This window comes from Pedobacter sp. 05L430 (assembly GCF_056397585.1).
Window position 1 is genome coordinate 1 of sequence record NZ_JBFTNT010000013.1, and the last position, 43,594, is coordinate 43,594.

The following is a 43,594-nucleotide window of genomic DNA, read 5'->3' on the forward strand; positions in this document are numbered from 1 at the left end:
AACCAGTACCCAGCAAATAGGTCTGCAGGTAATTGAAATCACTCACCCTATCATTACCGGTTCTACCCCAAGATGCTCTTAATTTTAACTCATTGATCACTTCCGATTTAAAGAAGTCTTCCTGCGAAATACGCCATCCTGCAGAAACTCCTGGAAAAAATCCATAGCGTTTTCCTTCAGGAAAGTTTTGTGAACCGTCGTAGCGCATAGTATAATCAATCAGGTATTTACTCTTATAATTGTAAGATAAACGACTGATGTAATTGATACGGGCAGCTTCTGCAGCATCAGAAAAGTTTTGCTGACCAATAAGGCTTCCTGCTGACAACTGATCCAGACTGTTACTCAAGAAATTTGACCTTGAAGCATTAATGATATCGGTATTCCCCTTAAAGCTCTCAAAGGCCACGAAGGCATCAAAGCTATGATCACTGATGGTTTTTGAATATCCCAGTTTTAAATTGAGCAACCTCTCGCCAATGTTGCCTCTTTGTTCAATAAGCGATGGTGCTATTGATGAGGTTACCTTTACATAGTCTTTTGTAGCGGGATCATACCTATATGCCGGTGGCGGCGTTTTGGTAAAGGATTTTGTTTTAGATAGGGTTTTGTCATAAGCGTAATAACCATCTACAAATAGTCCTTGTGTAATTTTGTCCAGTTTCCAGCTAAATGATGCTTTTGTTTGCAGATAATCGGTAGTAAACCGCTGGTATCCTGCTTCGCCAGAGGTAACATACATCATGCTGTTATCGGGGCCGCCACCAATACCTACACCAACAAGTCCGTTGCTATAAACAGGGGTTAAGTATGGATAGGCTAACCATAATTCTCTAAAAATACTTCCAGCATCATAACCATTTTTTGCAGCATTGCGAAATTCATTACGGTACGATACATCAACTCCGATTTTAAAGTTATCGGTCACATTCACATCCACGTTTGCCCTTGCCTGATCTTGCTTATAATAAGCTGCATCCTGCTTGTAAATTCCGTCTTGTTTCTGGTGCTGGCCCGAAAAAAAATAACTTACCTTATCTGTTCCTCCACTTAGTGACATGATGTGATTTTGTTGTAATGCACGTGTTTTCATCACTGCATCCCACCAATTGGTATTTGGAAAAGCTAAGGGATCTGACCCATTACGGAATTTTTCAATAGCTTCTGTTGTCCATGTAAGTTGTTGCCCCACTAAGGCATCGTATTCGTTTGTTGCCTGCGCATATTGATATGAGCTCAGCATCTGAGGAACGCGTGTTGGCTGGGTGCTGGCCCAGTTGGTTCCAAGTGTAAGTACAGGCTTGCCCGACTTGCCTCTTTTTGTTGTAATCAGAATAACACCATTAGCTGCTCTTGCACCATAAATAGCAGCACTTGCATCTTTTATTATACTAAATGATTCTATATCCGCCGGATTTAACCTGGCGAAACCGCCTGCCCTGTCCGGAATTCCATCAATAACTATCAAAGCACCTGAATTACCAAGCGTACCCTTTCCACGAACAAATATATCTGCATTGTCGTTACCCGGTTCGCCGCTTCGGGCATTTACAATTAGCCCGGGAACCTGACCTGCGATAGAGTTGGTTAAATTGCTTGATGGTGATTTGCCCAGTTCCGCACCACTAACTGTTGACACAGCTCCTGTCAGGTTTGCACGTTTTTTTGTACCATAACCTACAACAACGATCTCGTTCAGTCCGGAGCCTGCTGCTTCTGTTAGCTGCACTTCAATGTGCTTCCTGCCGTTCACAGCTATCTCCTGATCGGTAAAACCGATATAACTGAAAATCAACACCGCATTATCCGGGACACTCAGTTTAAATTTCCCTTCATCATCTGTTTTGGTGCCAAGCTGCGTGCCCTTTACACGTACCGTGGCATTGGGCAAGCCACTATTATTGTCTGTTACCCTTCCGGTGATCTGCTGCTGAGCAAATGCCTGGGCACAAAAAACAAAAAAGAGCAGTAATAGAATAAGCTTTTTCCAGAGAAAATCAGGATAGCCCAACTTTTCGATAGTAAGTTTCACGTTCATATTTGGTTATGTTTTGGTTAGGAATAGAACAGTTTTTCTTTCTAGTCTAGTCTATGCTGTTCTATTATTAAGTAAATATAAAGGAAGTTTTTTTATAATTGCAAATTTTACTTTCATAAGTGCCTTAATTTGTATTTAATGATTAACTAAAAATTATTACCTTGTGAAATAAAAACTAAAACAAACATTTTTTATACCTATAGACTAGTGTAGCCCAACCTATCAATATGATAACCATTTTTGAAAAAATACAGGAACTTGAAGAAGTACCATCCTTTTCCAAACACGAGCAATTTGTACAGGGTATAATTAATGCTATCGACGAAAGAATCATTTCTAAAGGAGAGGCGCTGCCTTCTATAAACGTCCTGATCAAGGAACTTGGTTTTGCAAGGGAAACCGTAATGAAAGGATACAGAGAACTCATCAGCCGCGGAATAGTGGAGTCAAAAAACAGACTTGGCTATTTTGTTGCAAATGACGATACTGAACAAACCTTAAAGGTGGCACTGCTTATGTACCTTATCGACTCCTTTCAGGAGCAGTTCTACCGGAACTTCAGAAATGAACTGGGGCCAAATGTACATATCGATGTTTTTTTTCACCATGGCAACATCACCATGTTCGAAACCATGCTGAACATGATTAAAGGAAAGTATGGGGTGTATGTGATTTCACCTATACCACATCCAAAAACCAAACATCTGCTGGACATGCTGCCGAGCAACAAGTTCATTATGTTCGACCGCTATGAACCGCTTAAAGGCGAGTTCAACTACATTACTCAGGAATTTGAACAGTCTACCTATAGAATATTGGCAGAATTGGCAGATACCATAAAGAAATTTGATGAAATGATCTTTTTCCACGTACCTGGCTCTCTGGATCCGGTTGAGATCATTAAATCATTTAAAAAATTCACTAAAGATTTTAAGGTAAACGCCAGGATATTAAACGAATATGAGCCCGGCAGCGTAGAAAAGGGAAAGGTTTATTTTACCCTAAACAACTCCGAAATATGGAAAATACTTAAAGATTGCGAGGCAAAACAGTTACAGCCTGGCAAAGACATAGGCATCCTGTCGCACAACGACGAGGTGGTTAAAGAAATCATTGGTGGTGGCATCACCACCTACTCTGCAGATTTCTCTTTAATGGGTATAAAAGTGGCGCAGGCGGTATTGAAAAAGGAAAAAGTACAGGAAACAATTCCTACCGTACTGATCAGAAGAAAATCGCTATAACCTGCAAAAATGAATGCGACAGCCTTTATCACCTTTATTGTTGTTACCTTTCTTGTAGGGGTGATTTCCTGGTTCAAAACCAGAAGGCATAAAATAACTACCTCTGCAGGTCTCTTTCTGGCCAACCGAACCTTAAGCTTTACCGCTGTAGGCAGTGCTTTGTTTTTTACGAACATCAGCGCCGCAGAATTTGTTGGCAGCAGTGAATCGGTATATGTGAACAACATGACGGTAATGGCCTGGGGAATAAGCTCAGTATTTGCCATGCTGGTTGTTTCTGAATTTGTGATCCCCGTTTATTTAAAGGGTGCCATGTCTACCACTCCCGATTTTCTGGAAAACAGGTATGATCCGGGAACAAAGAAATTGGTTTCCTTCCTGTTCCTGATCAGCTACATGGTAAATCTGCTTCCTATTGTGCTTTACAGTGGCGCTGTAGCATTGAATGGCTTGTTTCATTTTTCTGATATATGGCACATCAGTTATGGAAGCAGCATCTGGATTCTGGTATGGTGCATAGGTCTGGTCGGCAGTTTATATTCTATTCTGGGAGGTTTAAAGGCCATCGTGATCTCTGACCTGGTTTTAGGCATCTGTATGTTTACCGGAGCATTATTACTGGCTTACTTCGGACTAAGCCATGTAGGCAACGGTAACCTTCAGGAAGGCATACACACCATCCTCACTTCAAAAACGGAACATTTTAATTCCATAGGGACATCTGCAGATGCAGTCCCTTTTTCTACCATATTTACAGGCATGATCCTGATGAACCTCTTTTATTGGGGAACTGAACAGGTTATTGTGCAACAGGCATTGGCGTCGTCTGATCTCGAAACCAGCCAGAAAGGCATTGCCCTTGCCTGTGCCGGAAAGCTGCTTGGGCCCCTGCTTTTTATTTTGCCCGGAATAATTGCCGTTCATATGTACAGCAGCATGCAAAACACTACCGAGGTATTTTCAAGGGTGGTAAGTGATGTATCTCCGCCCATACTAAGTGGCTTTATTGCCGCAGTTATTTTTGGCGCTGCAATCACTTCCTTTTCGCCTGGTTTAAACAGCGCCAGCACCCTGTTCACCTTAAATTTGTACAAACCTTTTAAAGAGAAGAAAGGAAGAACCGTTACAGAAGCCGATTTGCTAAGAAACTCTAAAAGATTTGAGATGTTTGCCTCTTTACTGGCTATGTTCATTGCCCCGCTAATCATTTTCTCAAGCGATACCTTCTACACCTTTATGCAGAAGATAAATGCGGCCTTCAGCATCCCCATTTTCACCATTATGTTTGTAGGCTTTGTAACTAAAAAAGTTCCTCCGATCGCTGCTAAAGTAGGTCTTGGATTTTGTTTTACCGGCTACATCCTTACTCAGATTGTATTCGATACAGGCATCCACTTCCTGCATATCTTGGCCATCCTCTTTTTACTAACAACCACCATCATGCTAATCATCGGAAAACTGTTTCCTATGGAAAAGGCTTATATGGCACAGAACAAACAGGTTGTAGATCTAAAACCATGGAAGAACCGCCACTGGGTTAACGGGCTGCTATTACTGATCATGATTCTTTTATTTGTGCTGTTCTCCAGATCAGGAATTGCAACCTAAATTAACGGTTTTCAACAGTCAGGTAAGCACTTCCACAGTAAGCAAACCGCCAAGAGAACTGCGCAACTGACTTAATGCTCTGGTCATATGGTTGTCAACCGTCTTTGTCGAATGTTCAGCCTTTGGGCAATTTCTTTGTGACTCAGGTTTTTTTCTTCCCTGCTGAGTTTATAAACTGCACTGCACTTCTCTGGCAAAATTCCCACAATTGAGTTGATCTGCTGAAGCAATTCTTTATGCGCTAAACTTCCATAGGCTGAGGGATCTCACACATTCCCGTTATCTCGACGTTAGGAAATCCCCAAGCCTTACTAATCAAAACAACACAATTACAGATTTATGTATATTTGATATACAAGCCCTAAACCAATGAACCACAAGTCATTAACCACAACCATCCAAAAGATCTTTATAATCCTGCTTTTGCTTGTCCCATACCTTTCTTTTAGCCAACAAACAGATTCAACCCATCTCGATCAGTTTATTGCAAAACAGGTAGCCGACTACAAAATCCCTGGCCTTGCCATCGGCATAATCAAAAACAATAAAGTAATCTTTAAAAAAGGATATGGTGTAACCAGCACAGCAAAAGGATTTCCGGTAAACACCCAAACTATTTTCCCCATATCATCCTGCACAAAAGCCTTTACCGCAGCTGCACTGGGCATACTTGTAGATGATGGAAAAATCAACTGGGATGACAAAGTCATTAAATACCTCCCGGATTTTAAATTGAGCGACCCATGGATTACCAAAGAAGTTACCATTACCGATATTTTAAGTCACAGATCTGGCTTAAAAACATTTGATGGCGACCTGCTTTGGTACGGCACAAAAAATACCAGACAAGATATCGCAAGGTTAATCCGTTACTCACCAATCCGAACCAATTTCCGCACAGATTTTGCTTACCAGAATATCATGTACCTTGTAGCGGGGCTTGTTGTTGAATCCGTTACCGGAAAAACATGGGACGAATTTTTAAAAGAAAGGATTTTCAACCCCCTCAAAATGACGGGCACCGCTACCAACAGGGATTCCATAACCAGCGAAAGTAATTTTGCCCTGCCACACATCCAGAATAAACCGATTAAACCACTCAACATGTACAACATCAGCCCTGCGGGCGGTGTAGATTCAAATATCGACGACATGCTGATCTGGATGCAGATGCTGCTTGCACATGGCCGAATTGATGACACCACCATATTAGCCGATGGCACCATTAATACCTTAACAAGTGTCAAAACACTGTTCTCCATTAATAAAGACGATGGCTATGGACTAGGCTGGTATATTAAACACACCAAAAACGGTAAAGTAATTAACCACAACGGTGGGATGCCGGGTTATATATCCAGCGTAGTGTTGCTTCCCGACAGCAGCTCTGGAATAGTCATCCTTACCAACAAAATATCTCAGATCAACGATGAGCTGGTCAAAGCAATTACCGGCTACATGACCCGAAATAACACATTTGACTGGAAAGAAGCCGACAAAGAAATGTCTGGAAAAAACACCGTTTTCGATTGGGATAAGAAAAGAAAACCTCAGCCTAAAAAGAGTGCTTCAATACCCAATTTTAGCCGCTATGAAGGGGAATACGAAGACATAGCTTATGGCAAAGCGGTGATCAGACGAGAAAAAGGAAAACCTTTTCTGGAATTGCTTCCCACAAAGGAGCTCTTTTCGGGCTTTTTACATCACATAGACGCAGATCACTGCAAAATCATCTTTAACGATCCCTTTGTACCCGAGGGTGAAGTAATTTTTATAAGGGATACGGAAAAAAAAAATAACCGGGTTCAAGCTAAACATCGATTCAAACGACTTCCTCTTTGACGATCTGGAATTTGATAAAATCCCTTAATTTTTCGCAAACTTGTCTGCTATTAGATTCAGATTGATGCCATGCTCCAGATAAGCCTTCAGCCCATCTACCACAGTAGTAAAGCCACCGCTTGCGCCGTTGATCTCTGCAAGCAGTTCATCACCGGTTGTCTGAAAACCATACTGCGTAATGGTAACATACGTAGTGCCTTCAGTCAATGCCTCAAATTCAAAATCTACGGGAGTTGAATATTGATCCCACTCAACAGCTATTTTTTTATTCGGCACAATTTCTTTAACCCGCACAGCGCTGGAAACACTATACATTTCCCATTCCCAGGTAATTGTTTTGCCCTGCTCTAGCCTGCCACTTCCTTTGGTAAACCAAAAATGCTTGGTGATCTCAGGATCAACAAATGCTTCAAATACTACAGCCACCGGCCTTCTGATTAGCATCTGCGCCTGTACGCTTGGTATTTTATTTTCCTTCTCCATATTATAAATATAACAATTATCCGCGCCAGGTCTGTAGAAAACTGCTTAGGTTTAAGAACAAAAAAATACTTGTCCTGTTTTCGGTTGTTCGCTACACCCAACTAAGCTAATTTTGAAGAAAAAGAAACAGAATGCTGACCAACGAAATCATGTACAACGCCATCCTTAAAAAAGACATCACTTTTGAGGGGACTTTCATAACGGCAGTTAAAACTACAGGCATATTTTGCAGACCTACCTGTACCGCAAGAAAACCAAAGGCAGAAAATGTGGAGTTTTTTAAAACGACCAGCGAAGCCATACGCAAAGGCTACAGACCTTGTAAAGTGTGCAACCCCCTTGAAAAAATTGGAGAGACCCCTGATTTTATTAAATCGATCCTCGACGAATTAAACGCAGATCCATCTTTAAAATTTAAGGACTGGGACCTCATTCAAAAAGGTATTGAGCCCAGCAAAATCAGAAGGTGGTTCCTTAAAAATCATGGCATTACCTTTCATGCCTACCAACGGATGTTTCGGATCAATTCTGCATTTAAAAGAATCCAGGATGGCCAAGCCATTACCACCGCCGCATTTGATGCCGGGTATGAATCGTTAAGTGGTTTTGGTGATTCCTTTAAAGCGATCTTTGGCGTTTCTCCTTTAAACAGCAAAGATAAACAGGTCATTAATATCACCCGATTAGAAACACCACTGGGAACTATGTTTGCCTGCGCCGTTAAACAAGGCATCTGCCTTTTAGAGTTTACCGATCGAAAAATGCTGGAGACGGAATTCAAAACACTCGCAAAACAATTAAATGCCACTATCATTCAGGGCAGCAACCACCACTTCGATCTGCTAAAGCAGCAGCTTGATGAATATTTCGCTGGCAACCGAAAACAATTTTCAGTGCCCCTGTTTTCACCCGGAACAGAATTTCAGCAGTCTGTATGGCAAATTCTGCAGGAAATCCCTTATGGCGCCACGCGCAATTATAAGCAACAAGCCCTGGCTTTAAATAAACCCGAAGCTGTTCGCGCAGTGGCAAATGCCAATGGAATGAATAGAATCTCAATCCTGATTCCGTGCCACAGGGTAATTGGCACTGACGGAAGCTTGACCGGCTACGGCGGTGGACTGGCCAGAAAAAAGTGGCTGCTCGAGCTCGAAAAATCAAACTCCTGATTTCTTAATTAAAAATGCATTTCGTTCATTCATATCAGAATGAGCGGGATCTGCCGTGCCTAAAAAAAAGACCAGACTATCATGAAAAAGAAAAAAAATAACTCAAAATGGCTTGCATTGGTAATCGTTTTAACCGCGCCAATGCTCTATGTAATAGATATTTTCATCATCAATATGGCAATACCGGGTATTAAAACCGGAGTGAATGCTAGCGACGGAGAAGTACAGCTGGTGATAGCAGGCTATTTGCTGGGAAGTGCGGCTTTTCTGATCATTGGCGGTCGCGCCGGAGACTACCTTGGCAAAAAGAAAGTACTGTTCTGGGGCCTTTTCCTCTTCACATTAACCTCCTGCATCTGTGGCATTACACAAACGGCCCTCCAACTTAACATTGCCCGCTTCTTTCAGGGCATCAGCTCCTCTATCATGGTTCCTCAATCCATTGCTTTTATACAAGTGCTGTTTACCGATCCTCAGGAGCGGGCAAAAGCAATAGGCTGGTACGGTGTTACCCTCAGTATTGCTGCTATTATAGGCCAGATATTGGGCGGATACCTGGTAGACAAATCTTTCTTGGGAATTGAGGGCTGGCGGTTGATCTTTTTGATAAACCTTCCCATAGGAATTGCAGCGTTATGGGCAATATCGAAGTATCTAACAGAGACAGTTAAAGACACCATGCAAAGCTTCGATTATTCCGGCGCAATGATTTTAACTGCAGGACTATTTTGCCTGATCTATCCGCTTGCAGAAGGCCGCGAAGCTGGATGGCCCTTGTGGAGTATAATCATGATACTGTCGTCGGCCCTTATTTTTGCCTGCTTCATTCGCAATCAAAAGAAAAGGCTGTTGCTTAACAGCGCTCCTTTAATAGATGTCTCGCTTTTTAAACTAAGGGAATTCAACATTGGCCTGCTCGCGGTATTGTTCCATTTCATGATGCATACGGCCTTTCTACTAATGAGCGCGGTGTATCTTCAGAACGGTCTTGGCTTATCTGCCTTAGATTGCGGTTTGTATTTCGTATTGCATGCAGTGCTTTTTATGATATCGGCAGTGCTGGCGTCTAAGCTGATCGTTAAATTTGGGAAACGCGTCTTGCAATTGGGCGTGGCCCTTATCATGGTATCCTTTATGCTCCAGATCCTGATTTTTAAACCGCAGGTAAGCGGGTTATACGTCATTTTACTCATTGGACTCTACGGTCTGGGCAACGGACTTGTCCTACCCTCTCTGCTTACCATTGCATTAGGAAGCATCCCAGCAAAATTTGCAGGCGTTGCTGCCGGCATCTTTTCCACCTTCCAGCAAACCGCTTCAGCCCTGGGGATCAGCATTTTGGGGGGTGTATTTTATTACGAAATCAGCACAAATAAGGCCAACCCCGATTACCTTAAAGCTTTCGATTATGGTATTGCCGCCAACATGGCCTGCCTTTGCTTAGTATTATACATGCTTTACCTCATCCCTAAACCCATTAAAGCCAAATAATGACGGGATAACCATTAATATTGATATCTTTGAGTAGGCAGCGATAAGTGTATCGTCGTCGAATTTGACTTCATGACCAGACTAAAAAAAACAGAACTCGAAATTTCTGATGATCAGTTCCCTGTAGTGGGAATTGGGGCTTCAGCAGGAGGACTAAAAGCCATAAGTCGATTTTTAAAGGCCATCCCGCCGAAGTCTGGAATAGCTTACGTATTTGTTCAGCACTTAAGTCCTGATCATGAAAGTTCCCTACCGGAATTGCTTCAGAAAATATCAAAAATCCCCGTACATCAGATAACAGACGACATCCATTTGGAACCGGACAACTTTTATGTTATCCCAGAAAACAAGATCGTAACCGCTACAGATGGAGTGCTTAAACTCTCATCACTCGACGATAAACGCTATAAAGTAAAAGTAATAGACCGCTTTTTCTCTTCACTGGCCATTGTGCACCAGGGTTATGCAATAGGTGTAGTCTTATCGGGCTCATTAAACGACGGCACCCTGGGTTTAGAGGCAATTAAGGCCTATGGAGGAATCACCTTTGCACAGGATGAAGATTCTGCAGAGTATAACGAAATGCCTGCAAGTGCGATAAAAGCTAAAACAGTAGATTTTGTATTAAACCCTGAAAAGATTGCAGTGCATCTTCTTACCATTAATGCACCTTTTTACAATAATCATATCAATCCCTCCGAAGATAAAGGTTCAAGGGACGAAGCGGTTTTCAAGCAAATACTTACATTACTTCGGGTACGCAGGGGGGTAGATTTTTCATTCTATAAGTCAAGCACTTTAAAAAGGCGCATTGTACGTAGAATGGCATTAAAGGGAACTGACAAACCGGAAGTCTATTTATCCGTTCTGCGCGAAAAAAAGGACGAACAGGACGCGCTATACAATGACATGCTCATTTCTGTTACTAATTTTTTCCGTGACCCGGACATCTTCGAAACCCTGTGTACCACTGTGCTCTCTTCGATCATAGATCAGAAGAAAAACGGTGAACCCTTACGGATCTGGATTGCAGGCTGCGCGACCGGAGAAGAAGCGTACTCTATGGCAATCTGTTTAACAGAACAATTGGGTGATAAAGCTTCTGCAATGAAAATACAGATCTTTGCTACTGATATTTCTGAAACGGCAATTAACAAAGCACGTACCGGCGTTTACAGACCTACCGATATTGAGGGTGTTTCGGAGTCTCGTCTGCGTCAGTTCTTTAATAAAATTGACGGCAACTATCAGGTCAGAAAAAGCATCCGGGACATGTGTGTTTTTGCACATCATAACTTCTTAAAAGACCCACCTTTCTCCAGACTTGACTTAATTGCCTGTCGCAATGTTTTAATCTATCTCGAACCGGTATTGCAGAAAAAAGCAATTACGGCCTTTCATTATGCCCTGGCCAATCATGGTTTTTTATTGTTGGGAAAATCAGAAAGTATTGGCAAAGACTCAGATCTTTTTCTGCCATACAACCATGCAAGCAAAATTTTTCAGCGGATCGGCATTCCCGGCAGGATTATGCAGGTAACCACACAGGGTAGTGAGCAGAATTTTAAAAATGTTGACACCAGTGCACGTAAAGGAGCCGAAGAACCGGATATTTCTAAACTTGCCGACCAGGTGGTACTGGCTAAATTCTCACCTTCTGGAGTGCTGGTAAGCGATAACTTCGACATTATTCAGTTTAGAGGAAAAACAGATGCCTGGCTCGCCCCGTCCCCTGGAAGAGCTAGCTTAAACCTGCTAAAAATGGCAAGGGAAGACCTGGTTTTTGAACTCCGGAATTTATTGCAGCAGGCAAAGAAAAATCAAACTCCTGTGGGAAAAAAGAATGTGATCTTTAACCTGAATGAACAGCAGGAATTTGTTGATATAGAGGTTACCCCGCTTATAAAACCTGAAAGTGTCCATTACCTGGTCTTGTTCCAAACCAGTTTTTCAGCGGTCCGTAAAAGGCCTTTATCAAAAGCCGGAAAACGGGTTGAAAGTGACAAAGACCTGAGGTTAAAGCAGCAGGAAATGGAGCTAACCCAGCTTAGGGCAGAAATGAGGAATGCAACAGAAGAACAGGAAGCGGCACATGGGGAACTGCAAAGCGCAAATGAGGAGTTGCTTTCTGGTAGTGAAGAGCTACAGAGCTTAAACGAAGAACTGGAAACTTCAAAAGAAGAGCTGCAAAGCACAAACGAAGAGATCAACATCATTAACAATGAACTCACCGGACGTAACCAGGAACTAAACAATGCAAGGGTATACACAGAAGCCATCATAAATACAATTCGTGATCCGTTGATTATTCTGGATAAGGATTTAAGGGTAAAAAGGGCTACGGATGGATTTTACACCAAGTTTCATGTCACTAAAAAAGAAACGGAAGGTGAATATTTCTATGATCTTGGTGACCGGCAGTGGAACATTCCACTACTCCGCGATCTGCTGGAGAACATCTTGCCGGAGAAAAAAATCTTAACTGATTTTGAGGTGAGCCATATTTTCCCAACAATTGGTCTGCGCATCATGAGTTTAAACTCAAGACTACTGGATGGCTTAATATTATTGGCAATTGAAGATATTACGGATAAACGTAAGGTTGAACAAGGCCTGGCTGAAGTGGAGTTGCTATTTAAAGAAAGTAAAGAACGGTTAAAACTTGCCGTAGAAGCCGCAGGTTTAGGCACCTGGGATTACAATACACTTACCGACGAATTGATATTTGATGGCAGGTCTAAAGAACTTTTCGGCCTTAAGCCTAATCATGACATCACTTATCAGCAATTCATAAATATGATCCATGTTGATGATCGTGCTGATGTAGACAAAACCCTGAAACAAGCGCTCACTGGCATCAATAATGGCGAGTACGAAAAGGAATTCAGAACATCAGAAAACCTAGATAAAAAACTCAAATGGGTTAAGTTTAAGGGTAAAGCGTATTTTAATGCAAAAAACGAGCCTTATCGCTTTGTTGGAACATCATTAGATATTACTCCCCAAAAGATGCATGATCAGGCGATAAAAGAATTGTTGCAACACAAAGATGATTTTATCAGTATTGCCAGTCATGAGCTAAAAACACCGCTGACTAGCTTAAAAGCATCGATGCAGCTGATCAACAGGTTAAAGGACGATTCCTTTTCTGACAAGCTGAATTCATTGATTGCCATGTCGACCAGGAGTTTAGACAAAGTAAGTATATTAATAGAGGACCTGTTAAATGCCAGCAGGATTAACCAGGGTCATCTTGAGCTTAACAAAACGCAATTCAATATTGCTAAAATGGTTGATGATTCGTGTTATCACATTCGTGCAGCAAATAAATATTCGATAATTACCACAGGTGATTTAACCCTGGAAATTTATGGAGATAGCGACAGGCTTAGTCAGGTAGTGATCAATTTTGTGAATAACGCCATTAAGTATGCCCCCGAAAGTAAAGACATTACCATTTCTATTGACAAACTAAAAGAGAACATTCGGGTTTCTGTAAGCGACAAAGGGCCCGGCATTCCTGAAGAAAAAATACCTCATTTGTTTGAACGGTATTACCAGATAGATGGCAAAAATGCCGCTTACTCTGGCCTGGGGCTAGGCTTATTCATCTGTACCGAAATCATCAAGAAACATGATGGAAAAATAGGCGCTGACAGTAACCTGGGCCAGGGCAGCACATTTTACTTTACACTACCTATAAAATAGCGTTAGCGAGTGTGCTGTAGCACACTCGCTTGCAACATGGCAACTTTACCCTAATGCCCGTGCCCGGCCTCTTCACTGTTTTTCAATTTCGACAGCAAATCATAAGTTCCTTTTAAAACCACCTTTCCATTTACAGCGACACCTTCCGGAATCTGGACCTCTAAATACCCGCCATCATTTACCCCAATACTTACTTCTACCATTTTAAAATAATACATCCCTTGTTTCTCCGAACCTTCTGAAACAAAGATGTATTTCTTACCTCCAAAATCAACTACAGCACTATTCGGCAATGCCTGCACTTTACTAGTACCCGTTTCAATATATGCTTTAAGGTATGCTCCCGGAATAAAGCTGGTGCTTCCTTTTGAAATGGCATGAACAGTAATCGTTTTATCGGAATTAATTTCCCGACCAACCAAATCTACCACTGCAATTTGCTCTTCCGTATCATTGGCCATAGAAAAACGAACCCGTTGACCTGCCCTAACTTTCGAAGCGTCTCTTTCAAATACATTCAATTCAACATGCAAATTAGCGCTATTTACGATCTCAAACATCGCATCATTCGGATTCACAAACTTTCCTGTATTCACATTTACTTTAGTTACATAACCCGTAATTGGCGAATAAATATTGATCTGGCTCCTAATATTAGCGGCCGACAAACTTGCCGGATTAATGTTGATCAGCTGCAACCTTTGTTTCAACGCACTTTCTCTTGCCAGCATACTTTGAAACTGCGCACGTGCCTGCTGCAATGTTTTCTTTGCATTTACATTCTGCTCTGCAAGTGTTTGTTGTCTCTTATATTCCGAATCGGCAAGTTCCAGCTGGCTCTTGCTTTCCAGGTAATCTTGCTGTAACAAGACATATTCCTGATTTTGCAAAACGGCAATCACTTGTCCTTTACTAACGGTGCTTCCCTGCAGCAACGGAGTCGATTTTACGATTCCTCCCATTTGCGTAGTAACACTAACCAGATTTTGTGGCGGCACATCAATAAAGCCATTAACCTTTAACAAGCCACTTAAATCTTTCATTTCCGGCGACCCTAGTGCGATGCCTGCAGTCTTATATTGTGCAGAGGTAAATTCCACGGTATTTTCATCCTCATGGTTTACGCTTGCTGTTTCTTTAACTGCTGTTGTTTCTTCTGATTTCGGTGTATTCCCTCCGCATGAGGTTAAAACCGCAGCAAATAGGACGTAAATGGTCACTTGAATAGTTCTTTTCATTTTCTTAATTATAAACCACTGAGGTATTGAAGTGTATAAACTGATTGATTGTATTGATTGATAGCCTGCAAATAGCTAAAATGTGTTTCCGAATACGTCCTTAATCCCTGAAGATATTCTACATAACCGATCTCTCCGTTTTGAAACGCGATTTGCGATTGCTTCAAAATCAGGTTGGCATTCGGCAGGGCACTTTTTTTATAATAATCGATGCTCCGTGAGTTTTTAAGCAATGCCTGATTCGCCTTATTGTATTCGCCCTGCAAATTGGTCTGAAAAAGTTCATACTGACTTTCCGTAACCTGTTTTTCTATTCTGGCTGCTTTTATACGGGCCGAAAAAGGTTTAAAGAATAACGGAATGGCCACTCCTGCCTGTACCCCCTGAAATCTTTTACCACCATTAAAGTACTGGTCCTGTCCGTTTACCGTTTGCGTACCGATAATGGACTGGTTAAAATAACCAACAGTAAAATCAGGTCCTGAACGGGCTTTCTCTACACCTAGTGCTTTATCGGCAATATCAATCTGCTGTTTTTGCAGGGCAAGTTGCGGGTTTGCACCAACACTATTGCCAGCTGCAACATTCCATTCGGCCTGCGTAAATTGATCCTTAACAATTTCAACGGGTTGCTGCGTATTCAGCAATCGCTGCAGTTCAGAAGTATAAGCCAGTATATCTGATTCATTTTCACTCATCTGATTTCTTACTTCATTATACTGCGTTTCGGCAGTGGTTTTCTCCAGCAGGTTCGTCTCGCCTGTTTCATACCTTAAGGAAGCGGCTTTTAAGAAATTGCTGTATACGGAATCCTGACTTTGATACAGATCTTTTAAAGCAATAAAATAAGCAAGGTGCATATAAGTACTTTTAACCTGATAGCTCAGTTCGTTTTGCGTAACGGCCACATTAATCTCTGCACCCTTGATCTGCGCATCATACAGATTACGCTGATTTTTAAACAGTCCGGGATTCGGAATACTCTGGGAAACACTAAAATTATTGTCCTTTTTAATTCCATTAATTTGTCCATACTGCACATCAAGATTGGTTTTTCCTAAGTCGGTCGAACTGCCTCTCAATGCCTGTTGCTGATTTACCTGAAGGCCTGAAGATTTCATGGCCTGGTTGTTTTTAAGAGCAGTTTGCACGGCCTGTTCCATTGTAAGCGGAATCCTTTTTAAAGACGTTTGTTGTGCATTTGCCGCAGCAGGTACGGTAAAAGTGAGCAAAGCAATAACGACAATTATTGCAACTGGAACACCTGTTTTAGGCTTACGTTTATAGCCTTCGAAATAAGTATATAACACGGGTAATACAATTAAAGTTAAAATAGTAGAGGTAATGAGACCACCGATTACAACGGTAGCAAGTGGCTTTTGAACCTCTGCGCCCGCCGCTGTTGAAATGGCCATAGGCAAAAAGCCCAACGAAGCCACGGTTGCGGTCATCAATACTGGTCTCAAGCGGATGGCTGTACCTTTAAGCACAATTTCATCCAATCCATATTTATTAAGTTTCCGGAGCCTGTTAAACTCGGTGATCAGTACAATCCCATTTAATACCGCAACACCAAAGAGCGCAATAAAACCAACTCCTGCAGAAATACTGAAAGGCATTCCACGAAGCAGCAGCGCAAAAATACCACCTATTGCCGCCATTGGAATGGCAGAAAATATAAGTACCGATTGCTTAACCGATCCAAATGAGAAATACAATAAAAGCAGGATTAGCGCCAGGGCAACAGGAACAGCAATAGAAAGCCTTTGAGTTGCTTCTTTCAGGTTTTCAAACTGACCGCCATAAGTGATGTAATAACCGGTTGGCAACTTGATCTGTGCGTTGATCTTTTCTTCAATCTCGGTTACCACACTGGCAATATCGCGACCTCTTACATTTAATCCAACAATGATCCTTCGCTTGGTATCTTCACGCTGGATCTGATTTGGCCCCACCTTAAATTCTACATCAGCAAGCTGATCAAGGGGAACCTGATTGCCGTTAGGTGCCGATACGTAAACATTTTTTACATCGCTGATGTCTTGCCTGTTCTGTTGCGACAAGCGCACCACCATATCATAGCGCTGCTCACCCTCGTAAACTACTCCGGCAGACTGGCCCGCAAAGGCGGTATTAAGGGCTTGGTTTACCTTATCAACGGTTAAGCCATACTGAGCAATCCTATCCCGGTTGATCTTTACAACGATCTGCGGAAGACCCGTAGCCTGCTCCAGATAAAGGTCTTTTGCACCCTCAACTGTAGAAACAATTTTGCCGATCTTTTGCGAAATATCGGTTAAAGCACTTAGGTCATCTCCAAAGATTTTTATTCCGATATCCTGCCTTACTCCCGAGATCAGCTCGTTAGAGCGAAGCTGAATAGGCTGAGAAAAACCAAAGCTTACGCCAGGCACATCCTCAAGGGCTTTACCCATAAGTTCGGCCAGTTCTACCCTGTCATTAGTGGTTGTCCAGTCTTTTTTATCTTTTAAAATAATGGTAAGATCACAGGCCTCCATAGGCATTGGATCGGTCGGAATCTCGGCTGCACCAATCTTTCCGATCACCTCTTTTACCTCTGGAAATCTCTTAACCAGGATATCAGATGCCTGATTTACTTTATCTATGGTCTGCGAAAGCGAGCTTCCGGTAAGCAAACGGGTTTCAACAGCAAAATCTCCTTCTTCGAGGGTTGGAATAAACTCTCCTCCCATTCTCAAAAACAGCAATATACTGATGGCTAAAAGTATTATAGACGACGCCACCACAGCCATACGTTTACGCAAAGCGGCACGTATAATCGGTGTATACTTCCTTTGAAAGAAATCCATCATACGGTCAGAAAAATTCCTTTTATGCGTTGCTTTTTTACTTAATACCAGCGATGATACCATGGGCACATAAGTAAGCGATAGCAGGAAGGCGCCAAGAATAGCAAATGAAACAGTTTGCGCCATGGGGCCAAACATTTTCCCTTCTATACCCACCAACGCAAGAATGGGCAGATATACAATCAGAATAATGATCTGACCAAAAGCAGCAGCACTCATCATACGCACAGAAGATTTCTCCACCTCTGCATCCATTTCACGTTGGGTATAGGCCCTGCCTAATTTATTGCCTGCCAAAATATGCATGGTGGCTTCCACGATAATTACAGCCCCATCTACGATCAGGCCAAAATCGATAGCACCCAGGCTCATCAGGTTTCCTGATACCCCGAAGAGGTTCATTAACGAAATGGCGAAAAGCATGGACAGCGGAATAACCGAGGCGACTACCAATCCGGCCCGGAGGTTCCCTAAAAAGAGCACCAATACAAAGATCACAATTAACGCTCCCTCTATAAGGTTTTTAGCTACGGTACCCATGGCACGGTCTACCAATGCACTTCTGTCTAGAAAAGGTTCAACAACAACCCCTTCGGGCAGGGTTTTATTGATCCGCTCTATTTTAGCTTTAACCTTTTTAACCACATCGTTGGCATTGGCACCTTTCAGCATCATTACGATACCGCCAACGGCTTCGCCATGGCCCTTGGAGGTTGCCCTGGTCAGTGCTCCATAACGGATAGAACTGCCCAACTGAACGGTGGCAATGTCGCGGATAAGCACCGGAATCCCATTGGCATTGTTCTTAACCACTATTTTATTGATATCATCTAAACTGCCAATTAAGCCCTCACTTCGGATAAAATAAGCAGTCGGTTTTTTATCAATATAAGCACCTCCTGTATTTTGGTTACTGGATTCTAAAGCGGTAAAAACATCAGCAATACTTAAATTAAGGCCTCTTAACTTATCAGGATCAAGGGCAATTTCGTACTGCTTTAATAAACCGCCGAAACTGTTTACTTCGGCAATACCGGGAGTTCCCAGCAATTGTTTCCTCACAATCCAGTCCTGAATACTTCGCAGGTCACGGGCATTGTATTTCTCTTCAAAGCCCGGTTTTGCATGGATTACATACTGATATATTTCGCCCAGTCCGGTTGATATCGGAGATATTTCGGGATTCCCCAATCCTGCCGGGATGTTGTTCTTTGCTTCGGCAAGCTTTTCATTAACCTGCTGGCGCGCCCAGTAAATATCCACATCATCATGAAAAACGATGGTTACTACCGATAAGCCGAATCTGGAAATAGAGCGTACCTGTTCAATTTCGGGTATGGTAGACATGGTTTGCTCCACCGGATAAGAGATGAGCCTTTCTACCTCCTGAGTAGCCAAAGAGGGGCTGAGTGTGATGACCTGTACCTGGTTATTTGTAATATCGGGTACGGCATCTATAGGTAATTGTTTTAGCGAATATACACCCCAGGCAATAAGCGCGAGGGTAAATAATCCTATAACTAATTTGTTCTGTATAGAAAACTGAATGATTTTTTTCAGCATTGAATTTTAAATTAGGTTAAAGAAAAAACAAGGCAATGCATAACGGAATCATTCCATGAGGATAGATCCGGTGCAATAAAACCTGAAATTTAAATTAACCTAACTTAGGTGGCTGCCAGACTGAAGGATCATTAGACGCGATATGGCCGGGAGCGATATCTGAATACTCTTTATCAATAATCAATGAAACCGTACTGGTTAATAATGTTTGCGTTACAACCGTTGGTGTACTGCAGCAACAGCATACGCAAAACGGAGAGCAATCGTCATTTGCCAGGCTGTTGTGATCATCGGCATGCCCTGCTTTTGAAACGCTGGTCTGTTCAGAAACTTTGGCGTTGGCGAAATCCTTGCAAGGCGTAAAGCTCACAACAATAATGATCAAACAAATAAGCCAACTGAAGAATTTCACAGCAAACAATTTTTCCAAAAGTATAAAAAATTCTAATATTCCGTATCTTATCCACAAATTCAAACCTGTTACTTTTTAAGAAGATATGATAAGATCAGTCATTTTTTGGAGTGTCGCCTGCATACTTGCAATATTGGCAAGCCTAAAATTTATGGGGTCAAAAACCAAAGCTACCCCACAGCCATCAGATCAACCCAATATCATTGTAATTATTTCCGACGACCATGCTTATCAGGCAATTGGCGCCTATGGCAATAAAATAGCACATACACCAAACATAGACCGGCTTGCCAAAGAAGGCGCATTGCTAACAAATCAGCTGGTTACCAATTCCATATGCGGACCAAGCAGAGCCTGCTTTTTAACCGGCAAGTACAGTCATATAAACGGCTACAAAGCAAACGACGGCAAGTTTAACGTGGATCAGCAACTGCTACCGCGACTATTGAGCAGTGCCGGCTATCAGACCGCATGGATTGGCAAATGGCATTTAGGTACTTTACCGGGCAAGGCATTTGACCATTGGGAAATTATGCCCGACCAGGGATTTTATTACAACCCTGATTTTATCAATAAAAACAACGATACCACCCGAACCGAGGGATATGTTACCAATATTATTACCGATAAGGCAACGCAATGGCTAAACTCACGTGATAAAAGCAAGCCTTTCTTTTTGGTAGTAGGCGAAAAGGCTACCCACAGGGAATGGTTACCAGATATTCAGGATCTAGGTGCTTATGATGATATAGATTTTCCGCTTCCCGCAACATTTTTTGATGAATACGAAGGAAGGCCCGCAGCCAAACAGCAGTACATGACCATTGCAAAAGCAATGGAACTTGATCGCGACCTAAAGGTTAATGTGGATTTTAACAATTTCAATCTTTATAAAAGGATGAACCCTACTCAACGTAAAGCCTTTGCAGATTATTACCAGCAAAAGGTCACCAAAGATTTTGAACAGAAAAAACCATCGGGCAAAGCCTTAGCCACCTGGAAATACCAGCGTTATATGAAAGATTATTATGCTACTGCAAATTCGCTGGACCGGAATATCGGTGAAATCCTTAATTACCTTGATAAAGCAGCGCTAAGCAAAAATACCATTGTAATTTATGCCTCAGATCAGGGTTTTTACTTAGGAGAGCATGGTTGGTTCGATAAGCGTTTTATGTACGAAGAATCTTTAAAAACACCCTTCATAGTAAGATATCCCGGTAAAGTAAAAGCAGGGAGTACCATTAACAATATAGTGGCCAACATAGACTGGGCACCTACTTTATTGGACATTGCAGGTGCTAAAGTACCAGCCGACATACAAGGAAAATCTTTCTGGCCTTTGCTTAAAGGCAACAAAACCGGAAAACCAGATAAGCCTGTTTATTATCACTACTATGAATACCCCGGTCCGCATTTGGTAAACCCTCACTTCGGCATCAGAACCAATCAATACACGCTGATCCGTTTCTATGGAAAGCTTAATTACTGGGAGCTTTATGATGTAAAAAAAGACCCCGGCGAATTGAAGAACCTGGCTGATCTTAAAGAATATGCACTGGTCATGGCCGATCTAAAGAAAAAGCTAAACTCAGCTACCCACGAATACAAGGACGAGGAAGCCGAACAAATTATAAAAAATTTATAATTTGACATTTATTTGATAATATTCCTTATATTCCGTTATTAAAGGGGAAATTATGAGGTTATTATTCATGTTTACATTTTGCCTGTTTGCTATAACTGCAGTAGGCCAAACCAGTCCGGTATCTGATAAAGTAAATGTTGTTTATGAAAAGGATGCTAAGAAGCTGCCAGCGGGAATCCAGCCTAAGTATTTTCTGGATAGTGTGCTAATCGGTTCCTGCCTTCCGCTCTTCAGTCAGGAAGAAATTAAAAACATTAATGTAAGTACTGATAGTAAAATCGGTGAAGTTTATGTAATGACTAAAAATCCCGGGGCATTCAGGTTCATGACCTTAGATGAGATCAAAAACAAATATGTAAAATCTCCATCGCCTGCCACCTTGTATATGATAGATAATGACCTGGTAAAGGGCAATATAGCCAACCTTAAAATTGATGAGAATTACATTCTAAATATTAATATTTTGTCTGAAAGTGATTTTGGTTCTTTAAAAGGAGCTGTAAAAGACATCGACATCATCAAGATCACCACTAAAAGCAAAGAAAACCTGGAGAGAGCAGGCCAGGTTTATATAAGAGGGACTGAGTTTCAGGCAGGGTTATAAAGCTGGGTTACCAGCTATCCGTCCTAAAGGGTTCAGCAGGCAATCCTTCTACGTTATACAAATTTCCCTCTGCTCTGTCTTTAAAGGCATATCTAACAGCGACCGGGCTTTTAACCGACTCACTGCTTACTACTACCGTTTTGCCTTTAATTAATGCTTCGGCTGGATAAAACACCTTATCAATACCGGCGATCTCGAAAGAAATCAGCTTCTGATCATAAGCGGTCAGTCCGTTGGGGATTTCATCAAAGCTCAGCACCGCCTTGTCGCCCGTTATTTCTAAAGATTTATAAACCGGCCCCCTGAATACAATGCCTTGTTTGCCATAAGTATTGTTAAGTGCCCAATAAGCCAGCCTTTTACTGATAATGGTTTTATCAGGCGGATGGATGGTAGTCATACTGCCCACATCAACACTAACCACCATTCCGGAGTTGGGTATCAGTTTCATTGCTCTTGATTGCGCTTCATACAAAAGCGGTATCTGATCCGCATGGTCCTTATACACGTTTGGTGCAATCTGCACATAGTAAAAAGGCCATTCACCGGAGTTCCATAGCTGTCGCCACTGCTTAACCATAGCCGCCATTTTTTTATCGTAAGTAAGTGGGTTCATCCTGTTATTTTCTCCCTGATACCATAATGTGCCTTTAATGGAATAACCAATAATCGGGTTGATCATGGCATTAAATAATACCCCCGGGTTGTTCTTGGCAATTTTAGCGGTATCGGCCGGAATTTTAAAATCATTGAATCCCTGCAGGCTGCTTGTGGTCATCCATGCTTCGATGTCTGTACCCCCAAATGCCGATTGGATAATCCCAACAGGGACTTTTAGTCTTTTCTGAAGTATCCTTGCAAATTGATAACCAACCGCACTAAACTCTTTAACTGAGGCTGCATCGGCACTTTCCCATTTGGCATCCAATTGTGTTTGCGGGGTTTTAGACATTTTCTTTTCTACTCTGAACAACCTGATGCCCGGCTCATCGGCATCCATTAATATCTCGTTAGAATTCAAAATTGGCTGATTGGCATATCCCTTCACGGGCATTTCCATATTTGACTGGCCAGAGCACAACCATACTTCTCCAATAAAAACATCATCCACTACCAGTTTACTGCCATCGTTAAAAGTAATTTTGTAAGGCCCACCGGCTTTAGGAGTGGCTACAGCCAGCCTCCATGTTCCTTCCTTTGTGGTGTTAACGTTGTATACTTTTTGGTTCCAGGAGGTCTGTACGGTTACTTTTGCATTGGCTTTGGCTGTACCCCATAAGGTAACATTGCTTTGCTGCTGTAATACCATGCCACTGGAAATGATGGCCGGCAAGGTTACATTTGCTTTAAGGACTGTGGTATTCCATAAAAGCATTACAGATACCAGGACAATAAAATGTTTTTTCATACCACTAAATTTATACATTATTCTTTTTTAGTTTCACCGCAAATAACGACCATGTGGCCAATAGCATTGCAACTGCTGAAACCTGATAAACAATAGAAAGATCAACCTGAGCATCTTTTAATGCACCACCAACATACACCATTAAACCACCAATAATTGTACTTAGAAAATTAAGGAATCCATAACCTGTGGCGATGTATCTTCCATCGGCCACTTGTCGTAATATCGGCATTAAATTCGCGTCATTAAACCCTCTTGCCAAACCAAAGACAAGCATGGCAATAATGGCGATGCTGAAGACATTTGTAGAGGCCATTAGAAACAAGAAAGGCGCACCAAGTGTAAAACCAATGATGAGCATGTACAAACGGCCCCTGTTATTTTTTCGGGTCCATCTATCGGCCAGAATCCCCCCCACAATTACGCCCACAAAGGAACCGATCTGGATATAACCTGTTGCCGAAATACCGGCCTGGCCAAGATTAAGGTTAAAATGGTCTTTTAGAAACGTTGGCAGCCAGCCATAAACAAGCCAGTTTACAATACCCAATATGGCAAAATAGAACAACAGGATAAAGAAAGAGGCTTCACTAAAAAGTACTTTTAAAGCTCCTGTAAGGCTAATTTTCGGCATTACCTCTTCTTCTCCTTCTGTAACCACAACAGGATCAGGCTTATGGTCCCTCAACACATACAACAGAATCAGGGAATACACAATACCTACAATTCCAAAAACATGGAATCCGGAACGCCAGCCCCACAATTCGGCAATATATCCGCCTAAGCCACCAAGTGCCAGACCTGCATATAAACCACTCATATGCAAGCCCGTTGCAAGGGAACGGGTTTTTCCTTTATGATAATCGGTAATTAAAGCCAGTGCCGCAGGGATATAGCAAGCCTCGCTTACGCCCATTAAAAAACGGGCAGCCAGCATTTCGTGAAATGAGGTGGTAAAGCCGGTCCATAAAGTAACCACCGACCAAACCATTACACTAAAAACAATTACCTTTTTTCTGCTGTACCTATCGGCAAAGTAACCGCCAAAAGGACTTAAAAAACCGTACGACCATAAGAATACAGAGGTAAGCAATCCAAATTGTGCATCAGTTAAATTGAAATCTGTAACAATAGGATCGCGCATCGAGGTAATTAAAATACGATCCAGATAGTTTAAAAAAGCCACTATCCATAGCATGGCTACAATGATCCACGAGTAGAAGGAGGTAGTTTGTCTGGAATTCTTCATTTGTAAGTTGCGATTAATACGTTAGGGGTTCTCACTGCAGGTCTGATTTCGCCACCGGGAATAATTACATTTCCGTTCCAGACTGTTAAAGTTGTAGTTACAGGCGGCCGGGTAGCAAATGCCTTTCCATCAGACGTCCAGGTATTGGTAAGCGTATTATAATTTAAAATTCTATTTGAAAAGCCAGGGTGTTTTTCTTTTAATACCACTGCGCTTGCGGCTAGTTTACCATCATCGCCACCAAATATTTGTAATGAGGATTGCCCTAAAGCATAAGCAGGCGTTGGAGCCGCCGCTACCGAAGTTGGAAGGTCTGCTATCTTCTTCCATCCTGTTTCGGGCTGATACCGATAAGCATCTTTTAAATACTCGCGGCTGCCATCGATCAGTGCTACCCCGCTAAACAGGTAAAATGCATCACCTTGTGCACCGGCAACGCTAAGCATTCGTGGGGCGCCCAGCCAGGTTGGCAATACCTTCCAGCCCTTTTCAATTGCATTAAGATCCAATGCCCAGAAATTAGCTCCGGCAACCTTATCATCTGGTTTCTCAATTCCGCCGGCAACATAAATTACACTTCCAACCAGCGCCGCCGATGTATTTGCAATTGCATGAGGCAGGTTTGGCAAGTTGACGGTTTCAATTTTCCCGTTCTTATAATTCAGCATAAACACTTCTGCACGGTGGCCTTTTTCATTACTGCCTCCAAGAATAATTACGGCATCTTTCCAGTTTATGGAAGCCCCGTAGCCTAATGGATAGGGTAATTTACCTGCTTCTTTCCATTTCCCTTTTGGGTTTTCGAGAACAAAAATATGATCATGCCATGCCTTGGCAGAGCCCGTCCACGGTGCACCGCCATCGGGGAAATTTGCACCACCGGCAACCAGTAATGCGCCATTGGAAACACCGGCAAAAGAACCTGCAAAACCAACGCGATCAGGAACCGGCGGCAGGCTGCTCCATAATAAGCCAGACCTGGAGACCTGCTGCGCCAGCCCTTTATTTAAGAGTATAGTCATAAAAAAAATAAGAAGAAGATTAAAGTACCTGTTCATCATCAGGATTGTTTAACGATATCGAAAAATCCGATCTCATCAAGGGATGTTTTAAATTGTGCCGCTTGTGCATCTGAAAGAGGCTCAAGAGGTAATCTGCAAGCACCTAACTCCAGTCCCTCCATTTTCATGATGGCCCGCTGTGCAGGAATTGGCGGATATTTAACCAAAGCGCGAACCATATTTACCGAATGCAGCTGCATGGCTGCTGCTTCCTCCTGCTTTCCTTCATTGTAAAGCTTTATTACTTTCAAATACAGTGGAGCAGCGAAGGTATAGGTGCTGCCAATAGCCCCCTTTGCCCCTACTGCAAGTGCAGGAAGCAACATTTCATCGTAACCAAAAAGGATATCAAATTTTCCGTTCTTATAATTCAGACAGGCCTGGTATTCATGCAAGGTAGAGGCGGTATACTTAATCCCGGCAAGGTTAGGAATTACCTTTTCTGCCTGCTCCAAAAAGGTGATCATATCCATACCTACCCCGGTAAGGGTTGGGATGCTATAGTAATAAAATGGTGTATTGGGTGCGGCTGATGCAATCTCCGCCATGCTCTTAACAAGATTATCAACACTTGTTGGTTTAAAATAAAAAGCGGCAACAGAAGAAATGGCATCGGCACCAATCTGCTCCGCATGAGCTGCAAGCTTGCGGCATTCCTGAATGGAGCTATGCCCTACATGCACCAGTACAAGGATACGTTTGGCCGCAGCCTTCACATAAGCTTCGGCAATAGCCATCCGCTCTTCAATTGTTAGGTTTGGCCCTTCGCCATTGGTGCCGCAAATAAAAACGCCAGATAATCCATCAGCTATCATTTTGTCGACTATCGTTGGGATAATGTCTAAATTAATTGTTCCATCTTCACGATAAGCCGCAAAAGTGGCGGCTATTAATCCGGTTATTTTGTTCATATATATTAGATTGTTTGTTGATTATTTATTTCTCGTTGGGAGTTGTAAGCCATTTAGCGTTAAACCTTTTAAGCACCATGGAATAATTAAAGTCGTTGCTGGTATTGGTTTCGTACAGGCAATAAATGGTTCCATCTGGTGTAACAGCCACATCAGAATAGCCTGATGAACCCGCATTGATCACTTTCTTTACCGCCCAGGTTTGTCCTTCATCATAACTAACTCTGGCAGTAAGGTTTTTGCGTGGCGGTTTAGGTACGTCTTTGGTATCTGGGTTGATAAAAAGCATACCGGATTTCTGTTTATCCTGCAACCTGATGATGGTAGCCATGCATATTGGCTCGTATAATTCTTCGTCAAATACAGGCTTTGTCCATCCGCTTATTCCATCATTGCTATAGCTGATTCCTCTGCGGTGCTCATCAGAAGTATTTCTGATGTTTACCATCACACGGCCATCATTAAGTTCAATTGCCATGGTTTCACTTGGGTTTTTAAACTCCGGGGTGTTGCCGGCAATGATGGCACCACGTTTCCAGGTCTTACCCAGATCATCACTATAAATTGTAGCAATGCAAGATGGCGCATGGCTTCTTCTTGGTGTAGTTTTAGCAGGATCGCTTAACCATACAGGCACCAGCAGCCGACCATTTTTTAACTGTATGCTGTGGCCCGGGCCAGGTGCCAGTACTTTCCAGTTATACTCTGGCTTGAAGGCCTCAAACGCATAGGTAATGTCTATTGCAGGGCTCCACGTTTTACCCTCATCTGTAGAACGGGTATAGTAAGCAGTAGCATAATCACGCTGATACAGCAGGTGAATGGTACCATCGCGATCTACAATTGGTGTAGCATTACTTGTTGGCTGTCCGCTTTTCCTTGCGGCAATCACTACATTACTTTCCCAGGTGCGTCCTCCGTCAGTGCTTCGGCGCATCAGTAGGTCCATATCAGCCCAATCGCTGGCTGTACCTATCCTTCCCTCACAAAATGCAAGCAATGTTCCTTTTTTGGTTGCTACCAATGCAGGTATCCGCATGGAGGCATATTCCCCTCCGGGTGAAAAGACCAGGGTACTGTCAAGCAATGCCCGATCGGCAGCGCCTTTTCTTGTTTTACATCCATTGCCAATCATGAGCAATACCAAGCTGGTACAAATTAGGATAAAGCAGTTTCTTAGTGTTTTTTGCATTTGGGAAAATATTAAACTTGGTTAGTAAAAACTTCAGGTAAAAGTTCAGCACATTTTTCTCTTACCGACAGTACCTCTGCCTGTGGTATCCATTTATAGGGCCAGCGCAGGCGGGTACTTATAGGCGTCCAACCACCTACAGCCGCCATAAATTTATCAACAGCCTGATTGGAGTATCCTTTATCTCTAATATAAGGAACAATACACTCCTCCATAAATTGCTGGATTCGGGCCTGCAGCTCAAAGGGATCTCCGCTGTGGTTTGCAATGTTATTATACCAGCGCTGTGCAAGCCCCGGATTTAAACAAGCTACATTGGAATAAGCACCATGGGCACCGTTTGCAATTCCCGTGGCCAGATGATGGCCGGGAATAAACACAGAAAACGGGATATTTATTGCATTCATTTCCTTGTACCACTGCTCATCGCCACCAGCAACTTTGCATCCTGCCAGAGGTATACCTGCTTCAAGTATTTCTGCAAATTCTTTCGGCAGAAGTTTTCTTTTGGCATGCGGGGGGTTGTATAAGATCAGCTTTATGGGATCGGCGGCCGCGCATATCACCTTTAAAAAGTCAATGATCTCTTCCATGGATGGCACAAACCAATCGGGCAAAATGATCTGTATGGCAGAGGGCTGCAGTGCCTTAGCGCGCTTAACCCTTTCCAATGATATTTTAGGGCTCATATGCGAGCAGCCAATTTGAAATGGCATACCTGCAGCATTACATTTTGTTGCAAGGATGCCGTTTACTTTATCAAATTCCTGCTCGGTCTGGTTATAGAATTCGCCGGCCGTACCATTAGAATAGATTCCATTTACGTTACTGGCAATCAATACATCAATTTCACTTTCCAGCTGTTCATAATTGATGCCGTCGTCATTGTTGATCGGAAGCAGCAAGGTTGCCCAATTGCCATAAATTTCATCTGCCTTTAGTGGAGTCATTTTATTCTGAATTGCTATAAATTAATATCCTTCTGTTTGTTTAATGTTAGGATTATTTGCAAATACCGTAGTATTTAGCGGCCAGAACAACGGAGTAGTTTTACCAACCAGGTTAGGAACATAGGTATACACATTAATGGTTCCCCCTTTATGAAAACGGACAAGATCGTACCAGCGCTTGTTCTCAAAAAACAACTCACGACCACGTTCATCAAGGATTTCACGCTCTACGTCGCTCTTAATGGTAGATGCTGTATAGTTCCCTGTATTGGCCCTTTGTCTTACTTTGTTCAGGTATTCAATTGCCAATGGTATGTTATTTAATCCGGCGTAAGCCTCTGCCTTCATCAAAAAGATATCCGACAAGCGATAGATGATCAGGTCATTATCAGAAACACGGCCATCGGCGTAGATGTTTCCGGAATATTTGGTGATCCATGAAATTTTCGGACCGCTTGCCTGCAGCTCCGTAATCCAGGTATATGGGATTCTTTTATCATCAGGGTTGGTAAATAAAGCTTTTGATTTTGGGCTAATCTGATAAGCACCCTGTCCATTTGCTGAGGTTTGCGCATAAGGGATTTTATCCAGATTCAATGCCCCATCAACCCCTGTTAGATAAGGAAGTGCATTTACACCATAATTGCCCCCAGCCTCATCCCTTTGAAAGTAAGCTGCCAGTGCCACCTCAGGATTGGTAGCTGCCCTTACCCCGGTTACATTTTTATAATCCTGGTTTAGGGTTAATCCCGATGCTTCTACCTCAGTAATTGCCGCAGCGGCAGCGGTAAGGTCAGCATCGCCACCACCAAGTACTTTTGCATTCCATAAGTATGCATCTGCCTTTAGTGYCATTGCTGATCCATATGCAAAGCGATATTTAGAAGGATAAGCGGTTTTTGAAAATCCACTTATAGCAGTAAAATTCTGGATGGCCAGATCCAGATCTGACTGGATCTGCTTCAAAACATCCACAGCTGTTGCCCTTGGCAGCAAAGGCACATTTTCATCTTCAACTGCGGTAAGCATTAAAGGCGCATCGCCAATGATGCGGGTAAGGTTAAAATAGAAATAGGCCCTTAAAGAATAGGTTTCTGCAAGGATCCTTCTCTTCGCATCCGGATTGCTTGCAAAAGAAAATCCTTCGATCTTTTTTAGCAATAAGTTGCAATGTCCGATGGCTTTGTACCAATCGTTATAATTAATTGCGCCTGAAGAAGGTGTAATGATCTGACTCCACGATACTCCAAACCTGGAATTAAGCGCAGCAACCAGTTCCTCGCTACGCTCAGTGCCGTACACAATATTATTGGCAAACAAACGCATATAAGTATAGATACCGGTAACGTATGGTTCAAAATCATTCTCATTTTTAAAGAATACCTCATCGGTGATACTTGATTGAGGATCTACTTCGAGCAGCTTTTTACAACCAGGAGATATGGCTGACAGAGATACTATGGCTATTATAATTAATGTAATCTTTTTCATAATTGGTTTTTTTAGAATTTCAATGTGGCCCCTAATAAAAATTGTCTTGGTCTTGGATAACCACCCGGATCAAAACCGGTATATACTTCAGGATTTAGCCCTTCATATTTGGTTAAATAGCCCACATTGTATACCGTAGCGAAAATATTAAGCCCCGAAGCTTTTATTTTTTCAAGTACTTTTTTTGGAACATCATAAGAAATTGAAATCTCCCTAAAGGCCAGGAAATCGCCTTTAGAATACATTGCAGATACATCTGAATTGTAACTATTGTTATTTCCAAGCGGCGCGTTGCGTAAGTAATTGCGCTGTCCGAAATCATAATCTGCAAAAGAGAAACGGGCATATTTTTTACCCTCATCACCTTGTTTCTGCCAGATATCCGGACCAATAGCGATTGATGGTGCACCTTCGTTAAATGCCCTGCCCTGGCCTAGTGAACGGGCTAAAGCGCCATTACTGATCAGGTGCCCCATGGCATAATCCACTGTAAACCTTAATGAGATGTTTTTATAACTAAAGGTATTTTGCATACCTCCCATTTTATTAGGATTTCTATAACCCATAAAAACCTGGTCTTTTGTATCAATCACCCCATCACCATTCACATCATCAAAAATATAATCGCCACCACGTTTCCCTACTGTTATCCCCTGCGGAGAAGCAAGGTTATCTTTTACCTTGGCATTCCAGGCTTTAGCCTCCTCGTCTGTAGCAAACACACCCGTTACCCGGTATGCATAGATTGGGTAAGGACGCTCCCCTTCTGCAAAACCTCCTGCTTCTACCAATGAATTGGAAGCCGGATCGAAGATCATATCACCACCTTGTCTGTTCTTCGCGCGACCATTATCAGGCAGTTTAGTAATTAAAGCCTGGTTGTATGCAAAAGAAAAATTAGCGTCCCATTTAAAATCATTTCCTTTAATGATGGCTGCACCAAGTTCAATTTCCACACCTCGGTTGCGCAGCTCGCCGTTGTTAAATGCGATTGACCCAAAAGGAGATTCCGATGGCAAAGGTTTAGAAGCCAGCCTGTCTTTGGTTCTTTTGTTATAATAATCTACAGTCAGGTTAATGCGGCTGTTTAAGAAAGAAGCATCAAATGCCAAATCAGTAGTTTCAGTTGATTCCCAACGCAGGTTATAGTTTGCCAGGTTGGACCTTAAAATACCGGAGCTTTGTCCATAATTAGCTGTTCTGTTATCCAGAACCGAAGCATAGCCCCCATAGGTATCAGTAATACTCAGGTCGCTAAGCCCCGCTGCACCCCAGCTTGCTCTTAGTTTTAAAGCATTAATCGCTTTTACGTTCCAGAAATCTTCTTTATGAACATTCCATCCAATGGAAGCCGAAGGGAAGAATGCGTATTTGTTTTCAATGGCAAAGTTCGAGAAACCATCGTAACGAAGTGAACCACTGAACAGGTATTTAGCTTTGTAATCATAGTTCACCTGTGTAAATGCACTGGCAGATCTGGATTCGCCAATGGTAGTAGCAAAGTTGGTAACATTACTCATCACCACCCCATTGATTACGGTTGTTGGTGGTTCGTTTATGGTATAGATATAATCGTTGCTTCCTCTTTGAGAACCTAAGCTGGCCACGTGATCTGTGTTCCTGATAAAATTAACCCCACCAAGGGCAGTAAAATTATGCACATCTTTTATACTAAAATCGTATTGCAAAACCTGATCGATCATCAGCTGTCTTGCGTTTTTGGTATAGTCATTTTTCTGACGCTGTGTGGACGGCTGCACCTCATCGGCAGGTGTTCCCTTTCTCATGAACAGTTCTTTATAATCATCTATCAGATAAGAAAAGGAAGGTTTAAAATGCAACCCTTTGGTGATGGTCAAATCGCCGGCAACCCTGGATACCAACCTTTCACTTGAGGTACGGGTATCATCATACATCAATGTATGGAAGCGGTTACGAACAGTATACAGCTCACCCGGCATTGGATTTCCATCGTCCTTAAAAGTACGGATCAAAGGCGTAATGCGTGTACCTCTAACCAGCTCATTTTGAAAACCATCTACATAATTAGGCATTACGTTCTGATAGTTTAACATCACATCGATGCGGAAATTATCTGCAGCTTTGAACCCGAAATTTCCAAGTCCATCATAACGTTTGTATTTGGTTCCCACAAAGGTACCTGCCTGATTGGTATACCCCATCGACAGGTTAAAGTCAGATTTTTCGCCACCCCCACTGATAGACAGGTTTTCGTTACTGCTCAAACCAGTGTTCCAAAGCATATCCTGATAGTTGTTATCCGCATATAATAGTTTTGTACCCGGGTTAATGGGATCGTCCATTACTTTCCAGCCTTTGGACAACAGGTTGTCTACGTAAGATTGTCCTTCTACAGATACGATATTATCATATAAGGCAGTAAGGTTAATGTTTTTACCATACTGGCCTTTTTGTGTATAAACACGAGTACCTGCAGAGAAACCACCATTGTTTAACAGGTTGTTTTTATCAAGTGCATCAGCAGTATTTTTAACTGTGGTACGCGCCAAACGCAGGTATTGTTCGGCATTCAGGTAATCGTAATCCCTTGCTGGCGTTTCCCATGTGGTTCTGTGGTTTAGCGCAATGGTCATTTTACTATTCGCTTTACCACCTTTTGTTTTGATTACAATAACCCCATTTGCACCCCTTGCCCCATATATTGCGGTTGAAGCTGCATCCTTCATCACCTGCAGTGATTCTATATTATCAGGATTCACATCATTCATAGACCTGAATACCCCATCAACAATTACAAGCGGAGAACTGCTGTCGGAAGCACCTGTTGAACTACCGCCATTGTTACCCAAACCAGAACCATAAGCGTTAGGTTTGGTACCACCCCTGATGATGATGTTTGTAGCACCTACCCCGGGCTGCCCGGTGGTAACCGGTACCGAAACACCTGCAATTTTACCCTGCAGGGCCTGTACGGGATTTGGACTGGCGATGTTTTTTAGCTCATCGGCACCAAGCTTTGAAATGGCAGCTGTGGTTTTGGTTCTCGACTGCTGTGTATAACCCACAATCAAGACTTCTTCCATTGAAGTTACATCAGATTCCAGCACCACGTCAATTTGTTTTTGCCCGTTTACAGGCACCTCCCTGGCTTTAAAGCCAAGATAAGAGAATACCAAAATCCCTTGATCTGATGGTATTCTAATGGCGTATTTACCGTTCACATCGGTAGATATCCCGATAGTACTACCCTTAAGTTTTACACTAACACCCGGTAGTGTTTCCCCCCCTGCACCCGAAGTAACCTTCCCGGAGATTTGCAGTTCGCGTGTCTGCCCAAAGAGGTTTTTAGTTGCGAAAAAGCAACAGAGAACGGATAGAAAAATAAAAATCCTTTTCTTCATAACTGGTTTAATTTTAATATTTGGTTTATGGTTGTGATGTGCTCAAGGGATGATAAAAACACATCGTATTTGGTTTTATGGTTCTGTACTGCCGTTTAAGATCCAGGCGAGATTGAACTTGTTAAATTCAATAGATTTATTGCTGCTGGCTGAATCATGAACATTTTCATTGTATTCTACTAAGGCACCAATGCAGTAATCGGCGGTTTTTACCATGCTAGAGTAGCCACCGTAAGCTACAGTGCTGTTGGTATAATCGCAATTAGCAGTACTATAAAGTGCACGGCTTCTTGGCCAGGTAACCCCATCATCATAACTGATGCGCACGGTCATGTTACAACGCTGACCGGTTCCGTTGGGATTAAGGAATATGATCCTGTTCGGGTCGTCGGTATTATATCTTAACATGGAACCTTCGCACTTTGGATCGGGCAATGCAGTTACCGTTGAAAAAGCGGGGAAACCGCCGGCAATAGAACCCACTGATTTCCTTCTGGTTTTTGATAAATTCCACTCGGTAGTTCCCGGCCTGTCATTTCTCATCAGGCTTCCATTCATCAATTCCACTATGGTACTTTCATCTGTACCACCGGCAGTTAATTCATATTGCCATGTTGCACCATGATCATCACTATAAATATTTCTTCCGTATGCCGGAACAATCAACCTGCCGGGGTGATCGTATGCTGTTCTGATACCTATACCCGGACCAACACAATCCCATTTGTACGAAGGTGGCGTTAGGCTGCTCGTACGATCTAAGGGAACAGACCAGGTAACACCATCATCATCGCTATATGAAGTATGAATTTTTCTATCGCCCCATGCCTGAAAATCTGACCATTGGGCTTTAAACTCATCATTCCACTCCAGAAACAGCCAGATTCTTCCGTTTACGCCMTGAGTTGGGTCGTAAACAGCTGTTGGATTGCCCCATGTACCAGCGCCACTCCCAACAACTTCACCTAAGGTAGACCAGCTGGTTCCGTTGTTTACAGATCTTTTATATACAACATTGATATCGCCATAATCACTTGGGCTCCATCTTCTGCCTTCGGCAAAGGCAACCAGAGTTCCGTTCTTTGTTTTTATGATTGAAGGAATTCTGAAAGAATGGTATATACTTTCATTGCCTCCGTTAAATACGACCACACGCGTATTCACTGGAGCGGCCAGTACGGCAGCGGCTACCTTGGCTGTGCCTGAGGCTGTTGGTTTTTCAATGGTACTTGCACTTATTGAGTTTTTAGAACACCCGATGGCAAGAGAGACGATGAGAAGGAGACAGCAAGATACGATGACAAGATATTTGCTATCATTTTTTTTGAAGTGATTCATAGCGGTCATTTAATATTTGGTTATAAGCCCTTATGTAGGACATATCAAATGTGGGAACTATTTTTTATAAAAGCAAATATTTAAATTTCATTTATACAGGAACGGCCTCCAAATATAGTTTGAAGGCCGTTCCTGTATAAAGATGTAAAGCAAAAATTACTTTAACCGATCGAAATGAGGCTTAAGATGTGCCTCCATTCCCTTTTTAAAATCAGCTTTTGATCCTGTTTTCAGGATCTGAACCAGGTCCATATGGTTAATTTTTCCTCTTGTTGGCTTCTTTTCCAGGGTAACAACATAGTCGAAAATAGGAAGCAGCATGATTTGAAATCTTTTCAGTGTATCGTTGCCCGACATTTCGTAAAGCTTACCATGAAAAGCAATTTCATTTTTAATTCTGAATGAATTATCAAGGTTCACTTCTTTTTTAGCTATACTTTCCAATTCGGCAATATCCTTATCGGTTTTTCTGATGTAAATCAGATCAGCCAATCCCATTTCAAGTACAAGTCTGAGCTCAAAAATATCCTGAAGCGTTTCCTTATCTATTATCAACGGGTCAAGAACACGCTCAAACGTTCCCAGAATATCTGGTCTGGCCAGCACCATCCCTCTTTTCTTTTTAGTTTCAATCATGCCCAGCATACGCAGTCTGCTCAGTGCTTCTCGTAAAACATTTCTGCTTACACCTAAAGCTTCTGCCAGCTCCAATTCTTTTGGCAACGCATCGCCGGGCAGGAAGGACTTCTTTTTTAAATATTCTCTGAGTTTTACTTCAACAACATCTGCCATCGTAATTGACGCGATGGGAGCCAGATCTTTACTTAAATCGTTAATTGCCATAATGCATCAAAAATGAGATATTTTTTGTTAATATGTACTACAAGATAAAAATATTCTCACTCCACAATTTCGGCAAATTACTTTTTCTCAGCTTAATTTAAAGGCGGTGTATTCAGTGTAAGTATAGGCCAAACACCCGGTCTAGGGTAACTTACTCCTTTGGTTTCGCCTTTCGCAGCATCTGAACCAAAATAGTAGAGCGGATGACCTTTGTACGTTAGCTGATTTTTACCAACAGAAGTTATTACTGTAAAATCTGCTTTTTTTAGTACAGAGGGAATGTTTAAAATCTCCGATTCAAATATTGGCCATACGGCATTGTTACTAAGATCAGGCTTGGTAAAATTGTTTTTGTTAAAAGTATCGGGCGTAAAGGCATACAGTGTGCGGCCCTTTGCATCGGTTAGGTAAACGGTTATCCCCACTCCTTCTTTTGAATCGGCAGTATAATTTTTACCATCGTGACCAACTAATTGCTGGCTGGCCATCATGACAGAATAATCTGGTTTGGCAACAAACCAGATGCCACCTACCCCATCTCCTTTGATCTCGTCTTTGCCCTTATCGCCGGCATAATAATACAGTGGCCATCCTTTATAGGTAGTTTGTTTTGTACCATCGGCCCTTGTGATGGTGGCAATATCCGCAGCATTTAATCCTACGGGAGGGGTCGCATTTTCCGCATAATATACCGGCCATGTGATTAAGCAGCCATCAACACAAGTGGATGCACTATTGGCATCTTTTACAAAACAATAAAGGGTTTTACCTGTACCATCCGTAATAACACTACCGAAGGTTGCCGATGCTGCAAGTTTAAGGTCCAAAGAAACTTCTGGTTCTTTGATCACATCATCTTTTTTCTTTGAGCAGGCAGTAAAAAGTACTGCAGCTAAGCTAAACAGCACAACTTTTTTTTTGAATAAGGGTGACATAGTTGTTTTTTTTAAGGTGAATTAAAGAATTGATTGATAACTAATATGGATTACGGGAAGGCAGCATAAATGGTTGCGCAGAGATCAGAAAATAAATATTTATTTTTAAAGCAACCTATTGCGTAACTTCAACGTACTATAGTTAGTATAGGTGAAAATGGCCAATGTAAAATCGAAAAAATAGGTGCAGGAAATTATTGAAGGTTGCATCAGGAATGACAGAACAAGTCAGTATTTGCTCTATAAAGAATTTTATAGTTATTGTATGGCCATATGCCGACGGTACGCTTTGAATGACGATGATGCGGCAGATGTATTGAATAGTGGGTTCATGAAAGTGTTTACACATATTGAAAAATATGACCCCGAAAAGCCCTTTAAATCATGGCTTGGAAAGATTATAACCAATACCGCCATTGACCATTACAGGAAAAGCCTGAAGTTTTCAAATCACGACGAGCTGAGTGAACACGAAGACATGGGCGGGCCTGCGCAAGTATACGAGCAAATGGCCTATAAAGATCTGCTGGTACTGGTTCAGGGATTGCCCCCCGCATACAGAACTGTATTTAACTTATTTGCCATAGACGGATACTCACACGAAGAAATTTCGGAACTTTTAAATATATCGGTAGGGACATCGAAATCAAATTTATTTAAAGCAAGACAAAAGCTGCAAGAAAGGCTTAGTTCCGCGGGTGGAACCAGGTCTGGGGACGTATATTTTAATAACTTTAGTACTCAAAATGAAGTGCCTTTACAAAACAAAATAGCTGTAGATGGAAAAAGATAATGGAATAGATAAGCTGTTTAGAGATGGGTTGAATGATCCTGAAATCCCTTTCAATGAATTGGACTGGGCAAAGATGGAACAGAAACTGGACGCGGGTGCTAAGAAAAGGGTTATCCCATTTTGGTTGTATGCTACAAGTGGCATTGCCGCTGCATTGGTTGTTGGTTTGTTCTGGTATTTTTCGGGGTCAGACCATGTAATTAAGGAACCTAAAAAAACGGAAATAGTTGAATCAAAAAAAGAGAAACCTGCAAACAATAAGCCCTTAGGCACAGATACCGGCGTTGTTGTGAAAACAAATCCGGAAGCGGTTGCTGTTGAACAGATTATTAAGCCGCCTGTTAAAAATATAGATCATAACTACGTTGAGACCCCGCAGGTTATAAACCGCAGTCAGGATCTTATTATTACTCCTGACACCTCTTCAGTTAAAGAAAACAAGAAACGGGAACTCATTGCTGAGGYAGTAACACCAAAAAGAGAAGATAAACAAACTGTTACTCCGGTTGACAGCTTACCGACGGGCAAGAAAGCTGATGTTTTAGCGCAAACCAATGGGCCTGCTACAAAAACTGATACTCCTGAAAAGAAAGACAATAAGCCACTGCCACCAAGCTTTACCGCAAAACGAAGCGCACTTACATTATCTGTTATGGCAGCGCCAGATATTTCGACTTCGAATAGGAATGTGGATACCAAAGTAAGCTCCAACATAGGGGTGCTTGCCACTTATGCAGTTACCGATAAAATTAGCGTAACCACTGGCGCTGTTTATTCAAGAAAGCTATACAATTATGGCGGAGTTGGATCGGCAGGAACGACCTATATGAAAAATGCCTGGCAGGTCGATGCGGATTGTATTGTTTTGGATGTTCCGCTGAATGTAAATTATACGTTTTTAAAAAGAAGAAACTTTTCTGTTGGTGTAAACTCCGGGCTATCAAGTTATTTTATGCTTAATGAAAAATACAAATACTTTACCGGACCGCAGGGAGGGGCACAAAAGGTTTCTGAACTTGAAATCAAGAATCAGAACCAGCACATTTTTGGTGTAGCCAACTTATCCTTAAGTTTTGAGCGCAGAATAACCAACTCGCTGAGCTTTGGGGTACAACCTTTTATAAAGCTACCGCTTACGGGAATTGGAAATGGCAATGCCAGATTAAAATCTACGGGTGTTGCCTTTTCATTGAATCTGGGTTTATTTCCCAAATCCGGGCGCAAATAGAACTTACTTATCGCTATGATAAATGGTAGGCTGCTCTTTTGCCAATGTCATCTCCTCAATTACAGCTCAATCGGCCATAAGCCTATTTTATTTACACCGGATTACCTGCCGTAAAATCTAGGCTACCTAAGCCATATAATTTAATATAATTACTTATATTTAAAGCTCATCCCAGTTTATTATATGTTCTAAATTGTCACAAATCGCCCTTTAAAATGTCGTTTACGCACCGCATTAAATCTGCTTTTGCAATATAAATTTGCTGTATTAAATTGCTGCACTAAGCATTGAATCAGAATCAACCATCTCAAAATATGACTATATCTAAAACCGCCACAAATTCAAATAAGGTAAGTGCACACATCAAAAGATTAGAAGCACCCATAGCAGCCGCAACTCAATATATAAGGCAGATTATTTTAAGCACAGATAAAGAAATTGCAGAACAAATAAAATGGAATTCGCCCTGCTTTTATTATACAGGGCCAATGAAACCGTTCGATCCTAAAGAATATAAAAGAGATATCGTAGTGGTAAACCTCCATAAAGGCAATATCTTGCTGGTTTTTCCTACTGGGGCAAAAGTTAATGATACCAGTGGATTGCTTGAAGGAAATTTTACAGATGGCAGAAGACTGGTTAGGTTTAAAGATATGGATGATGTTAAAGCCAAACAGGATTCGTTAAAGACAATAATTACGGAATGGCTTAAGTTGGTAGAAACCAATTAGCATAAAAAGCGGGTGCATCCTGGTATGATACACCCGCTTTTAGGTTAAGTTATTACTTAGTAGAAAGTATATACTTTACAATTTTCTCGGCGTCGGCCTGAGTTACAGATGGGTGAGGTGCCATAGGGATTTCGCCCCATACTCCACTTCCACCTTTAATTACTTTTTTAGCAAGCAAAGTAACGTTTGCCTGTGTTGCAGGATATTTCTTTGCAACATCTGAGTATGCCGGTCCAACTAATTTTTCAGTTGGCTTATGACATGCAAAACAGTCTGATTTTGTAATCAGTGCTTTTCCCTGTGCAACATCTGCAGGTGATAAAACACTAGATGCCGGTTTAGCCCCCTTACCGGTTTTCTTAGTTTGTGCGTATCCGCTTGTGCATACTGCAAAAACAGAACAAATTAAAAAGACAAAGCTCTTTTTCATATTCAATACATTAAAATTAATTGAGTTCGGTTCATTTGATAATGCAAATAAACTAATTTTTATGATTTAAACGTGAAATCTGGCAAAGGAATTATTTCTCCACCCTTCATTGCCGACTCATGCGCCAAAATACCAACACAAGTGATGTTGGCAGATTCCTGAGCATCAGGATAGGGAGCCCTGTTTTCAGTTAAAGCTTTTAAAAACTCATTTACAAGATGTGGATGCGAACCTCCATGGCCAGACCCCTGGATAAACGATAGATGCTGGTTCTCCTCAGAATCATAAACACCAGCAGTGGTAAAATGCTGAATTTCCTCGGGAAGAAGATGCGCATAGTCTGGTATTTTAACTTTTTCAGGAGATTCACCGGTATGGATTACACTATCCTCATGTTCAATCAACGTCCACTCAAACGATTTTTTAGAACCATACACGTCAAAACTCTCTCGGTATTGTCTCGCGGTATTAAACAGCGATCTGGTAACTTCCGCAGACAAATCTGAATCACGGTATTTGATATGACAAGTTTCGATTGCAAATGGAGATCCATATTTTTCAATCAGATGATCATCAATTTTTCCAGAACCAAAACAAGAAACATATGCTGCCTGTGCTTTTGGTAAAGCCAGTACAGGGCCAACACAATGTGTTGCATAATGCATTGGTGGCAAACCTTCCCAATACCCCGGCCAGCCTGCCATTTCCTGCTGGTGGGAAGCTCTTAAGAATTGTATTTTGCCCAGGTCCCCCTTTTCATAAAGCTCCTTTACAAATAGAAATTCGCGACTGTAAATAACTGTTTCCATCATCATATACGTTAAACCGGTTTCTTTTACCGCTTCAACAATCTGACGACACTCCTCAACAGTAGTCGCCATTGGCACTGTACAAGCCACATGCTTTCCGGCCCTTAGCGCAGCAATAGATTGCTCTGCATGATTTTGTATGGGTGTATTGATGTGAACTGCATCTACATCAGGATCTTTAAGCAATTCCTCATAACTCACATACCTTTTTTCTATTCCGAATGCATCTCCTATTTCTTTTAACTTATCCGGATTACGCTGACATATTGCGTACATGTTTGCATTGGGATGTTTTTGATAAATTGGAATGAATTCTGCACCAAATCCAAGTCCAACAATGGCAATATTTATTTTTTTCTGACTCATATTATTAACTGATACAATGTTTATTTGATACGTTATTTACTCCAGTTTCTTAAAAATTTACCCCCTTCTTCGGCAAAACTATCCTGGCTTGGCGCAAGTGTACGCCAGATGCAAACCGCTCCGGCCAGTTCTTTTATCTCAGGGGTAAAACTTTCGATTGAAACCGCACCCTGGTAGTTTATCGCTTCTAATCCTCTTTTATAGGCATCCCACCGGGTTTGACCAGTACCTGGAGTACCTCTGTAGTTTTCAGAAACCTGTACATGCAAAAGGTCCTTACCTGCAAGCAAAATTGCCCTTTCAATATCAGGTTCTTCAATATTCATATGAAATCCGTCCAGCAATATCTTTGCTGTCGGATGATTGATATCTTTAATCAGGCGAACAACATCTTCGGCGGTATTGATCAGATCAGACTCGAAACGGTTCAACGGCTCTATGGCCAACTGAAGTCCTCTTTCCTGCGCCATTCCCCCTACTTTATGAAGATTGGTCGCCGCCCTGTCCCACTCTATTTTTTTCTGTTCAGGCGATACTAAACGTGCCTTACCTACTGCAGAATACATTGGCCCGGCAAAAAAACCGGCCCCAATTTCATATGCTATTTCCAGGCAAGATTCTATGTAATTAAAACTGGTATCATGATACTTTACATCTTCATTTGTTAAATCTCTGGTTGGTCCAAAAGCCCCACAAATGGCAGGCACTAAATCAAATTCTTTAAGTGCTTCTTTAACCCTTTTTGTGTCAATTAGTGCAGGATCTTCAATTGGTATTTCTACCATATCGTATCCCATACTCTTGATCTTCGAGAACAGTGAAATGGTGTCTGTTTTAAATGGCGATGTCCATAACCATGTACTAACACCTAACTTTATATTTAAACTCATAATGTACCGGCAGATATTTGATTGCTATTTATTTGGTTACTTTCATTACACCATTCATGATGCTCCAATGCCCCGGAAAAGTACACAGGAAAGGATAGTCTCCTGGCTTATCAGGTGCAGTGAACTGTAAGGTAACTTTTTCTTCCGGATTCAGCAACTTGGTTGCGAACAAGATCTCAGGAATAGCAGGCACATAATTCTTCTCTGCACCGTTAGGATCCTTCGCCATTTCATCTGCGGCCGCACCCACTTTTTTAAGTGTGCCGGGTTTAGAAATCACCATGTTGTGCTGCATAAAATCCGGGTTTTCCAGGTTAATGGTTACCGTTTGCCCTGCTTTTACCGTGAATGAGGTTTTGTTAAACTTCATTACATGCTCTACAACCTTGATGTTGATCACCACTTCATCAGAAGGCTTAGCAGAATGATGTTCTTTTTCAGCTGAAGCCACATCTTTGTTTTTCACATTCGGAAGGATGTCCTTAACTATCGTCTGAATATATGCAGATGGATTTGAGGCTGTTTTAGACATCGCCAGGAACCCTTCATGATGCAGTAATGCTGCTGTATACAATGCCTGAGCAATGTATTTATCTTTTGCATTTACCGAATCCGCAGCGGCTTCGTACAAAAGATGTCCAAGATGAACAGAAGCAGGTATATCTGATATGGCAAGTATAGCCGCCAGGCGAACACGAAGATCTTTGTCTTTAAGTAAACCTGATTTTTGGATTGAGCCAATCATTGCATTGTCTTTTGGAAGCGCTTGGATGGCAGCCTTTCTTACACCAGCTGCAGGATGATTTAAGGCCTCCTGCACTGCCTTTAAGGCTTCAGCATTAGATCCATCTAAGGCACCTAATCCTTGTAAGGTCCAGATCGCATTTACTGCAGGTCCGTTTAATCCTATTTCGTCTATTTTTTGATTGCTGATGATTTTGTAAAGTCCAGGAATAACTGACCGGTTTTTAGATTCCACGATTAAACGCTGAGCAGTCATTCTCCAGAATAGGTTATCGTTTTCTAAAGCGGAAAGTAATCCTTCAGGATGGTCTTTAGACAGCTTAATTGGGGTATATGCTTTCGCATTTTTATATTTAATTCTGTAGATACGGCCACGTACACGGTCACGTAGTGGATTGATGTATGCATTACCTTCTCCATTCTCAAATCCACGCGGCGTAGGGTTGTGCTGAATGATAAAATCATACCAATCTGCTACCCACACTGCACCATCGGGTCCCACTTCGGCGTGTACAGGACCCACCCATTCGTCGGAACTCGCCAAGAAATTCCAGCCGTCTTTTTCTATGAAACCGGCACCTTCTTTTTTAAGTAGGGCACTGTGAATTACTCTTCCGGTGGGTTCACAAACAAAGGCTGTGCTGTTCCAGTAACTTTTAGGAAAATTCCTTGCAGTATAGAAATTATGACCTGCAGCGGCGGTAAAACCACCATGCACATCTACCTGTCTTAAATTTGGAAATACCACATGCATTTCATAATGACCATCAATCTTTTGAACCGGTTGAACCTTAGAACCAGGTAATACTTTTTGCATATATTTTTCCGGCATCGAGAAAAATGCAGTATGCGTATTGTTGGCAGTAGAAATAAACACATCATTCTCTTCTGTAAAGGCTAATCCCCAGGTGTTGTTGCTGGTCTTACCTTTGAAATCAAAGTTTTTGCCATCAGGTGTAAAAC

General features: G+C 41.9%; 31 protein-coding genes. 11 read left to right on the plus strand and 20 right to left on the minus strand.

Annotated elements, in window-relative coordinates; genetic code table 11:
• Nucleotides 1-2,038 (minus strand): SusC/RagA family TonB-linked outer membrane protein (locus tag AC1DG9_RS05075; RefSeq protein WP_477634369.1); only part of this gene is annotated, 2,038 nt, incomplete at its 3' end.
• 227 nt (nt 2,039-2,265) lie between these two features.
• Here AC1DG9_RS05075 and AC1DG9_RS05080 point away from each other — a divergent pair.
• From AC1DG9_RS05080 to AC1DG9_RS05090, 3 genes are all read left to right on the plus strand, one after another.
• Entirely contained in the window at nt 2,266-3,282 is a 1,017-nt protein-coding gene (locus AC1DG9_RS05080) for a GntR family transcriptional regulator (protein WP_172660813.1), read from the plus strand.
• 9 nt (nt 3,283-3,291) lie between these two features.
• Nucleotides 3,292-4,890 carry a solute:sodium symporter family transporter gene (locus AC1DG9_RS05085; RefSeq protein WP_172660814.1) on the plus strand — a complete coding sequence of 533 codons (1,599 nt, stop codon included), beginning with the start codon at nt 3,292-3,294 and terminating at the stop codon, nt 4,888-4,890.
• A gap of 369 nt (nt 4,891-5,259) precedes the next feature.
• Nucleotides 5,260-6,732 carry a serine hydrolase gene (locus AC1DG9_RS05090; RefSeq protein ID WP_337715726.1) on the plus strand — a complete coding sequence of 491 codons (1,473 nt, stop codon included), beginning with the start codon at nt 5,260-5,262 and terminating at the stop codon, nt 6,730-6,732.
• Between the two features lie 24 nt (nt 6,733-6,756).
• Here the strand turns inward: AC1DG9_RS05090 and AC1DG9_RS05095 are convergent, their stop codons facing one another.
• On the minus strand, nt 6,757-7,215 hold the full coding sequence (locus tag AC1DG9_RS05095; RefSeq protein ID WP_288879896.1) for an SRPBCC family protein: 459 nt from the start codon (nt 7,213-7,215) through the stop codon (nt 6,757-6,759).
• Between the two features lie 131 nt (nt 7,216-7,346).
• Between AC1DG9_RS05095 and AC1DG9_RS05100 the strand changes: the two genes are divergently transcribed.
• The 3 genes from AC1DG9_RS05100 to AC1DG9_RS05110 all read left to right on the plus strand — a co-directional run bounded on the left by AC1DG9_RS05100 (nt 7,347) and on the right by AC1DG9_RS05110 (nt 13,583).
• Entirely contained in the window at nt 7,347-8,384 is a 1,038-nt protein-coding gene (locus AC1DG9_RS05100; protein WP_288879894.1) for a bifunctional transcriptional activator/DNA repair enzyme AdaA, read from the plus strand.
• Nucleotides 8,385-8,465: 81 nt separating this feature from the next.
• The gene (locus AC1DG9_RS05105) at nt 8,466-9,875 is read left to right on the plus strand and encodes an MFS transporter (protein ID WP_288879892.1); all 1,410 of its coding nucleotides are present in this window, start codon (nt 8,466-8,468) and stop codon (nt 9,873-9,875) included.
• Nucleotides 9,876-9,947: 72 nt separating this feature from the next.
• Nucleotides 9,948-13,583 (plus strand): CheR family methyltransferase, encoded by a 3,636-nt coding sequence (locus tag AC1DG9_RS05110; RefSeq protein ID WP_288879891.1) that lies wholly within the window; start codon nt 9,948-9,950, stop codon nt 13,581-13,583.
• Nucleotides 13,584-13,633: 50 nt separating this feature from the next.
• Here the strand turns inward: AC1DG9_RS05110 and AC1DG9_RS05115 are convergent, their stop codons facing one another.
• From AC1DG9_RS05115 to AC1DG9_RS05125, 3 genes are all read right to left on the minus strand, one after another.
• Nucleotides 13,634-14,821 carry an efflux RND transporter periplasmic adaptor subunit gene (locus tag AC1DG9_RS05115; protein ID WP_337715728.1) on the minus strand — a complete coding sequence of 396 codons (1,188 nt, stop codon included), beginning with the start codon at nt 14,819-14,821 and terminating at the stop codon, nt 13,634-13,636.
• A gap of 8 nt (nt 14,822-14,829) precedes the next feature.
• Nucleotides 14,830-19,215 carry a CusA/CzcA family heavy metal efflux RND transporter gene (locus tag AC1DG9_RS05120; RefSeq protein WP_337715730.1) on the minus strand — a complete coding sequence of 1,462 codons (4,386 nt, stop codon included), beginning with the start codon at nt 19,213-19,215 and terminating at the stop codon, nt 14,830-14,832.
• 94 nt (nt 19,216-19,309) lie between these two features.
• Nucleotides 19,310-19,627, minus strand: a complete 318-nt coding sequence (locus AC1DG9_RS05125; protein ID WP_172660821.1) for a hypothetical protein — start codon at nt 19,625-19,627, stop codon at nt 19,310-19,312.
• A gap of 151 nt (nt 19,628-19,778) precedes the next feature.
• Here AC1DG9_RS05125 and AC1DG9_RS05130 point away from each other — a divergent pair, with 151 nt between their 5' ends.
• Both AC1DG9_RS05130 and AC1DG9_RS05135 read left to right on the plus strand, forming a co-directional pair.
• A complete protein-coding gene (locus AC1DG9_RS05130) occupies nt 19,779-21,275 on the plus strand; it encodes a sulfatase family protein (RefSeq protein ID WP_288879884.1) in 1,497 nt (498 codons plus the stop codon).
• A gap of 52 nt (nt 21,276-21,327) precedes the next feature.
• The gene (locus AC1DG9_RS05135; protein ID WP_172660823.1) at nt 21,328-21,879 is read left to right on the plus strand and encodes a hypothetical protein; all 552 of its coding nucleotides are present in this window, start codon (nt 21,328-21,330) and stop codon (nt 21,877-21,879) included.
• 7 nt (nt 21,880-21,886) lie between these two features.
• Here AC1DG9_RS05135 and AC1DG9_RS05140 read toward each other — a convergent pair whose 3' ends face one another.
• The 11 genes from AC1DG9_RS05140 to AC1DG9_RS05190 all read right to left on the minus strand — a co-directional run bounded on the left by AC1DG9_RS05140 (nt 21,887) and on the right by AC1DG9_RS05190 (nt 36,640).
• Entirely contained in the window at nt 21,887-23,287 is a 1,401-nt protein-coding gene (locus tag AC1DG9_RS05140; protein WP_288879882.1) for a sialate O-acetylesterase, read from the minus strand.
• 10 nt (nt 23,288-23,297) lie between these two features.
• The gene (locus tag AC1DG9_RS05145; RefSeq protein WP_288879880.1) at nt 23,298-24,536 is read right to left on the minus strand and encodes an MFS transporter; all 1,239 of its coding nucleotides are present in this window, start codon (nt 24,534-24,536) and stop codon (nt 23,298-23,300) included.
• Nucleotides 24,533-25,558 (minus strand): galactose oxidase, encoded by a 1,026-nt coding sequence (locus AC1DG9_RS05150; protein WP_288879878.1) that lies wholly within the window; start codon nt 25,556-25,558, stop codon nt 24,533-24,535. Before AC1DG9_RS05150 ends, AC1DG9_RS05145 begins: the two co-directional genes overlap by 4 nt.
• Before the next feature lie 38 nt (nt 25,559-25,596).
• Nucleotides 25,597-26,508, minus strand: coding sequence for a dihydrodipicolinate synthase family protein (locus tag AC1DG9_RS05155; protein ID WP_288879877.1), 912 nt, complete (start codon nt 26,506-26,508; stop codon nt 25,597-25,599).
• Nucleotides 26,509-26,533: 25 nt separating this feature from the next.
• On the minus strand, nt 26,534-27,700 hold the full coding sequence (locus AC1DG9_RS05160) for a sialidase family protein (protein ID WP_288879875.1): 1,167 nt from the start codon (nt 27,698-27,700) through the stop codon (nt 26,534-26,536).
• Between the two features lie 11 nt (nt 27,701-27,711).
• Nucleotides 27,712-28,650: a dihydrodipicolinate synthase family protein gene (locus AC1DG9_RS05165; RefSeq protein WP_288879873.1), complete on the minus strand. Its 939-nt coding sequence runs from the start codon at nt 28,648-28,650 to the stop codon at nt 27,712-27,714.
• Nucleotides 28,651-28,671: 21 nt separating this feature from the next.
• The gene (locus tag AC1DG9_RS05170) at nt 28,672-30,141 is read right to left on the minus strand and encodes a RagB/SusD family nutrient uptake outer membrane protein (RefSeq protein ID WP_477634370.1); all 1,470 of its coding nucleotides are present in this window, start codon (nt 30,139-30,141) and stop codon (nt 28,672-28,674) included.
• Nucleotides 30,142-30,152: 11 nt separating this feature from the next.
• Nucleotides 30,153-33,524 (minus strand): SusC/RagA family TonB-linked outer membrane protein, encoded by a 3,372-nt coding sequence (locus tag AC1DG9_RS05175; protein ID WP_172660830.1) that lies wholly within the window; start codon nt 33,522-33,524, stop codon nt 30,153-30,155.
• Between the two features lie 75 nt (nt 33,525-33,599).
• Entirely contained in the window at nt 33,600-34,862 is a 1,263-nt protein-coding gene (locus tag AC1DG9_RS05180) for a sialidase family protein (RefSeq protein WP_477634371.1), read from the minus strand.
• 156 nt (nt 34,863-35,018) lie between these two features.
• Nucleotides 35,019-35,705, minus strand: a complete 687-nt coding sequence (locus tag AC1DG9_RS05185) for a FadR/GntR family transcriptional regulator (RefSeq protein ID WP_172660832.1) — start codon at nt 35,703-35,705, stop codon at nt 35,019-35,021.
• 92 nt (nt 35,706-35,797) lie between these two features.
• Nucleotides 35,798-36,640 (minus strand): hypothetical protein, encoded by an 843-nt coding sequence (locus AC1DG9_RS05190; protein WP_337715734.1) that lies wholly within the window; start codon nt 36,638-36,640, stop codon nt 35,798-35,800.
• A gap of 184 nt (nt 36,641-36,824) precedes the next feature.
• On the opposite strand from AC1DG9_RS05190, the gene AC1DG9_RS05195 reads away from it, so the two are divergent.
• The 3 genes from AC1DG9_RS05195 (at nt 36,825) to AC1DG9_RS05205 (ending at nt 39,392) form a co-directional block, all read left to right on the plus strand.
• Nucleotides 36,825-37,433 (plus strand): RNA polymerase sigma factor, encoded by a 609-nt coding sequence (locus AC1DG9_RS05195; RefSeq protein WP_288879864.1) that lies wholly within the window; start codon nt 36,825-36,827, stop codon nt 37,431-37,433.
• Entirely contained in the window at nt 37,420-38,661 is a 1,242-nt protein-coding gene (locus AC1DG9_RS05200) for a hypothetical protein (RefSeq protein WP_477634372.1), read from the plus strand. The genes AC1DG9_RS05195 and AC1DG9_RS05200 overlap by 14 nt, the downstream gene beginning before the upstream one ends.
• Before the next feature lie 314 nt (nt 38,662-38,975).
• The gene (locus AC1DG9_RS05205) at nt 38,976-39,392 is read left to right on the plus strand and encodes a DUF1801 domain-containing protein (protein WP_172660835.1); all 417 of its coding nucleotides are present in this window, start codon (nt 38,976-38,978) and stop codon (nt 39,390-39,392) included.
• 52 nt (nt 39,393-39,444) lie between these two features.
• Here the strand turns inward: AC1DG9_RS05205 and AC1DG9_RS05210 are convergent, their stop codons facing one another.
• The 4 genes from AC1DG9_RS05210 to AC1DG9_RS05225 all read right to left on the minus strand — a co-directional run.
• Nucleotides 39,445-39,822: a c-type cytochrome gene (locus AC1DG9_RS05210; RefSeq protein WP_048904159.1), complete on the minus strand. Its 378-nt coding sequence runs from the start codon at nt 39,820-39,822 to the stop codon at nt 39,445-39,447.
• Nucleotides 39,823-39,881: 59 nt separating this feature from the next.
• Nucleotides 39,882-40,997 (minus strand): Gfo/Idh/MocA family protein, encoded by a 1,116-nt coding sequence (locus tag AC1DG9_RS05215; protein WP_172660838.1) that lies wholly within the window; start codon nt 40,995-40,997, stop codon nt 39,882-39,884.
• Nucleotides 40,998-41,029: 32 nt separating this feature from the next.
• Complete coding sequence (locus AC1DG9_RS05220) at nt 41,030-41,887, minus strand: sugar phosphate isomerase/epimerase family protein (RefSeq protein WP_337715738.1); 858 nt, start codon at nt 41,885-41,887, stop codon at nt 41,030-41,032.
• A 28-nt stretch (nt 41,888-41,915) separates the two neighbouring features.
• Nucleotides 41,916-43,594: DUF7133 domain-containing protein (locus AC1DG9_RS05225; RefSeq protein WP_477634373.1), on the minus strand; the 1,679-nt coding region annotated here is incomplete at its 5' end.

Bases quoted from the DNA above. Each gene is read 5' to 3' on its own strand.
- AC1DG9_RS05120 (WP_337715730.1), bottom strand. From the start codon at position 19,215: ATGCTGAAAAAAATCATTCAGTTTTCTATACAGAACAAATTAGTTATA.
- AC1DG9_RS05150 (WP_288879878.1), bottom strand. From the start codon at position 25,558: ATGACTATACTCTTAAATAAAGGGCTGGCGCAGCAGGTCTCCAGGTCT.
- AC1DG9_RS05085 (WP_172660814.1), top strand. From the start codon at position 3,292: ATGAATGCGACAGCCTTTATCACCTTTATTGTTGTTACCTTTCTTGTA.
- AC1DG9_RS05110 (WP_288879891.1), top strand. From the start codon at position 9,948: ATGACCAGACTAAAAAAAACAGAACTCGAAATTTCTGATGATCAGTTC.
- AC1DG9_RS05190 (WP_337715734.1), bottom strand. From the start codon at position 36,640: ATGTCACCCTTATTCAAAAAAAAAGTTGTGCTGTTTAGCTTAGCTGCA.
- AC1DG9_RS05185 (WP_172660832.1), bottom strand. From the start codon at position 35,705: ATGGCAATTAACGATTTAAGTAAAGATCTGGCTCCCATCGCGTCAATT.
- AC1DG9_RS05210 (WP_048904159.1), bottom strand. From the start codon at position 39,822: ATGAAAAAGAGCTTTGTCTTTTTAATTTGTTCTGTTTTTGCAGTATGC.
- AC1DG9_RS05215 (WP_172660838.1), bottom strand. From the start codon at position 40,997: ATGAGTCAGAAAAAAATAAATATTGCCATTGTTGGACTTGGATTTGGT.
- AC1DG9_RS05090 (WP_337715726.1), top strand. From the start codon at position 5,260: ATGAACCACAAGTCATTAACCACAACCATCCAAAAGATCTTTATAATC.
- AC1DG9_RS05105 (WP_288879892.1), top strand. From the start codon at position 8,466: ATGAAAAAGAAAAAAAATAACTCAAAATGGCTTGCATTGGTAATCGTT.
- AC1DG9_RS05115 (WP_337715728.1), bottom strand. From the start codon at position 14,821: ATGAAAAGAACTATTCAAGTGACCATTTACGTCCTATTTGCTGCGGTT.
- AC1DG9_RS05160 (WP_288879875.1), bottom strand. From the start codon at position 27,700: ATGCAAAAAACACTAAGAAACTGCTTTATCCTAATTTGTACCAGCTTG.
- AC1DG9_RS05100 (WP_288879894.1), top strand. From the start codon at position 7,347: ATGCTGACCAACGAAATCATGTACAACGCCATCCTTAAAAAAGACATC.
- AC1DG9_RS05155 (WP_288879877.1), bottom strand. From the start codon at position 26,508: ATGAACAAAATAACCGGATTAATAGCCGCCACTTTTGCGGCTTATCGT.
- AC1DG9_RS05135 (WP_172660823.1), top strand. From the start codon at position 21,328: ATGAGGTTATTATTCATGTTTACATTTTGCCTGTTTGCTATAACTGCA.
- AC1DG9_RS05130 (WP_288879884.1), top strand. From the start codon at position 19,779: ATGGGGTCAAAAACCAAAGCTACCCCACAGCCATCAGATCAACCCAAT.
- AC1DG9_RS05205 (WP_172660835.1), top strand. From the start codon at position 38,976: ATGACTATATCTAAAACCGCCACAAATTCAAATAAGGTAAGTGCACAC.
- AC1DG9_RS05165 (WP_288879873.1), bottom strand. From the start codon at position 28,650: ATGACTCCACTAAAGGCAGATGAAATTTATGGCAATTGGGCAACCTTG.
- AC1DG9_RS05080 (WP_172660813.1), top strand. From the start codon at position 2,266: ATGATAACCATTTTTGAAAAAATACAGGAACTTGAAGAAGTACCATCC.
- AC1DG9_RS05095 (WP_288879896.1), bottom strand. From the start codon at position 7,215: ATGGAGAAGGAAAATAAAATACCAAGCGTACAGGCGCAGATGCTAATC.
- AC1DG9_RS05220 (WP_337715738.1), bottom strand. From the start codon at position 41,887: ATGAGTTTAAATATAAAGTTAGGTGTTAGTACATGGTTATGGACATCG.
- AC1DG9_RS05145 (WP_288879880.1), bottom strand. From the start codon at position 24,536: ATGAAGAATTCCAGACAAACTACCTCCTTCTACTCGTGGATCATTGTA.
- AC1DG9_RS05175 (WP_172660830.1), bottom strand. From the start codon at position 33,524: ATGAAGAAAAGGATTTTTATTTTTCTATCCGTTCTCTGTTGCTTTTTC.
- AC1DG9_RS05140 (WP_288879882.1), bottom strand. From the start codon at position 23,287: ATGAAAAAACATTTTATTGTCCTGGTATCTGTAATGCTTTTATGGAAT.